Raw genomic sequence first — 48,532 nt, forward strand, 5'->3', positions numbered from 1 at the left:
GTTGTGGGTTCCGTACCCTTCACACGGGTCAGGAACCCACAACACCGTGGGTGAACCCACCGTGCGGGAACGCGCGCGGTCGTTCAACGCGGTCGTTCAACGCGGGCGTTCAACGCGGGCGTTCAACGCGGTCGTTCAGCGCGGTCGTTCAGCGCGGTCGTTCAGCGCGGGCGTTCAGCGCGGTCGTTCAGCGCGGGCGTTCAGCGCGGGCGTTCAGCGCGGGCGTCCAACGCGGGCGCCGACTCGGTCATCCAGCCCCACCCACGGATCGGTCACAAGAGCCGGACATCCGCTGCTGCTGAGCGGCCTGGGTCAGTCGTCGGCGGTTGCTGAGTGGTGGCGGTCCGTGCGGTGGTCGAGCTCGGCTCGCTGGCGGAGCATCGAGAGGTTCGTGGCCAGTTGGTCGACGACTGCGGCCGGGAGCACGGAGCCGACCCAGATGTGGAGTTCGGCCTCGACCGTCGGGTTCGCGGCTGCGAGGTCGCGGGCGCCGGTGGGCGTGAGCTCGACCAATGACGAGCGCCGGTCGGTGGGGTTCGCCGTCCGGCGGACGCGCCCGGCCGACTCGAGGCGGTCGACTGCTTTGCTGGTGGCGCCGACCGTGATCGCCATCTCGCGTGCCAGGTCGTACACCCGTGCCGAGCCGTGCTTGTCGATGTAGCGGAGGAACTCGAACTGCCCGAGCGGCAGGCCGTGCTCGGCCTTGAGGCGGGCGTCGAGGACGTTGTAGAGCCGGGTCTCGAGCCGGACCAGGTCCGTGAACAAGGATGTGAGATCAGTCACGGGAATATTGATTCCTAGGAATGTAGTTACGGATAACAATATTCCTTGGAATCTATCAGGAGGCGGCTATGAGCAGGGAACAGCGCGCGGTGGCGCGCAGCTACATCACCAAGGGGGCGCTGGGGCGGACCCCCGAGCAGCAACGAGCCGAGTTCGACGAGATCTTCGCCGAGCTCCCACTGGGCGACGACGTCACGCTGGTGTCGACCAACGTGGGTGGCGTCCCGGCGCTGGACGTCCAGGTCGAGGGCGTCGACCAGGATGCGGACGCGGTGATCCTGTACCTGCACGGCGGCGGGTACGTGGTCGGTTCGGCGCGGACGGGCGCCAATCTGGCGGCTCCGCTGTCGCGGCGATCCGGTCTGCCGGCGGTGTCCCTCGACTACCGCCTCGCCCCGGAGCATCCCTTTCCCGCTGCGGTCGACGACGCGCTGGCGGCGTACAAAGCCTTGCAGGGCGCGGGCCGCGACGTAGTGGTTGCGGGCGATTCCGCGGGCGGCAATCTGACGCTCGCCACGATGCTGGCGGCGCGCCGGGAAGGTTTGCCGTTGCCGTCGGCAGCTGTCGTGTTCTCGCCGACGACCGATCTCACGCTGTCCGGCGCGAGCCTCGACACCCGGAGCGACGCGGATCCGCTGTTCAGTCGCGAGCATATCGCCGAATACACCGAGACCTATCTGGCCGGGCACGACCCGAAGGACGAGCTGGTCAGCCCACTGCTCGCGGACCTGACCGGGCTCCCGCCGCTGCTGATCCAGGTCGGATCCGCCGAGGTGCTCCTCGACGACTCGCTGCGGCTCGCGGTCGCTGCCGCGGAACACGACGTGGACGTGAGTCTCGACGTGGTCGCTGGCGCGCCGCACGTGTTCCAGTTCAATGTCGGCGTGATGGATGAGGCCGACGCTGCGCTGACGCGCGCCGCTCACTGGCTGGCCCATCGTGGTTTCGGTGGTGGCGTCGCATAGATTGGGGGTATGAGCAGCCCGTCCGAGAAGTACGCCGCGTTCCGCTCGGACCAGGAGCATCCTGCCGTGAAGGACTTCCGGGCGCTCTACGACTTCGAGCTGGACGAGTTCCAGCTGCGCGCCTGCGCCGCCCTCGAGGACGGTCACCAGGTGCTGGTCGCGGCGCCCACCGGCTCCGGGAAGACGCTGGTCGGCGAGTTCGCGGTTCACCTCGCCCTGGAGCGCGGTCAGAAGTGCTTCTACACCACGCCGATCAAGGCCCTGAGCAACCAGAAGTACAGCAACCTGGTGAGCAGGTACGGCCCGGACAAGGTCGGCCTGCTCACCGGCGACAACTCGGTGAACTCCGAGGCCCCGATCGTGGTGATGACGACCGAGGTGCTCCGGAACATGCTGTACGCCGGTTCCAGCACGCTGCTCGGTCTGTCGTACGTCGTGATGGACGAGGTGCACTACCTGGCCGACCGGGCCCGCGGCGCGGTCTGGGAAGAGGTGCTGATCCACCTGCCGGACTCGGTGTCGGTGGTGTCGCTGTCGGCTACCGTGAGCAACGCCGAGGAGTTCGGCGACTGGCTGGAGACCGTGCGCGGCAACACCGTCGTCGTGCTCGAGGAGAAGCGGCCGGTGCCGCTGTTCCAGCACGTGATGGTGGGCAAACGGCTGCACGACCTGTTCGCCGGTGAAGCGCCGACCGCTCGGGTCGGCGCTCCCGCGAAACCGTCCAAGTCCGGCAACCCGGCCAAGGCCGCGCAGGCCGACCTCAAGGACTTGGTGAATCCGCAGCTGGTCCGGATCGCGCGCGACGACAACCGGATCTTCCGCGACGACTCGCGGAAACCGCGCCGCCGCCGCGACCTCCCGCGGAACCGGCCGTCCAAGACACACTTCACGCCGTTCCGCTCGGACGTGGTGGAGGAGCTGGACGCCGGTGCGCTGCTGCCGGCGATCTACTTTATCTTCTCCCGCAAGGGTTGTGAGGACGCGGTCGTCCAGTGTTTGCGGTCCGGTCTGCGGCTGACCAAGCCGTCGGAGCGCGACGAGATCAAGCGGGTGGTGGCCGAGCGGACGGCGGACCTGCCGGACGAGGACCTCGGCGTCCTCGGGTACCACGACTTCGCCGAGGCGCTCAGCCGCGGGATCGCGGCGCACCACGCCGGCATGCTGGCAGCTTTCAAGGAGGTCGTCGAGGAGCTGTTCGCGCGCGGCCTGATCAAGGTCGTGTTCGCCACCGAGACGCTTGCCCTGGGCATCAACATGCCGGCCCGGACGGTCGTCCTCGAGAAGCTCTCGAAGTGGAACGGCGAGGCGCACGTCGACATCACCCCGGGCGAGTACACGCAGCTCACCGGCCGGGCCGGTCGGCGCGGCATCGACGTCGAAGGTCATGCGGTGGTGCTGTGGCAGCCCGGGTTCGATCCACGGGCGGTCGCGGGCCTCGCGTCCACGCGTACGTATCCGCTCCGGTCGTCGTTCGCCCCGTCGTACAACATGGCCGTCAACCTGGTCCGCCAGGTCGGGCGGACCCGGGCGCGGGACATGCTCGAGTTGTCGTTCGCGCAGTTCCAGTCCGACCAGGCCGTCGTCGGTCTGGCGCGGCAGGTGCAGCGCAACACCGAGGCGCTCGAGGGGTACAAGGAGTCGATCGAGTGTCACCTCGGCGACTTCCTCGAGTACGCCGCACTGCGCCGGCGGATCAGCGACCGCGAGGCGTCCGGTTCGAAGCGGCGCAAACTCGACCGGCGGGTCGAGGCGCAGGAGTCGATCGAGAAGCTGAAGACCGGTGACATCATCCGGATCCCGGCCGGCCGGAGTGCCGGGTGGGCGCTCGTGCTCGACCCGGGCATGCGGTCGGAGCGCGAGGGGCCGCGGCCGACCGTGCTGACACTGGACCGGACGGTGCGGAAGCTGTCGATGGTCGACTTCCCGACCCCGGTCGAGGCGATCGGGACGCTGCGGATCCCGCGCAAGTTCAACCCGCGCAACCCGCAGCAGCGCCGCGAACTCGCCCAAGTACTGCGGAACCGCACCGACCTGCTCGGCGAGGACGGACCGCCGTCGCGCCACCGCGACGTGATCTCGCACGCCGACGACCCGGAGCTGCAGGAGATGCGGGCGCAGCTGCGTGCGCACCCGTGCCACGGGTGCTCCGACCGCGAGGACCACGCGCGCTGGGCGGAGCGGTACTTCCGGCTCGACCGCGAGAACCGCGACGTGCAGCGCAAGATCGAGCAGCGCACGAACACGATCGCGCGCCAGTTCGACCGGGTCTGCCAGGTACTCGACGCGCTGCACTACCTCGACGGCGACAAGACCACCGAAGCCGGCGACCGGCTCGCGCGGATCTACACCGAGCTCGACCTGGTGGCGGCCGAGTGCCTGCGGCAAGGAATCTTCGACGACCTGACCGTGCCGGAGCTGGCGTCGTGTCTTGCGGCCCTGGTGTACGAGTCGCGCTCGAAGGACGAGCCGACCTCACCCCGGTTGCCGCGCGGCGACGTCCGGGACGCGATCGAACGGATGGGATCGATCTGGCGCGAACTGTCCGCCCTCGAACGGGACATGCGCGTCGACTTCCTGCGGTCGATGGACCTCAACTTCTGCTGGCCCGCGTTCCGCTGGGCGTCGGGCGCGTCACTCGCCGAGGTCCTGTACGAGTCCGACCTCGCGGCCGGCGACTTCGTCCGCTGGGTGAAGCAACTCATCGACCTCACCGAGCAAATCGCCGACGCCGCGGGCGCCACCCCGCTCCGCGCCACCGCCCGAGCCGTGGTGGACCAAATCCGCCGAGGCGTCATCTCCTACGCCTCGATGGTCGACTGACCCTGCGGCGCAGGGCGCGGGAAGTGTGCACGCTCGACAGGAGGTGTGCTGGCGAAACGGCGTGCACGTCAGCAGTTCTTGCTTGCGTGCACCACGTCGGCAAGGAGACGTCCTGTTGAGATTGCACACCTGCTCGTCCTGCGTCGCCTGTGGACCGGTAGCGCGGGACTCCAGGGGCGTCGGGTCGGATTTCTGCTGGTCGTTGAGATGCGGCCGACGTCAGGGGTACGTGGACCTGTGGGGGTGACAGACTTTGCGGAGCCCCCGTTCGAAGGAGAAGACGTTCGTGGAGTTGTCGCGCCGGGATCTTGGCAAGTTGGCGATTGCTACTGGTGCTACGGCCGCCGCGGGGACCGCGGTCGGTTACTCGATCGGGCGGCCGGCGGATGCGGCCGCGACGTGGCAGGTGACCGGGACGGCGGTGCCGGCGTTGGCCGGGTTCGACGAGCAGATGAAGGCGTTCATGCAGGCGCGCGGTGTCACGGCGGGGCAGGTCGCGGTGACGTACAAGGGGCGGCTGGTGCTTGCCCGCGGCTACAGTACGTCGACCGCGCTGTCCGTGCAGCCGACGTCGTTGTTCCGGATCGCGAGCCTGTCGAAGTCGTTCACCGCGGCGGCGATCGTGAAGCTCGTCCAGGACGGCAAGCTCAGCCTCTCCACGCCGGTCGCGAACATCCTCGACATCACGCCGGCGAGCGGCCTGACCCGCGACCCGCGCTGGTCGAAGGTCACGCTGTGGAAGGTGCTGCAGCACCTCGGCGGCTGGGACCGCGACGTCTCCGGCGACCCGAACTTCAAGGACGCGACCATCTCCCGCACGCTCGGCGTACCGCTGGAGCTGAAGCACGCCGACGTCATCAAGTACATGGCCGGGCAGAAACTCGACTTCGACCCGGGCACCAAGTACGCGTACTCGAACTTCGGGTACCTGCTGGCCGGCCGTGTCATCGAGAAGGTCAGCGGCCTGACCTACGAGAACTACGTGAAGCAGAAGCTGCTGGCGCCGTTGAAGATCACGCGGATGTCGCTCGGCTGGTCGATCTCTCGGCACAGCGGTGAGACGGCGTACGAGTCGCAGTACTCCGGGCGGACCGTGCTGGACGGGTCGGGCAAGACGGTGCCGGCGCCGTACGGATCGTTCAGCATGCGGATCCAGGACGCGAACGGCGGCTGGATCGCGAGTGCGCCGGACCTGGTGCGGTGGGCGAAGATGTTCGACGCGCCGTCGAGTGTGCTGAACAGTACGTCGCTCGGCCGCGTGTGGGCGAAGCCGTCGACCGGCGTGAACGCCAGCGGCTGGTACTACGGTCTCGGCTGGCAGATTCGCCCGGTCACCGGCGGCACCGGTCGTAACACGTGGCACACGGGCAGCATGCCGGGCACGTACACGCTGCTCGTCCGGACGTCGGGCGGGTTGAGTTGGGCCGCGCTGTTCAACCGTCGCGACGACGCGAGCGGCGAGTCGTACGGCGACATCGACGCCGCGATGTGGAAGGCCGCGAACGGCGTGAAGTCGTGGCCGACCCACGACTTCTTCCCGAAGTACTTCGCCTGAACGCAACGCGACTCGCCCGTCGGCCGACGCGTTCACCAAGTGCTTCCGTGCGACGGGGGCAGATCGGTGACGGCTGGTGCAACTGCGACCGTCAGAACATGGACGACGGCTGGTCCAACTGCGACGGCCGAAACATGGACGACGGCTGGTGCAACCGCGACGGCCGGAAAATCGGTGACGGCTAGAACATCAGCGCCCGGAAGTGCGGCGTGCTGACCTGAGCCTCGCCCGCCATGTGGGTGAGGATGTCGCGGAAGGTGTCGATCGCCTCGTCGCCGAACGTGCGCCGCAGTCGCCGTTCGTAGTTCTGGTGGTACTTGCGCGCCGCCGTCAGTGCCGCCTGTCCGCGCTCGGTCAGGTGCAGGAGACGGGCACGGGCGTCGCTCGGATCGGGGCGGCGCTCGACGTATCCGCGCTGCTCCATGTCGTCGACGATCTGGCCGGCGCCCTGCTTGGTGATCTCCAGCCGCTCGGCCAGGCCGCTGATCGTGGTCGGTCCGTCGTTCAGCGTGCGGAACACGAAGCCGTCCGATCGGCCCTGGTCGTCGAACCCCTGAGCGGTGACCTGCGAGCGCAGCCCGCGGACGAACTCCTGATCCGCGAGCAACAGCAGAATCCCGATGTCGATCTTGCCCGAACGCGTCATGTCGCCCATGATAGTCAAGCTGGCTTGGACAAGCTAGCTTGACTAAATGAGATGGGGGACCGTATGTACGTCACACTCGCGGCAGATGCGCCGCGCTTCGCACTGAACGGGGCCGAGTTCACCGGGTACGCGGCACCGAGCCGTGGATCAGCCGGCCTGTGCACCTGGCGGCTCACGCTGCCGCCGGGGCATGGCGGCGACGCGCCGCACACGCTGGACCGGGACGAGGTGTTCATGGTGCTCAGCGGGACCGTGCAGTTCGCTGCAGACGGCGACAAGCTCGGTCCGGGCGACGCCGTCGTCGTAACGGCCGGTGAGCCGATCGCGCTGACCAACCTCGGCGAAGACAACGCCGAGCTGATCGTCGCCATCACCGCCGGCTTCACCGGCTACCTGGCCGACGGCACGGCCGTCCAGCCGCCGTGGGCCCAGTAGCGGACGAAGACCCGTTAGCGGTCAGCAGCGGCGGTTCGGTGCGCTGTACGTCGTCGTACTGGGGGAGGCGACGTAGTAGTTGGTGACCCACGCGGCGTCGCTGAGGCGGTCCCACGCGGACGTGGTGCCGACGCGTGAGCCTGCGCGCTGGCAGGTGATCCACGCGAGGGAGCCGATCGGCAGTGTGCCCGGGTACGCCGAATACGCCGTACCCGGGCCGCGTCGACGGGTCAGACTGTTGACGGTGGTCTGGTAAGGCAGCGAGCAGCCCGGGATCGGTGCGCTGTAGCCGGTCGTACTGGGGGTGCGGACGTAGTAGTCGATGACGTACGTCCCGTCGACCAGCTTGTTCCACACCGTGCTGGTACCGATCTTCGGTCCGAACGTCTGACAGACGATGCGCACCGGCGAGTTGGCTGTGATGGTCGCGCGGACCGGGTAGGCGGTGGACGGCCCGCTGTAGGAGTAGATGGTGGCGCGGGCCGTGTACGTGTACCAAACACTCGCCACCGGTGCGTCGAAGCGATCGCTGTCGATGTTGAGCGTCACGCCGCCATGCGTCTCGTTGTGGTCGCCCTGGTACTGCTTGCCGCGCTGACCGACCGCCCAGAAGGTGTTGGGCACCGTTGGCCAGTTGGTCAGTGAACTGTTGTTGTCCCAGCGAGCGATCCACAGCGCGTCCGGTCGCGCGTACGAGCTGGAGTTGTACGCCGCTGCCAAGTCCACCGCACCGGAGTTCTGGTGCGCGTACACGCCGGACAGGAACCCCAATGCGTGCAGTTGCTTCGTCCAGGCGGACAGGTAGCGCAGCACCGTGGTCCGGCAGGTGCTGTCGTTGATGTTGTAGTGCTCCATGTCGGCGTAGAGCGCGCTACCGCCGAGCAGATTGAGCGCCCTCGCCGCCGCGACCGCGTCGCGTGCCTGTAGCGCGCCCTGGGAGGTTGCTGACGGCACAGTCATCTTGACTGCGTTGGTGCGGGTGGTGCATGGCGCCTGGTAGCCCATGAAGATCGGGATCAGCCGGAAGCCCATCCGGGTGACGCTGCTGACCCAGCTAGGCGTCAGCTGCGGCTGCGCGCAGGTGCGGTTGACACCACCGATGTAGACGCCGACGGCGCGGTACGGCGAGGACAGCCACGCACTCATCTGGGCGACGCTGGGCGCGGTACAGGTGTCGAACGCGAGCCCGGTGAACCGCGTCGCCGTCGCCCCGGCCGCGTACGGCAGTGGAGTGGTCGGCTCGGCGTGCGCCGGCGTACTGAGAGGCAGGACGAAGAGAAGCGTGAGCGCGGCGACGAGAGCCTTGGTCTTGAGCACGGTGACCACCCCAGCTCTCAGTAGACGCTGAGTGGTGCGCCGCAGCAAGGCGGGCAGGGGTTAAGTTTGAGCGCAGAGTACGTCTCAGAAGGGACACGTCATGCCGGAGATCGTGGAGCTCGGGGAGCGGCCGTACGTCGCCTTGCGCGGCAAGGTCGCGATGGACGGGATCAGCGCGTTCGCGGATCGGCTGGGCGAGGTGGTGGACTGGCTGGCCGCGAAGGAGATCGCGCCGAACGACGCGCCGTTCTTCAAGTACGACGTGATCGACATGGAGACCGGGCTGGAGCTGGAGATCGGGTTCCCGGTCGACGACCTGCGCAGCGGCGAGGGCGAGATCGTGACCGGTGTCCTGCCGGCCGGACGGTACGTGCGGACCCGGTACCACGGTCATCCGGACGGGCTGCGGGAAGCCACCAGTGACCTGCTCGCCTGGGGCGACAAGGAAGGCGTCGCGTGGGACGTCGACGGCAACCGCTGGGCCGCGCGGCTCGAGATCTACCTGTCCGATCCGCGTGAGGTCCCCGACATGAAGGACTGGGACACCGAGCTCCAGTTCAAGCTGAAGGACTGAGTGCCGACCGTCCTCGCGGGCGTGGCGCGGCTCGATCCGGAGCGGATCCGCCACGTCGCCTCGCCGCTGATCGAGCTCGGCTGCGCGCTGCACGTCCTGGCCGAGCCTGCGCACCACGACCGGGTCGACTGGGCCGCGGCGCTGCCGGTGTCCGCCGAGCTGCGTGACGAGCTGGCGCAATGGAGCTGGACCGTGCGCGCGGTGCGGGCCAGGTTCTTCGCGACCAGCCCGGCAACTGGCGTACCGTCCTGGCCGGACGAGTTGGCGGCGCTACGTTCGCGTCCGCCGGAGGAGCTTGCCGCCGAGCTGGTGCGGCCGTTGCGGGGTCGTCCGCTGAGCAGTCACTCGGTCGATACAGCCGCCGTACTGCACTGGGCACGCAGTCGAGGCCGCTCCGTCGCCGCACTGGTCGAGGCGCTGCTGACGTCACCTGAGGAGCCGGTGCGCCGGTTCCTGGACGTACTGGACGCTTGCTGGCGTGAGTGGTTCGGTGCGCTCTGGGAGGAGTCGCACGCGACGCTGGCGGCCCGCGGGCGTCACGATCGCGATCTGGCGGCCCGGCACGGTGTCGCGGCGATGCTGCGCGCGCTGGACAGCGCCATCGACGTACGGGACCCGGACAGTGTCGTCGTGCAGAAGGTGCAGAGCAAGCGCATCGACATCAGTACGCGGTCGCTGCTGCTTGTGCCGAGCAACTACATCGCACCGCACCTGTTCGTCGGCGAGATCCCCGGCGAGCCCATCACGATCATCTACCCCGTGACCGGACGTACTGACGCCGTACCGGCGGCTCAGCAGATCCGGGCGCGGCTCGACGCCCTGGCGTCCCCGGACCGCCTCCAGGTGTGCCGCGCCGTAGCCAGCGAACCGCGAACCGCGGGGGAGATCGCCGCGCTCTGGGGCCTGCATCCCACACAGGTCACTCGGCACCTCCGCGCTCTGACGCGAGCCGGACTGGTCACCGCAGAGCGGGAGGGCCGCTTCGTCGCCTATCGCCTGAACAACGACGCCTTGACGACACTCGGCTCCGACTTGCTGACCTTGATCATGCGTTGATCAAGCGTTGACCCATGTTGATCCCCCTTGCTGGCACGGCACGTTGATCCGGATGTTGATCCGGCATGTTGATCCGGCATGTTGATCCGGCATGTTGATTCCGTGTCGATGCACATGTTGATCCAGCGTTGACCATATTGATCGCATTGATCGTGTTGATCGACTGACGGAAGTTGGCAATCCAACGACGGGACGTCAACCCCGATTGTTGGATGGACAGCTGTGACCACCTCTCTCTCGCCCGCGGTTCGACGGTTGATTGCCGCCACACTGGTCAACACCCTGGGGAACGGCGTCTACGCAGCAGTCGCAGCGCTTTACTTGACCCGCGCCGTCGGCCTGTCGGTCGCACATGTCGGCGTAGGTCTCACAGTCGCCGCGCTGGTCGGTTTGGTGACCAGTACGCCGCTGGGAGTCGTTGCGGATCGCCTAGGACCCAACCGGGCGTACGTCGCATTCCTGCTGCTCCAGGCGGTCACGATGAGCGCTCTTACCCAGGTGCGTTCGTTCGAGTGGTACGTCGCCGTCGCAGCCGTCACAGCGATCGCCGACTCGGGTCAGCGCGGTGCGAAGGGCGCACTCATCGCCGGACTCGCACCGCCCGACCAGAAGGTCCGCACCAGGGCACTGCTCCGCGTCGTCACGAACATCGGCATGGCGGTCGGCATGGGAGCCGCCGGCGTCGTACTCGCGGTCGACCGGCTCGAGGTATACGTCGTGGCGCTGCTGGCCAACGCTGCGACGTACGTGCTGACAGCCGGACTGGTGCGGTTCGGGATGCCGACCGTTGCGCCGGTGCCAGCGGCATCAGGACCGTCTGCGCTGACGGCGGTGCGGGACCGGCGGTTCCTGGTGTTCGTCGGGCTGGATGGCGTCCTGAGCATGCACGGGGCACTTGCCCAGGTCGGCATCCCACTGTGGGTCGCTACGGCGACGGACGCGCCACGCTGGATCATCTCGGTCCTGCTGGTGCTCAACTCGGCTGCAGTGATCCTCCTGCAGGTCCGCATCTCCCGGGGTACCGAACACCTCAACGGAGCCGCTCGGGCCGGCCGACGCGCGGGGCTGCTGTTGGCGCTCACCTGCGTGGTGCTGGCGCTGTCCGACGCCACGTCGGGGGCAGTGACGATCAGCCTGCTGGTGGCAGCTGCCCTGGCGCATGTTGTGGGCGAAATGCTTCAGTCCGCGGGCGGCTGGGGGATCAGCTTCGAGCTGGCGCCGCCTGGCGCGCAGGGGCAGTACCAAGGCGCCTACGCCATGGGGCGTCAGGTCGGAGACCTGGTCGCGCCGCTTCTCATCACCACAGTGGCTGTGTCGTGGGGTTGGCCCGGGTGGTTGCTGACGGCAGCTGTGTTCCTGGTGGCCGGTCTGTTCGTGCCGGTTGTCGTGCAGGAGCCGGAACGCGCTATGCAGCCACAGGTCTGAGCAGGTCGCGTAGCGCACGAGCAGCTGCGAAGCCGGCCCGGTTGGCCCCAATAGTGCTGGCCGACGGACCGTACCCGACCAAATGGACACGTGGGTCGATGACTGTGGCAGTGCCGTCCATACGGATGCCGCCAGACGGCTCGCGCAGGTGCAGCGGCGCCAGGTGAGCCAGATCGGCCCGGAACCCGGTGGCCCACAGAATGGTGTCAATGCGCAGCCGGTTGTCCACAGGCGCGGCGGCACCGTCCCACTGCGTGTCAGGATCCCACTCGACTCCGTCCGCTGTGATGCGCGAGAAGATCGGCAGCCGCGTGTAAACGCCGCGGTCGGCCGCCGCCTGCTCCTGCGGGCGCAGGTGCAACCCAGTGACGCTGACGACGCTGCGCGGCGGCAGTCCGGCGCGGACGCGTTCCTCGACGCGCGCCACCACCTGACGCCCGTACTCCGGCGTGAAGTCCTCGCCAGTGCGCCACACCGGCGGTCGACGCGTCACCCAGGTGGTCGTGGCCACCTCGGAGATCTCTGCGAGCAGTTGGACAGCAGATGCGCCGCCGCCCACGACCAGTACGTGCTGACCGGCCAGCTCGGCGGCACCGCGGTAGTCGGCCGTGTGCAGCTGCCGCCCGCGGAACGTCTCGATCCCCGGGTACCACGGGATGAACGGCCGGTCCCACGTCCCGGTCGCGTTCACCAGCGACGCGGCCTGGTAGCTGCCCTGGGACGTCTCCAGCTCGAAACCACCCGCAACGGACCGGACGCTCTCCACCGCGACAGGCCGCAGTACCGGGAGCTCGAACCGCTTCTGGTAGTCCGCGAAGTACGCCGGCACGAACTCGTTGGCTCGCTCCGCACCCGCACTCGTCGGCACCGGTACACCGGGCAGGTTCGCGATGCCGTGGACGTCGTGCATGGTCAGCGAGTCCCACCGGTGCTGCCACGCGCCGCCCGGTTCGGCGTTGCGGTCCAGCACCAGCACCTCGTCGTACGGCGTGAATCCCAGCCGCACCAGGTGGTACGCGGCCGACAGCCCCGCCTGTCCCGCACCGATGACTGCTACCTCGAGCACACCATCGTCAACACACCGCCCGCGCTGCCTCTTCCCCGCTACCGTGACGACATGGACCTCGGCTCGGCGTACGGCTTCCGCATGGACTGGATCGTGAGCTTCGTGGCGGTGGCGCGGTACGGCGGGTTCTCGGCCGCTGCGAAGGCCGTGTACCGCGGCCAGTCGCGGATCAGCGAGCATGTCGCTGAGCTCGAGCGCGCGCTCGCCGTACAGCTGTTCGACCGCACCGCGCACCCGCCGCGCCTCACGCCCGAGGGTCGTGCGCTGCTCCCGCAGGCCGAGGAGATCCTGAGCCGCGTCCAGGGCCTGTCCGCGGGCGGAACGGTCCGCCTCGGCACCTATCCGAGTGCCGCCGCGTGGATGTTCCCCCAGGTCGTACGGCGGCTGCCGGCGGGCATCCGACTGCTCCTCGTCGAGGGACCGAGCGTGGACCTGGAAGCCGAACTGGTCCGTGGTGACATCGACCTGGCGATCCGCCCGGTGCATCCGTTGGTGACCAGCGAGGATCTCGTGCACGAGGTGCTGTGGCGGGAGCCGCTCGTCGCGGTGTTCCCCGCGGACCACCCGCTCGCCGCCCGCGAGTCGGTCGGGCTCGGCCAACTGGCCGAGCTGCCGCTGATCTCGATCGGCGAGAGCGACGGACCGCGGCAGTTCGAGTCGCACCTGGCGTTCGCCTCGAAGGGGCTCAGCCCGGAGTCGGCGTTCCGCACGAACCAGCCACAGACCCTGCTGTCGCTGGTACGCCACGGGCTCGGTGTCGGTGTCACCAACGAGCTGGCGGTCACCACCGCTGATCTGACCGGCGTCCGGCTCGTCGCGATCCACGACGCGGACGTGGACCGTCAGGTCGGACTGTTCACCCGCCGCGACCGGTCCGCGTCACCAGCGCTCGCCGCGGTGATGGACGTCGTACGGCAGGTCAGCGGATGAACTGGTCCACGTAGTCCGCGCCCAGACCGTTGGCCCCGTAGTGGTCGCGGCACAGCTGGATCTTGGTGAACGTGTCCTCGTAGCCGGTCTGGTTGCCCTGGTCGTCCACGTAGATCATCGCGCCGGAGATGTTGAAGAACGTGATCATCTCCGTGCAGTCCTCGGGGACGCGCAGCGTGTGGATCTCACCGGGCGGCTCGTAGACGAACGACCCGGCGTCGGCGACCCAGTCGTGTTCGTCGTACTGCCACTTGCCCTTGATCACGTACCCGAACACGGCGCTCGGGTGTCGGTGCCGCGAGACGATGCCGGCCCGCGTGACCTTGAGCAGGTTGCACCACTGGCCGGTGATCGTGTTCAGCATCAACGGCCGGAACCACACGTCCGCTGCCTGCGGCACCCACAGCCGCTCGTCGTCGGGTACTGCCTGCACGGCGATCTCCGCCGGGACACCTGCGGATACCGGGATCATCGGGTTCTCCTCACATGCTCAGGTAGCCGCCGTCGACTGGTACGACGGCGCCGGTGACGAAGCCCGCGTCCGGGCCGGCCAGAAAGGCGACCACGCCGGCCACCTCGTCCGGCGTACCCCAGCGGGCCATCGGTGTACGGAACAGGATCCGGTCGGAGGCGACCGGGTCGGCTTGCAGCGCGGCAGTCAGGTCAGTGGCGATCCAGCCCGGTGCGACCGCGTTCACCCGGATCCCGTCCGGCGCCCAGGCGACCGCCAGCGACTTGGTCAGCTGCACGATCCCGCCCTTGGACGCGCTGTACGCCGGTACCAGCGGGCCGCCGAAGTAGCTCAGCATCGAGGCCACGTTGACGATGCAGCCGCTTCGCGCAGCCAGCAGGTCATGCGCCGCCTCAGCCGCCCGCATGGCGCCGGTGAGGTTGATCTCCAGCACCTCCCGGAACACCTCCGGCCGGTGCTCGTCACCACGTCGAATGATGCCCGCGGCGTTCACCAGCACGTCCAGCCGCTCCAGCGACCCGATCAGCTCCTCCAGCGCCCCATCAGCTCGCAGGTCCAGCTCCACCTCCACCAGCGAACTGTCTGCTTGCAGGTCCAGTTCGGCGTGCTTCAGCGAACTGTCTGCTCGCAGGTCCAGCTCCGCGTCGTCCAGGGAACCGGGAGCTCGCAGCTCCGGCTCCGCGTCGTCCAGGGAATCGGGAGCTCGCAGCTCCGGCTCCGCGTCGTTCAGCGAGCGGTGGGTTCGCAGATTCAGCGCGGCCTCGTCCGGCGTGAGCCCCGCCGCGATCACGTCCACCCCGTCCGCAACCAGCCGCCGCGCAACAGCCGCACCGATCCCGCTCGTCCCACCGACAACCAACCCGACCCGCCGCATGCCCTCGATCCTGCGCACCACCTCCACCGCCCACAACCCCAACCCGAACCCCGGATAGCAGCGATCCGCCCCGAGCGCTGACCCAGCACGCGCCGGAGACCCCTCCCACCACACGCCGATCCCTGGACGGTGCCTGGCTCGTGCGCGAACCCTCCACTTCAGTGGTTATCCCTCGATCTGGAGGGTTGCCCAGCCGAAATTCGAGTGGGCAACCCTCCACCTGAATGGGCAACCCTCCAGTTCAATGGGCAACCCTCCACCTGAATGGGCAACCCTCCAGTTCAATGGGCAACCCTCCACTCGAGGGGATGCCCATTGAAGTAGGGGGTTGCCCAGCCAAAATTTGAGTGGGCAACCCTCCACTTGAGGGGTTGCCCAGTGAGGTGGAGGGTTGTGCCGGACGGCGGAGGGCGGAGCTGCCTGAGGGCGGAGCTGCCTGGGGGCGGAGCTGCCTGAGGGGTGTCCCGGCCGGTGCGGGAGGGCCTGAGGCTGGGGCTCGCCGCATCTGACCTCGGAGTTCCGGGTCGGCCGGCTTTGCGTCCGCGAGCGCGGGCGGTCGGCCCCGGGCGGCGGGTACGGCGAGTGGGTCGGGTGGGTCGGGTGTGGCGAGTGGGGCGGGTGTGGGAGTGGGGCGGGTGTGGCGAGTGGGGCGGAGAGACCGGGGTCAGCGGGGAGGTCGGGGTCAGCGGGTGCGGCGGGCGCCGGAGCGGCCGCCTGCTACTGCTGCGATCAGGGTGATCAGGGCTGCGGCGGCTACTGCCACCAGGCCGCCGGTGGTCAGGTACTCGTCGGTGATCGCGACGGACGGAAGGTCCATCCGGCTCAGGATGTCGTACTCCGCGCCGGCCACTGCGGCGAGTCCGGCGACGATCGCGGTGACGACGACGCCGAGGAGCCAGACGCCGAGTCCGTGCAGGGCGCCGCGAGCTCCGGCGAGCCGGCCGGCGACGGATCCGCCTGCGTAGTAGGCGATCGCCAGGATCAGCAGCAGGACCACGATGGAGGCTATCCCGACCGTGCTGGCCGTGCTGGCGCTGTCTTGTGCTTGTGTCCAGTTGATCGTGAGTGCGTAGTCGAGCGCGGCCGCGACGGCGCCGACGATGCCGGTCAGCAGCGCGATCATGCCGATCGCCACCAGCCAGCCGTAGAACGTCGACCCGCTGCCGGCCTTACGACTGTCGTCGACCTCGACTCGATCAGGATCGGCGACCGTACGCCGATCGTCGTCGAACAGCTCGGACGGCCCGATTCGTTCGACGCGGGTGTCTTCGTCATGCTGCTGGGTCATCAGCTTCTCCTCACCGGACAAGCCCCGTGTGTCATCCCAGTACCCCCGGGTGAAACCAGCACCCGTCACCAGCAGCGGTCAGCCAGCAGCGGTCAGCCAGCCGCGGTTACCCAGCAGCGGTCACTCAGCAGCGGTCACTCAGCAGCGGTCAGCCAGCAGCCGTTACCAGCAGCAGATGCCGGCGGCCGCCGCCGGCAGGAGTCCGTAGCAGTGGTTGCCGGCAGACCGGCTCAGAGGAGTTCGTCGATGCGGTCGTGGTAGCGGCGGCCGGTTTTGCCGCCGACGATGGCGGCCAGGAGGGTGAAGACCAGGAGGGCCGCCGCGGCGACACCGGACCCGAGCAGGAGGGTGTTGTCGGAGATCGCGACGTCCGGCCGGGTGATCTCGTCGACCACGCCGTACTGGCTGTCCAGGAACCAGCTGACGCCGCCGGCGACCAGGCCGACGAAGACGGCGATCATCCAGACGCCGAAGCCTTGCCGGCCGCCGTCGAAGCGCGCCAGCCGCCCGGCCACGTATCCGCCGATGAAGAACGCGAGGACCAGCATGAACACAGTGACGCCGGCCGCGGTGATCAGGCTGGCGCCGGGCTGCGCCTTCGCGTCGCCGTAGGTGAAGTCGAGGATCTGGGCGGTGCCGAACGCGACCGCGGCGACGGCCGCCGTCAGCAGCACGGACATCGAGATCGCGATCAGCCAGCCGAAGAAGGCCGCGCCGAACTTGAACCCGCGATACGACAGCAGTTCCGGATCGACGTCGGCGTCGGTTTCGGTCTTGGCAGGCGGCGTGCGGAGCGGCGGGTCCGGCGTGATCGCGATCGAGCTCATCGCCCGGGTCGCGGCGGCGCGGGCCTCCTCGTAGCTCTGCGTGCTGCCGTCGCCGGCGGGGGCGGTGATCGTGGCGGTGTCGCCGGGGTACTGCTGACTCATCTCCGCGGGCTCCTCACAGGTCGGTTTCGGGCGGTCCCTACCCGTCCGCACCGCACCTGACACCCACCGCACCCAGCTTTAACCGACTCCTGGGACGTCCTCACTCACCGTTGCCGGGTACCGACGTGGGGTGAAGACCAGTGTGCCGGCGGGGCGAGGCACAGTCCGGGTCTGTGACGACCCGACCAGCAGCAGGCACCGCATGTCAACCGTTTGCGGGTCCAGGTTCGCCAGCGTGGTCACGATGATCGTTTCGTTGGGACCGCCGACATCCCGTCCCACAACGACCGGCGTACCGGGTGAGCGGTGCTGGAGCAGCAGGTCGCGCGTTGCCTCCACCTGCCACGTACGAGACTTGGATGCCGGGTTGTAGATCGCGATCGCGAGGTCTGCCTGGGCTGCGGCGGTCAGACGCTCTGCGATCACCTCCCACGGCTTGAGCCGGTCCGACAGGGACAACACGCAGTAGTCGTGTCCCAGCGGTGCCCCGACGCGGCTGGCGACGGCCTGGGCGGCTGTCATGCCAGGCAGCACCCGTACGGCGATGTCGGCGTACTCCGGTTCCGCAGCGGCCTCCGTTACCGCGCTGGCCATTGCGAAGACGCCCGGGTCACCGGACGACACCACGACGACTGTGGAGCCCTTGCGGGCCAGATCGAGCGCGAACGCGGCGCGCTCCGACTCGACGCGGTTGTCCGAGCCGTGCTTGCGCTGCCGCGCCCGGTCCGGCAGGCGGTCGATGTACGTCGTGTAGCCGATCAGGTCGTCCGCACCCGCAATGGCGGCGCGGACCTCCGGCGTCATCCAGTCCGGACCCGCAGGCCCCAGCCCGACCACTGTGACCGACCCGTCGGTGGCTGTCTTCGGCTCAGGTGGCGTGAACGTGTTGTTGATCGGACTCGGGAGCAGGGCGAGCGAGAAGTACGGCACCTCGTCCGGGTCGACGTCGTTGAGCCGCGCCGTCCGTTGCGCGTCGGTCGTCGCACGTTCGACGTACCAGGCCTCGTCTGCGCGCCCGGCGAGCTCGAACGCCTCCCGTACGCCGCTGAACGTGCGCCCGAGCTTCATCACGGCTGCGGCGTCTGTCGAGCGGAGGCGCTCAGCCAGCACGTCCGGCGGCAGCGTGCCGGGTAGGACGGTCAGGACCTCGTCGCGCTCGCACAACGGACGTCCGAGTACGGCGGCCGCGGCGCTGACCGATGTCACGCCCGGAACCACCTCACACGGGTACCGGTCCGCCAGCCGCTTGTGCATGTGCATGTAGGAGCCGTAGAACAGCGGGTCGCCCTCAGCGAGCACTACGACATCGCGTCCCGCGTCCAGGTGCGCAGCGAGCCGCGCGGCGCAGTCGGCGTAGAAGTCGTCCATTGCGCCCTGGTAGCCGCCAGGGTGGTCGGTCGTCTCAGTGGTGAGCGGGTAGACCAGGTGCTCCTCGATCTGGCCCGGTGTCAGGTACGGCGCGGCGACCGAGCGCGCGATGCTCCGCCCGTGCCGCGCACTGTGGAACGCGATCACGTCCGCGGCGCCGATCAGCCGCGCCGCCTTGACCGTCACCAGTTCGGGGTCGCCGGGTCCCAGCCCGACACCCCACAGCCGCCCGCTCACTCCGCCTCACTCGCGATCGCGTTCACAGCGGCCGCGGTGATCGCGCTGCCGCCCCGGCGTCCTCTCACCACGAGGTACTCCAGTCCGAGATCGTTTGCTGCCAGGGCTTCCTTGGACTCCGCTGCGCCGATGAAGCCGACCGGGATGCCCAGCACGGCTGCGGGCCGCGGTGCGCCGGCTGCGATGACCTCCAGCAGCCGGAACAGCGTGGTGGGTGCGTTGCCGATCGCGACGACCGCACCGTCGAGGCGATCGAGCCACAGGTCGACGGCAGCTGCGCTGCGTGTGGTGCCGAGCTCCTGGGCCAGCTCCACGGTTCGCGGGTCCTGCAAGGTGCAGACGACCTCGTTTTCGGCCGGGAGTCGTCGCCGGGTGATGCCGGCCGCGACCATTTGCGCGTCGCACAGGACCGGGGCGCCGTTCTGCAGGGCAGTGCGGGCGCTCTTCACCACGCTGGGAGACCAGGCGAGGTCCTTGACCAGGTCGGTCATGCCGCACGCGTGGATCATCCGGACGGCCACCTGTGCCAAGTCGGCGGGCAGGCCGTCGAGTGCCGCCTCGACCCGGATCGTCGCGAACGACCGCCGGTAGATCTCCGCGCCGTCCCGCTCGTACTCGTAGCTCACACTCGTTTCCCGTCCATCAGATAGCCGTTGCCCACAGCAAGAAAATCGACAAATCGGCCGGCCGGTTTCCCGCACCGCCGCTCGCAGCCCGACCAGTGCACGCGCCGCCCGTCCCTGCGCAGCTCCGGCAGCATCCGGGCGGCGTCCGCGCGGACATCAGCCAGCGCCTTGGCACAGCCGGGCCTTCCGGCGCAGGCGGTGACACCTTCCCACACCGAATCCGGCGTGGTGATCAGCCCGACCTCCGCCAGCCCGACCTCAGCCAGCCCGGTCGTGCTCACTGGCACCACGACAGATCGCCAGGGCGTGATGCGGATGTCGTCGCCGGCTTGGGATAGTGCAGCCGCCTGCTCCGGCGTCAGACTGCCCAGCGGCACGGTCACCACCAGAGCGCTCCCATACCGACCTGCGGTCAGTTGTGTGGCCTTGGTAGGCACGTCCTCCGTTGACTGCAGGCCGAGGCGCTGCAGGATCCGCCCGGCGCCGTCGGGGACCTCAGCGATCCGCCACTCCTGGTCGCGCACGTCCAGGAACGCCTGGGCCACTGCCAGCATCAGCTCCGGCACCTGATCCCACTGCACGCCAACTGCCCGCGTTCCGAGGCTCAGCAACGCAGACTGGTCGTCAAGCGCACGTACGGCGACATCAGCCTTCAGATCGGCCAGATCGCCACGCCCGTCATCCAGCGTGAACAAAAAGCGTCCAGGCAGGTCAGCCAGAGCAGGCCGGTTGCACAGCGCTCTGTCCAGTGCGGTCGCCACGGGCAGTACGTCGTACCGCGACCGCTGGTCCAGACCGGACAGCGGCGATGCCACGATGTTGCGCACCAGCTCGTGCTGGAGGGACGGGAGCAGCCCGGCGGCATACAGCCGGTCGGACAGTTGGCGTGGTCCGTCAGGGCGCAGTCCCCTTAGCTGGACGTTGGCGCGCGATGTCAGCTCCAGGCGACCGTCCCCGAGGTCGGCGGCAGCTCGACGCAGTACGTCGACCTGCTCGGACGTCAGCCGCCCGCCCGGGACCCGTACGCGCGCGAGACCGCCGTCCGCGGCCTGGTGCACCGCCAGCACACCAGGGCACCGATCGCCTTCGCTCCTCGCCACAGCGGTGATGCTACGTGGCCGATTCCTGCTGTGTTCTGCCCCACAGCCGGGACCGGCTGGATGATCTGGCTCGGGATCATCCATTGGCGGACGATCCGCGGCTAACCTCGACGGTATGGCGCACGTTCCCGACCTGAGCGGCTATCTCACGCGTGCGGGGCATGTCCTGGAGACGCAGCTGGCCGCAGCGCTCTCGGGAATCGGCCTGACACCGCGGATGCACCACGTGCTGCGGTGTGCGCTGGAGGCCGAGCGTACGCAGATCCAGCTGGCCGAGCTCGCGTACCTGGACAAGACGACGATGGTCTCCACCGTCGACGCTCTCGAGAAGGCCGGCTATGCGGAGCGGCGGCCGTCCGCGTCGGACCGCCGCGCCCGCATCATCGCCGTGACCGGAGCCGGCGCCCGGATCGCGGCCGAAGGCCAGGAGATCGTCGACCGTGTTCACGCCGAGGCGCTGGACGTGCTGACCGCTGCACAGCGCAGGACCTTCGTCGAGTCGCTCGTCACGCTGGTAGACGGCCCGCTGGCCACGCCGGTCCCTCAGCAACCGGTGCGCCGGCCACGGCAACGCGGTGGGTGACCTACCAGGCCCTGGCTCAGCGCAGGGCGTTCCAGAACGCGCACTGGTGCTCTGCCGTCAGATCGACGCGCTGGATGCCGCCCTGGTCCGTTGGTGCGAGTGACAGACCCTTGACGTGCTGAACGCCGGTAGCGGACCAGCGTGGTCGGTCAGGGCCGTTCGGGTCGCCGGTGCGGGCGAACGCGGTCCAGTAGTCGATCATCTGGTTCGACAGCAGTTGCTGCGTCTCCGACATCGGAAAGTCGTGCCCACCGAGCCGGAACAAGTAGGGCAGCTCCATGGCATGCGCAGCTCCCAGCCCGGGCGCTGCGATCGGCGAGTGCTTGTCAGCGAACTCATACGCGTACACAGGCACCTCGCGGGCCGCCTGCTGGTCCGTCGCGACCTGCGAGCACGACCAGAGCCTGTCCGTTGTCACAGCACCCCACGCCGCCGCCGGAGACTCGTAGCGGTCCTCTGGGTAGTGCCGCAGTACTTCCGGCGCCTTCGCTGCACCGACAATGTTGCGCACCAGCGCTGGATAGTCCTTGATCTCGCCGAACGCGGACAGCCAGGCGTTCGCCTCGTCGTGGTTGTTTCCGGAGATCATCGGCACCCGGTGGAACAGTCCGGCGCGCATTGCTTTCGCCGGGGCGAGCGGTACGACGGGAGTCCCGCCGTACCCGATCTGCGTGAACTGGAGTTGGTCGTCGACGAGGGCGTCGGCCTTCAACGTGCGGAGGCATTCGAGCGTCGTGCAGTCCTTCGCGGCCGCCCACTCCCGGCCGTTCCGTTGTACTCGGCTGACCGGGATCCACGGCGAGTCGGCGGTCTGGCCCGGGTACTGACTGTTGCGGGCCCAGTCGAACGCGCACGACCCGCTCTGCATGATCGCCTTCGCGAACAGGCCCTTGGCAGTCGGCGAGGTCAGCTGCGTGCAGACACTCATCCCGCCGGCGGATTCGCCCGCGATCGTCACGTTGCGCGGATCACCGCCGAACGCGGGGGCGTTGCGCTGCACCCACCGCAGCGCGGCCTGCTGGTCCTGCAGGCCGAACGTACCGGAGCCCGGCAGGCCCGGATACCCGAAGAAGCCGAAGATGCCCAGGCGGTAGTTGACCGTGACAACGACCACGTCGCCGCGGGCGGCGAACTTCGACGCCTCGTAACTGCTGCCGGCGCCGGAGAAGAACCCGCCGCCGTGGATCCACACCACCACCGCGCGCGGCGTGCCGGCCGGCTTCTTCGGCGTGGTGACGTTCAGGTACAGGCAGTCCTCGGACGTCGACCCGTCGGGCACCTCGGCGTTCGCCTGTTGCGCGCAAACGTTGCCCGGCTTCGACTCCCGTACGCCGGACCACGGCCGCACGGGCTGCGGCGCCTTCCACCGCAGCGCGCCGACCGGGGGAGCGGCGTACGGAATTCCGTCGTACACCAACGCATCCCCGACCGCCTTGCTGCCGACCAGCCCCGCGTCGGTCCGCACCACCCCGCCCCGCACCACCCCGCCCCGCTGCACCGCCGCCACCCCTGGCCCGGCGCCCGCCGCGACCAAGCCGGCCGCAACCAGCCCCGCGGCCCCTGCCATACCCATCAGTCTCTGCTTCGTCATGCCGACACCATCGGTCGGCAGACCTGTCGGCCGCGTCGCCCCAGCGGCCATATCGGTTACGACTTTGGTCTAGGGCACGCACCTAGGGCATGCCTGAGGTGCGTCGCCTGAGCAGGTAGGTGTCCATGATCCAGCCCTTGCGGTCGCGGGCTTCGGCGCGGGTCTTCTCGATCTCCGGGGCGACTTCGCGCAGCGGGCCGGAGATGAGCAATTCGTCGGGGGTGCCGAGGTACGCGCCCCAGTAGATCTCCGCGTCCTGGTCGACGTGTTCGGTGAACGCGGTCTGGGCGTCCAGCATCACCACGACGTCGTCCACACCGTCCGGCCACTCCTTCGCCAGGCGGCGGCCGGTGGTGATCTGGATCGGGCGGCCGACCTGGTTCAGGCCGACGCGGTGGCGCGCGGCGAGCGTGGACACGCTGCTGATGCCGGGGATCACCTCGACGGAGAACTCGAGCTCGCCGCGCGCCAGGATGTCGTCGAGGATCGCCAGCGTGCTGTCGTACAGCGACGGATCGCCCCACACGAGGAACGCCCCGACCTCGTCCGCACCGAGCTCGTCGGCGATCAGCTGCGCGCACACGTCGGCGCGGCGCCGCCGCCAGTCGTCCACAGCGTCGACGTACGCCGACGCCGTACGATCGCGCTCCGGGTCCTGGCCGACGACCACGCGGTACTGCTTGCTGGTGGCATACCGCCGCAGGATCTCCGAGCGCAGGTCGACGAGCTCCTGCTTGACCTCACCCTTGTCCAGCACGAAGAACACATCGACCCGGTTCAGTGCCGTCACGGCCTGCACCGTCACCTGTTCTGGATCGCCCGCGCCGACCCCAACCACCAAGATCTCCCGCATGCCCGCAGCGTACGGGAGCCATTGCCGTCGCGCTGACGCGAGGTCAGCGGGTGAATTGCCCGCGGAGCTGGTCGTTGTCACGGAGGACGACGGCGCGCGACGCTACGGTTTTGCCTGGCGCCATTCGCGTTCGAAGGGCAGGCGCCAGGCGCGCGGGGCGATGAGTTGATGGATCGCGTTCGGGCCCCAGGTACCGGGCTGGTACGGCTTGACCGGCGGCGGGTTGTCGAGGAGCGGGGCGGAGCGTTCCCACAGGGACTCGATGCCCTCGGCGGTCGTGAACAGCGTGTGGTCGCCGCGCATGGCGTCCAGGATCAAGCGCTCGTACGCCTCGAGGACGTCGCCCGCGCTCTCGGTCTCCTGCGTCGAGAACTGCATCGACAGCTTCTCCAGCCGCATGCCGGGACCGGGCCGCTTGCCGTAGAAGGACAACGAGACCCGCGACGAGTCGGCCAGGTCGAACGTCAGGTGGTCCGGGCCCTCCGACCCGACCCCGGAGCCGGCCGGGAACATCGTCTTCGGCGCCTCCTTGAAGGCGATCGAGATGATCCGCAGGCCCTCGGCCAGTTTCTTGCCGGTGCGCAGGTAGAACGGCACGCCCGCCCAGCGCCAGTTGTCGATCTCGACCTTGAGCGCGATGAACGTCTCGGTGTCGGAGTCCGGCGCGACGCCGTCCTCGCTGCGGTACCCGGCGTACTGCCCGCGGACGACGCAGTTCGGGTCGATCGGCAGCATCGACCGGAAGACCTTGTTCTTCTCCTCCGAGATCGCCCGCGGCTCCAGGGCCGTCGGCGGCTCCATCGCGACGAACGACATCACCTGCATCAGGTGCGTGACGACCATGTCCTTGAATGCGCCGGTCGGTTCGTAGAAGGTGGCGCGCTGGTCCAGGCCGAGCGACTCCGGGATGTCGATCTGGACGTGGTCGATGAAGTTGCGGCTCCAGATCGGCTCGAACAGACCGTTCGCGAACCGGAACGCGAGGATGTTCAGCGCGGCTTCCTTGCCGAGGAAGTGGTCGATCCGGAAGATCTGCGACTCGTCGAAGGTCTCGTGGACGAAGTTGTTCAGTTCGATCGCGCTGGCCAGATCGTCACCGAACGGCTTCTCCATCACCACCCGGGCGCGCTCGACCAGGTCGGCGTCGCGGAGCATCGCGATCACCGACTGCGCGGCCTTTGGAGGCACCGACAGGTAGTGCAGGCGGCGCGCGTCCGGGCCGAGCAGTTCTTCGGCAGCCTTGACCGCGGACGCCAGCGCCTCCGGCCCGGCGGTGACCGGCACGTACTCGATCCGGTCGGCGAACTGCGCCCACTGCTCGTCGTTCAGCTTGTGGGTGCCGAACGTCTCGACCGCCTGCCGGGCGCGCTCGCGGAACTCGTCGCAGCTGATGTCCTCGGTGGCGGTCCCGATGATCCGCACGTCCGGCGCGAACCGGGACTGTTGCAGGTACGCCAGACCGGGCAGCAGCTTGCGCTTGGCGAGGTCGCCGGTGGCGCCGAACAGCACGATCACGTGCGGCGCGAGCTGCTCCTGGTCGCGCCGCGCCGGTCGCGATCCCGGGGCCGGATAGGCAATGGTCTGAGTACGGTCAGGCATTCAGTCCTCCCGAGGACGCCACCGGTACCAACACTCTTCGCAGTCTAGGTCGCGCCGGTGACAGCCAGGTGTCAGGCCGATTGCCACAGGCCCAGGATGTTGCCCTCCGGGTCCTTGAAGTACGCCGCGTAGCCCATGTCGCCGACCGCCATTTTCTCGCGGACCGGCTCGCCGCCCAGGCTCTCGACCGCCTTCAGCGTTGCGTCGATGTCCGGCACGTCGAGGGTCAGCACCGGCCTGGTCAGGTCCTCGGTGCGCTGGAACATCCCGCCGTTGATGTACCCCGGCTCGGTCGGCCTGCCCTGCTCGTCGACCGGTCCGGTCGTCACCATCGTGTAGCCCATCTCGGGCATCTCGCTCAGGTTCCACCCGAACGCCTCGCGGTAGAACGTCCGCGCCCGCTCCCCGTCCTCGTACGGCACCTCGAAGTGCACGATCCGTCCAGTCATCGTCGTACCCCTCCCGACGAGCTCCTTGACGAGCTCCTGACGAAGTTCCTTGCTGCCGACGCTAGACCTGCGAGGATGGGACGGTGAAGTACCTGCTGATGATCTGTGGGGACGAATCCGCGGCGGCGCATGCGAACGACGGGTGCGGCGGCTGGTCCGAGGAGATGGCGGAGCGCGGCGTCGTGGCCGGCGGTGCCGGGCTGCGGCCGCCGGACGAGGCGACGACGGTACGGGTGCGCGAGGGCGAGCTGCTGCTCACCGACGGGCCGTTCGCCGAGACGAAGGAGCAGATCGGTGGTTTCGTGCTGATCGACTGCGCCGACCTCGACGAGGCGATCGAGATCGCCTCGAAGCACCCTGCGGCCGGGTACGGCACCATCGAGATCAGGCCCGTGCTGGAGCCCCCGGTGTGACGTTCGAACAGATCTACCGGCAGGAGTGGGGCCAGGTGGTCGCCACGCTGATCCGGCTGACCGGTGACTGGGACCTGGCGGAGGAGTGCGCGCAGGAGGCGTTCGCCGCCGCACTGCAGCGCTGGCCGCGAGACGGCGTGCCGGACCGCCCCGGCGCGTGGCTGACGACGACCGCGCGGAACCGTGCGATCGACTGGCTGCGTCGCGAGGCAGTGGGCGCGCGGAAACTCCAGCAGCTCGCCGCCACGCCGCAGGAGCCCGAGGCGCCGTACGACGTACCGGACGACCGGCTGCGGTTGATGTTCACGTGCTGTCATCCTGCGCTGGCCATGGAGGCCCGGGTGGCGCTGACGCTGCGGACGCTGGCCGGTCTGAGTACGGCGGAGATCGCGCGGGCGTTCCTGGTGCCGGAGACCACGATGTCGAAGCGGCTGACCCGGGCGAAGCAGAAGATCCAGCACGCGGGCATCCCGTACCGCGTACCGCCGGCGCACCTGCTGCCGGAGAGGACCCCTGCCGTACTCGCGGTGCTGTACCTGCTGTTCAACGAGGGGTACTCCGATGTCGTCCGGAGCAAACTGACCGGTGAGGCGATCCGCCTGGCCAGGCTGCTCGTCCAGCTCATGCCGGACGAGCCAGAGGCCGGTGGGCTGCTGGCGCTGATGCTGCTGCACGACGCGCGACGCGAGACCCGCCTGACGTCCGACGGTGCGCTGGTCACACTGGACGAACAGGACCGCACCCGCTGGGACCACGCCCAGATCGCCGAAGGCGTCGCAGTGCTGGACAACGCACTTCTCCGCAGCGACCACGGGCCGTACCAGATCCAGGCCGCGATCGCCGCGTGTCACGCCACGGCCCGCACCGCAGCCGACACGGACTGGTCCCGGATCGCGGCCCTCTACGCCCAGCTACCTCAAACACCGGTAGTAGCTCTCAACAGAGCCGTAGCGATCGGTATGGCCGACGGTCCCGCCGTAGGCCTCCACCTGGTCGACGAACTCGCCGACAGCCGACTGAAGGGCTACCACCTGCTCCCGGCCACGCGCGCTGACTTCTTGCGTCGGCTGGAGCGCCGGCCCGAGGCGGTCAAGGCCTACGAGGAGGCCCTCGCCCTGGCGACCACGGACGCCGAGCGCAGATACCTGGAGAAAAGGTTGCGGGAGGTGTCTGTCCGCGCCTGAGTCCTTCGTCGGTGGGGCATGACGGATATCAGAGCTGCTGTGGCAGCTGAGCGAGCAGAGTTGACCGACGTACTCGCCGGGCTGGCCGACGACGACTGGGACAAAGCGACGCTGTGCGCGGGATGGCGGGTGCGTGAGGTGGTCGCGCACATCACGACGCCGTACCGGATCTCGACGCCGAAGGTCGTGCTCGGGATGCTGCGTGCCGGTGGGAGCTTCAACCGGTACGCCGATCGCCAGGCGCGCCGTGATGCTGTGGAGCTGACACCGGCCCAGCTGGTCGATTGTCTGCGCCAGAACATCAGCCACCCGTGGAAGCCGCCGGGCGGCGGCTACGAGGGATCGCTGTCGCACGACGTGATCCACGGACTCGACATCACGGTTGCACTGGGCATCGATCGTCGCGTGCCGCTCGACCGGCTCCGGATCGTCCTCGACGCGGCGGGGCCTCGTCAGCCCAAGTATTTCGGTGTCGACCTCACCGACGTACAGCTGCAGGCCACAGACCTCGACTGGACGTACGGCGCCGGCACACCGGTGACCGGCACCGCTCAGGACCTCCTGCTCGTCCTGAGCGGTCGCCACCTGCCGCCGGATCACCTGTCGGGCGAGCCGGCCACGAGGTTCACTAGAGCGTGCGGTGGCGGAACGCCGTGACCTGACGGGCTCCGGACGGGTGGTAGCGGAACAGGCGGCCGCCGTACCGGAGCCACTCGACCTGTCCGCTCCGGCCGCGGACGAAGTTGGCGCGGACGTGGGTGGGGGAGCCGTCCGGGTTCAGCGCGAGGACGTAGTCCTTGCGGTAGAACGCAAGCCGTAGCAGCGTCTCCCCGCCCACGCCGGCGACCAGCTCGCCGCCATCAGGTGTGACGTCGAGTCCGAGGTCCTCCGGCTTGCCGTCGGGTCCGATCTGCTGGGAGACGTACGTGCCGGCGTACTCGGCCAGCTGACGGCGCGGCAGCTCACGCGGTACGGCGGGCAGGTTGCTGACACCGGCGAACTCCTGCAGCGCCCAGTCGTCCGCAAAGAGCTCCGCGACCAGTGCAGGCCCGCTCTCGGAGTTGGTCAGCAAGGTGATGGCGAAGTCTCGTTCCGGTACGAACAGGAAGCCGGAGTGCTGCCCGTACCAGTCACCTCCGTGCTGCACCACGGTCGGATGCTGAGCCGTCGGACGCAGCATCCAACTGACGCCGACACCGTTCAGCTCGACGAACAGCGTGCCGCCCGGACCGGGGTGCGACTGCATCGCCAGTCGGCCGCGCTCGCTCAGCAGCCGAGGTACCTCCCGGTGGCCGAGGTGGTACCGGGCGTACCGCAGCTGGTCCCGTGCGCTCGAGTACAGGCCGCCGATCGAGTGCAGCGCCCGCGGCATCGCGTCGAACGACGGCTCGACCACCGGTTTCCCGTCGACGTTGTTGTGCGGGTCCGCGATGCTGATCCCGTCCAGTTCGCTGCGGAAGAACCGGCTGTGCCCGAGGCCCAGCGGGTCCAGGACGAGCGCGCGGGTGGCGTCCTCGTACGACCTGCCGGTGACCACCTCGATGATCCGGCCGGCCACGCCGATCGCCGCGTTGTTGTACGAGAACACCTTGCCCAGTGGCGTGAGTTGCGGGATCTCGGCGACACCGGCGACGTACCTCGCGAGCGCGTCGTCCCCCTGCCCGGTGTCCTCGAAGTAGTCGCCCTGCCAGCCGGCGGTGTGGTTCAGCAACTGCCGCACGGTGACCCGCTGCGCGACTGCGGGGTCCTGCGTCGCGAAGTCCGGCAGGTACGCGCGCACCGGCCGGTCCAGGCTGATCCGCCCGCGCTCGACGAGCCGCATGATCGCGGTCGCGGTGAACGTCTTGCTGGTCGATCCGACGCGGAACGCGGTGTCCGCGGTGACCGCGTCACCGGTGTCCACGTTGGTGACGCCGAAGCCGCGGACGTACTCCCGGCCGCGGTACCAGACGCCGAGGCCCACGCCGGGAATCGCGTACTTCGCGAGCCCCGCCTCGACCTTCTCGAACAGCCGGCCGACCACGGCCGGTTCCCGAACCCGGGACGCCGAGGCGGGCAGGGTGGACAATGCGGCCACCGGTACGGCAGTGGCCGCGGACTTGAGCACGGTACGACGGGTGAGCGGCACGTCAACGTCTCCTCGAGCGAGTGGGATTGCTTCCGATGCCGCTATTATTACCACTGTTGGTATCAATGGATACCCTGAAAGAACCCTGATGGAGGGTCGATGGAGGAGTCGCCGACCCCGGTGCTCGACGTCCTGCTGCACCCGGTCCGCTGGCGTATCGTCCAGCGGGTGCTCGGCCGTGAGGTCACCACGACGGACCTGAAACGCGACCTGCCCGACGTCCCCACGACCACGCTGTACCGGCACGTGGCCGCACTGATCGACGCGGGCTACCTGACGGTGGTTCGGGAGCGCAAGATCCGCGGTACGACCGAACGCACCCTCAGCCTGGACCAGACCAAGGTCGGCCGCATCGACGAGCGCGAAGCGCGCGCCATGACGCCGGAGCAGCACCGGCAGGCGTTCCTGATGATGCTGACCAGGCTGGCGGCCGACTTCGATCGCATGGTCGCGAGCGAAGACCTGTCCGCGCGGCTGGACCAGCTGGGCTACTCCCAGCTCGCGCTGTACGTCGAGCGGGACGACCTGGCAACCATCCAGGACGGCTTTGCTCAGCTCGTCGAGCCCTACCTGGCGGAGGCCCCGGGCAAGGATCGGGTAGTACTGTCCGTTTTCGCGCTACCGGACAGCTGAGCGCGTCAAACGCAGGTGTGCGACGTCGAGGTAGCCAGAGGCGAAGCCGGCCTCGCTGTAGGCCAGGTAGTACTCCCATGCCCGTCGGAACGACTCGTCGAAGCCCTCTGCCCGGACGGTCGGCCAGCTGGCGTTGAACTGACGCCGCCAGCGCCGCAGCGTCTCCGCGTAGTCCTGGCCGAACCGGTAGTCGTCGTCGACCACCAGGCCGGTGTGACGCGCCACTGTGTCGTCGATCGCGGTCCGGGACGGGATCAGTCCGCCCGGGAAGATGTACTTCTGGATCCAGCCGTAGGAGTTCCGGGTGACGAGCATCCGGTCGTGTTCCATCAGAATCGCTTGTAGCGCGATCCTTCCGCCCGGCGCCAGCAGCCGGTTCAACGTGCTGAAGTAGTCCGGCCAGTACTCCTCGCCGACTGCCTCGATCATCTCCACGCTGACCACGGCGTCGTACTCGCCGGTCACCGCGCGGTAGTCCTGTAGCCGCAGCTCGACCCGCTCGGTCAGTCCGGCCTCGGCCACTCGCTTCTGGGCCAGCTGGAGCTGCTCGGTCGACAGTGTGATGCCGGTGACGAAGGCGCCACGCCGTGCCGCGGCGATCGCCAGCGTGCCCCAGCCCGTCCCGATCTCCAGCACGCGGCTACCAGCGCCGACGTCGGCCAAGTCGAGGATGCGCTCGACCTTGCGGTTCTGGGCGATTTCGAGGTCCTGGCCGGCCGGCGGTACGTCGCGGTCGAACAGCGCGGAGCTGTACGTCATCCCGGGATCCAGGAACGCCGCGAACATCGCGTTGCTCAGGTCGTAGTGCGCGCTGATGTTGTCGCGCGCACCGTCCGGCGTGTTGCGCTGGTTCCGCGGTACCCGCCGATCGACCAGCCGCCGGAATCGTTGCAGCGCAGGGGGTACTAGGTGCGCGACGTGTGCCGCGAACGGTGTCAGCAGGGCGCCCAGGTCGGTGCCGTCGCCGGCGGCCCAGTCACCGGCCATGTAGGCCTCGCCGATGCCGATCTTCGGGTTGTGCGCGAGTCGCTCGAACAGCGAGTCCGGGCGGACGATCCGCAGTACCGGTGCGTCCGGTCCACCGCCGCCACGGACCGTACCGTCCGGGTAGATCGCCCGTACCGGCGTCCGGTCGAGCATCTGGTCGACGATCAGCCGGGCGGCCCGCGCGCGGACACACAGCGGCCGCAGAGCGGGGTGTCGCAGGCAGAGTGGTTGTGCGACGGTCAGTGTGCTCATCGAAGTCCCTCCTGGACCTGGTGCTGGGGTCGTGGCATCACGGGAAGCCGGCGTCCCCACAGCCAGACCCCGTGCAGTCGAATAAGGGCAGACACCCGCTGCGACATCAGCGGCATCCGTAGCGCAGCGGTGAGGACCGCACGCCGGCTGGCCGGTCTCGGTACGCCGTCGAAGCTCGCGCCGAAGACAGTGCGGCCGCCGCGCGCCAGGCTGACCTGCACCCGCACGTGGTCGCTGTCCAGGTGGAACTGCAACTCGTAGCGGCCCGAAACGTCGTTGAACGGTGAGACGTAGAACTGCTTGGCGGTCTCGGCAGTGCCGTTCGCATCTGGTGTGAGCAGGTAGACGTGCCGTTCGCCGTAGGTGTTGTGCACTTCCGCGACGACGTACGGGCTGTCCAGGCACCAGTACACGGTCAGTGGGTCGAAGACGTGACCTAGTACCCGCGCGTTGGTGAGCATCAGCACGCGGCCGTCGTACTCGACACCTTGACTGGCGAGGTAGCGCTGCAGGTCTGCCTTGAGTGTCGGGCCGCGTCCGGCGAGGTGGTCGCGCGCGTCGAAGCGGGCGAGCGGACGCAGGTACCACGGCAGCCGGGGTACGTCGTCCAGGTCGATCAGCCACTGGTAGACGCGGTAGCGGAACGAATGCCGCGTCGGCATGGACCGCCCGTGCCGGACGAAGCCGGTAACGATCGCCGGTCGTGTGGGGAGCGACTCGGCGACCGTCACCAGCGGACCCCGAAGGACTCGGCGGCCGCGACGCCGGAGCGGCAGCCGTCCTCATGGAAGCCCCAGCCGTGGTACGCCCCGGCGAACGCGATCCGGTCGGTGTTGAGGCCGGCCAGCTTGCTCTGGGCGGCGACTGCCTGCGGGGTGTAGATGGGGTGTCGGTAGTCCATCCGCGCGATCACCCGCTCCGGGTCGACCGCGTCGGCACCGTTCAGCGTGACCAGGTAGGTCTCGTCGGTGTCCAGACCTTGCAGCTTGTTCATCCAGTACGTCGTGAGCGGCGCACCGGACCGCACCACGTAGTTCCACGACGCGCGGGCGCTCTTCGTTGCCGGCAGCAATGACGAGTCGGTGTGCAGCACGGTCGCGTTGTGGCTGTACTCGAACGGACCGAGCACCGTCTTCTCCGCAGGCGATGCGTCCGCGAGCAGGTCCAGGGCCTGATCGGCGTGCGTGGCCAGCACGACCCGGTCGAACTCCATCGTGTTGCCGTCCGCAACAGTGACGGTCACGCCGTCCGGGTGCCGTCGCACCGAGCGCACAGGTACGCCGCTCCGCACCGAGCCGATGTGCGCGGCGACGGCGTCGACGTACTGCCGGGAGCCGCCCGTGACGGTCAGCCACTGCGGTGAGCCGCCCAGGGCGAGCATGCCGTGGTGGTCGAGGAAGCGGAACAGGTACCTCGCCGGGTACGCCAGCGCGGACGTGCCACCGCAGGACCACACGCACGCCACGACCGGGACGGCATACAGCCGGGTGAAGTCCGCGCTGAAGCGTTCGGCCCTCAGGAACTCGCCGAGCGTCGTGAGGTCGTCGTCACCGGTGCGTGCGACGTACGCCGCCGCGCGCCGGTGAAAGCGCCGCACCTCGGCCAGCAGCCGCAGGAACCGCGGATCGGCGAGCCGGCGCGGCTGGGCGAACACGCCGCCGACACCGCGACCGCCGGCGAATTCCAGACCGCTGGCCGGGTCGCTGATGCTCATGCTCATCTCGGTCGGTTGCGTCTGCACGGCGAGCTCGGTGAAGAGCTTGCGCAGCAGCGGATAGGTGCGCGTGTTGTGCACGATGAAGCCGGTGTCGATCGCCAGCGGGCGTCCGGCCGGATCGGTGACGTCCTGGGTGTGCGCGTGCCCGCCGAGGCGGCCTTCCGCCTCGAACAGCGTCACGTTGTACTGCCGGTCGAGCAGGTAGGCAGCCGTCAGGCCGGATACGCCGGCGCCGATCACAGCTACGGATTCGGTCATGGTGTTGCCTCCTGCTTGTCTAAGGTCTGTCTAAAGATTAGGCAGAGTGCTCCCCTCTTGTCAAAGGTATGTACAGAGTCTGTATAGTGTTCGCCATGGAGAGTTCGATGCCGGGTGGTCTGCGAATCGGCGCGCTGAGCAAGCGCGCCGGCGTCAGCGAGCACGTTCTGCGCGCCTGGGAGACGCGGTACGGCCTGCTGTCGCCGACGCGGTCGCAGGGCGGCTTCCGGCTGTACTCCGATGCCGACGTGCGGCGCGTGCAGCGCATGCAGTCGTACCTGTCGGAAGGCCTGTCTGCTGCTGAAGCGGCACGTGCGGTCCTGGCAGAGCCGCAGACTGCCCCGCCGGCACCTGACCCCCTCGTCGCCCGGCTGGCCGAGGCGGGCGGTCCGACGAACCTGCGCGCTGCGCTGGATGCTCTGGACGAGCGTGCTGCGCATGCGGTGCTGGATCAGCTGTTCGGTGCGTTGTCTGTGGAGGCGGTCATCCGTGACGTGCTGATGCCCTACCTGCACGAGCTGGGCGACCGCTGGGAGAGCGGTGAGGTATCGGTCGGCCAGGAGCACTTCGCCAGCAACCTCATCAGGTCCCGCCTCGCCGCGCTGGCGACAGGCTGGGGCGCCGGACGCGGACCGCGCGCCCTGCTCGCGTGTCCGCCCGGTGAGCTGCACGACATCGCCCTGATGTCTTTTGGCCTCGTACTGCGCCGCTCCGGCTGGCGGGTCGTTTACCTCGGTGCCGACTCCCCGATGGCCGACGTCGAACGCACAGCTGCCACGGTGGACCCGGGCCTGGTCGTGCTGTCGGCTACCGACCGCGCGCGCTTCGATGCCATCCGCCCAGACCTCGTCCGGCTCGGACAGGCCCGGTCGGTCGCCCTGGCCGGTGCAGGTGCCTCTCCGGAGCTCGCCGCCGCGGTGGGAGCCCAGTACGTCGAACTGGACCCTGTGAGTGCCGCCGAGCGATTGGCGGACCGGTGACACGCGTTCTTGTCACCGGAGCCACCGGCTACATCGGCGGCCGGCTGGTACCGGAGCTGCTCGCCGCCGGGTACGACGTCCGCGTCCTGGCGCGGCACCCGGAGCGACTCGACACGCGTCCCTGGCGATCACAGGTCGACGTGGTGGCCGGCGACGCGTCCGACCCGACTGCGTTGACCCGCGCACTGGACTGCGTCGACGTCGCGTACTACCTGATCCACGCGATGGGCTCCGGGCGGCGCTTCGAGCTGCGCGACCGGCGTACCGCGCTGGCCTTCGGCACCGCTTCCCGGGAGTCAGGCGTCAGCCGGATCGTGTACCTGGGTGGACTGCACCCGGACGACGAGGACCTGTCGCCGCACCTCGGCTCCCGGCGTGAGGTCGGCGAGATCCTGCTGGCCAGCGGCGTACCGACCACCGTGCTGCGTGCCGCCGTCATCATCGGCTCCGGCTCGGCGTCCTTCGAGATGCTGCGGTATCTGACCGAGCGGCTGCCGGTCATGGTCACGCCGCGCTGGCTGGACACGCGGATCCAGCCGATCGCGGTCCGCGACGTACTGCGCTACCTGGTCGGCTCCGCCCAGATGCCCGCCGACGTGAACCGTGGCTTCGACATCGGTGGACCGGACGTCCTCACGTACCGCGAGATGATGCAGCGCTACGCAGGGGTCGCCGGTCTGCGGCCCCGGCGGATCGTGACCATCCCGCTGCTGACACCCGGACTGTCGAGTCACTGGGTCGGCCTGGTCACGCCGGTGCCGAGCGGCATCGCGCGGCCGCTGGTCGACAGCCTGGTGCACGAGGTGGTCTGCAAGGAACACGACATCGACCAATACGTTCCGCCGCGGCCGGAAGGCGGCATCGGCTTCGAGCGCGCCGTACAGCTCGCGCTGAAGAAGGTGCAGGACCTGGACGTCACCACGTCCTGGGCGTCCGCGCTGACACCTGGCGCACCGAGCGATCCGCTGCCCAGCGATCCGCAGTGGTCAGGTGGCTCGCTGTATGTCGACGAACGCTCCGAAGCCGTCGATGCGCCACCGGAGCGGCTGTGGCAGGTCATCGAGGGCATCGGCGGCGACCGCGGCTGGTACTCGTGGCGACTCGGCTGGTGGACCCGCGGCCTGCTGGACCGGGTCGTCGGTGGACCTGGTCTCCGCCGTGGCCGGCTGCACCCGGACAAGCTGTCGGTCGGCGACCCACTCGACTGGTGGCGGGTGGAGGCGCTGGAGCCCGGCCGGCTGCTGCGGCTGCGCGCGGAGATGCGGCTGCCCGGGGAGGCGTGGCTCGAGCTGCACGTCGGCACTGACGACCGCGGTCGGACGCTGTTCCGCCAACGTGCCCTCTTCCATCCCCGTGGTCTGCCGGGGGAGCTGTATTGGGCGGCCATCCGGCCGTTCCACGACGTCGTCTTCGGCGGCATGCAACGCAACATCGCCCACGCCGCCGAACAACCCGCCCCACAGCCTTTGCACCGACCTGCTCGACCTGCTCGACAACCGGAGGACAGATCATGATCGTCATCGAACGCGAAGTCACCGTGACCGCCGACCGCGGCCGGGTCTTCGACTACCTGTCCGACTTCCGCAGCACCGAGGAGTGGGACCCGGGCACAGTCCGCACCACGCTGGTCTCGGGCGACGGCGGCGTCGGTACGACGTACCACAACACGTCCCGCTTCAACGGGCGGGAGACGGAGCTGACCTATGTGGTCCAGGAGCACGAGCAGCCGGAGCGGATCATGCTGCGCGGCGAGAACCGGACGATCGTTGCCCACGACACCATGACGTTGCACAGCGAGTCGCACCACACACGGGTGACCTACCGCGCCGAGTTCGAGCTCAAAGGCCTCGCCCGGCTCGCCGGACCGTTTCTGCGCAAGTCGTTCGACCGGCTCGGCGACGAAGCCGAGGAAGGCTTACGCAACGCGCTCGGACGGCTGGCCGCATGAGCCGCGCGCTGGACACGGTTCTGGACCGGACCGTCGTCCCTGGGTACACCAAGCTCGGGTATCGCTTGCGGAGCAGGTCGTGGCCCGCTGACGACCCACGACCGAACGCGCTGGCCGGCCAGACCGCGGTGGTCACCGGCGCCCGCGGCGGCCTCGGCAAAGCGACCGCCGCGGGGCTGGCTGGTCTAGGCGCTGTTGTTCGCCTCGTGGTGCGTGATGCGGCCAAAGCGGCCGATGCCGTCGCTGACCTGCGGGCCGAGGTGCCAGACGCGACTTTCGTGGTGGACGAATGCGACGTCTCCGACCTGGATTCCGTACGCCGCTACGCCGCCACCCTCACCGGCCGCATCGACGTACTGGTGCACAACGCCGGAGTCATGCCGCCCGAACGCAAGGAGTCGCCCCAGGGCCACGAGCTGACTCTCGCGACCCACGTGCTCGGCCCGCTCCTCCTCACCGAGCTGCTCCGTCCGCGGCTCACCGGTGGCCGTGTCGTCCTGGTCGCGTCTGGTGGCATGTACACGCAGCAGCTGCCTGTGGACGACCCCGAGTACCGCAACGGCACGTACCGCGGCGCAACGGCGTACGCGCGCAGCAAACGCATCCAGGTCGCGCTGACTCCGCTCCTGGCCGCTGACCTGGCTCCTACCTTCGTAGGCACCATGCACCCCGGCTGGTCGCAGACACCCGGGCTGACCGACTCACTGCCGTTCTTCACCAGCCTCACCCGGCCGCTGCTCCGCACTGCAGCCCAAGGGGCCGACACTACGGTCTGGCTGGCCGCGACCGATCACACCTTGCCCACCGGCAAGTTCTGGCACGACCGCCAGACCCGCCCGGCCCACTACGTGCGTCACACCGAGCACTCCGAGGCCGACGTGCGCCGCTGCTGGGACTACTGCCGCGCTGCGGCCGGCATCAGCTGACCTGCATCACCGGCCGGCGTCAGGCGGCCTGCGTGAGCGGGCGACGGCGCAGGCGGGCGTTCTCGATCGCCGGGGGAGTGGCGGCGTAGTTGTCCGCCGGGTCGAGCTCGGTACCCGGTGGGACGATCTCGTCGATCCGGTCCAACACATCGTCGGACAGTACGACGTCGGCGGCGGACAGCAGGCTGTCCAGATGCTCCTGCGTCCGTGGTCCGATGAGCACCGCCGTCACCGCCGCATGCCGCCGTACGAACGCGGTCGCCAGGTGCGGCAGCGTCATACCCGCCTCGGCCGCCAGGGCTGCCAGCTTGTCCGCTGCCGCGGCCTTGGCCTGACCGGTCGGGGTCGACGGGTCGTAGCTGGACGGGCGGATCGACGCCCGGTGGCTCGCGGTGTGGTTGCGGCGGCCGGAGAGCCAGCCGCCGTTCAGCGGGCCGAACGTCAGCACGCCCAGGTTGTACCGCTGCGTGACCGGGAAGACCGATGCCTCCGCCCGGCGGGTGAAGATCGAGTACATGCACTGCTCGGTGAGGAATCGGTGCGTGGTGCGGCGCTCGGCCGCCCACTGTGCCTCGACGATCGTCTCCGCCGGGAACATCGACGCGCCGAACGCCCGGATCTTGCCGGCCTGCACCAGATCCGACAGCGCGGACAGGGTCTCGCTCTGATCGGTGTCGTGGTCGGGCCGATGCAGCTGGTACAGGTCGAGATGGTCGGTGCCGAGCCGGCGCAGGCTGTTCTCGACCGACTGCATGATCCAGCGGCGGGAGGCGCCGCTCTGGTTCGGGTCCGTGCCCATCGGCAAGCCGAACTTCGTCGCCAGCACCACGTCGTCGCGCCGGGTGCTCGCCGAGTCGTGGATGGTGGTTGTCGCCGGCAGCCGATTCTCACGACTCGGCGTCCGGCGGTGCTGAAGAGGGTGAGCCGCGAGCGTCATCGAGGCGATTCGGATGGCGCGTGGGAGTGCGAGGGCTGCTCGTCGCGGCGTTCACGAAGGTACGGCGAGGTGGCGCAGGGGCCGGCCGACTTCCACAACCGGCCCCGGCCTGACAGCACTACGGCGTACTGCGGCGGCGGGACCGAATGATTCTCTGACGGGGCGCCCTCGTGCGACCACATGCCACCGGTACATGCATCGGGGGTCCGGGGGCGGAGCCCCGCCGGGCGGGGTTTGGGAGTCGCACCCCAGAAAGCACGATGGGCGATCCAAGTCGACGGTTCGTCGACACAGATCGCCCAGATCGTCTGCGCCCCCGGCAGGATTCGAACCTGCGCACCCGCCTCCGGAGGGCGGTGCTCTATCCCCTGAGCTACGGGGGCTCAGGAACGTGCAGAACAGTAGCAGGAACCCGGCCCAAATCCCGAATTGACCCCGCCGTTCGGCTGGAACAGGAACCACCCGCCAGCTCGTGGGGGGCTCGAACAGGCAATTTCGTGTTCAACGCCCCCGCAGCCTGTTCAAGCCCCCGGAAGCTGTTCGCGGTCCCGTCACCCGTACGACGTCCCACAGTCCCGGAGTCCCACAGTCCCTGGAGTCCCACAGTCCCGGAGTTCGCTGACCGGGGTTGGTGGGTGGCTGGGGCGGTGCTGCGGAGTGACCGCGTGGGGCTCAGGGGGTGTGGGTCGGGGTTTGTGGTGCGACCGGGGGCGTACGGGTTGGCCCTGAGTGGACCCTGGATCGTCCGTGGCGTGGGATCAGATGACGGATGGGCACCGTCATAGTGGACGTAAGCCTGACAGCGGAAAGGAAACGGTTCTTATGGCCAGCTCTCTGGTTCGCCCGGTACACGGTCGGTGGATCGGCGGTGTCTGCGCCGGACTGGCTCGCCGGTTCGGTATCTCGGCCAACACGATGCGGCTGATCTTCGTGATCAGCTGCCTGTTGCCCGGGCCACAGTTCCTGATCTACGTCGTGCTCTGATTCCTGATGCCGTCGGAAGACTGAGCAACACCCCGGCACCCGGCCCTGGCGGTGCACCTGGCAATCTGGCGGGCATGAGAGCAGGCAGGTGGCGCCCGGCGGCCGGGGCGGTGGCTGCGCTCCTGGTCACCACAGTCTTCAGCGGCTGCCAGGTCGCCCCAGCAGCCCCGGCGGACGCCGTACTGCGGACCAGCGCCCCGCCATGGGACGCTCCCCGCGACGCCGTGTCGTACATCGACAAGGCCGGCTTCGAGCGGCTCCCACTCGACTTCTCCGGCCCGGCGCCGTACACGCTCACCATCGGCGTCGAGGTCGACGGCAAACCGGTCCAGGTCCCAGCTGGTATCGGTGTCGACAAGCTGCGCGCCGTGCAGGCGCCCGTCCACACCCACACCACCGACGGCCAGGTCTGGGTGGAGGCGAAGACGGCCGAGGAGAAACCGACGCTGGCTCAGTTCTTCACCCTCTGGGGTCTGCGGTACGACGCCAACTGCCTCGCCGACGCCTGTGGACAACTGAGGGTCACCGTCGACGGCAAACCGGCGCCCTGGAACACCCCACTGCTGCGCAACAGCTCCGTCACAGTCAGTGCCCAGAGCTGATCCCGTACCGGGCTGTGGATGCTGAGTCAAGGGTTTCGGGCGCTGACCATTAGGCTGATCCGGTGACTCCGGAACAGCTCGCTGAGAAGATCCTGCAGGCCCTGGCCGCGCTCGCCGCCGACGGCACGATCACCGTCGAGGGCGGGCTGCCGCGCGAGTTGAAGGTCGAGCGACCCAAGAACCCCGAGCACGGGGACTACGCCACCAACGTCGCGATGCAGCTCGGCAAGCGCGCCGGGCTGAATCCGCGTCAGTTCGCCGAGCTGCTGGCCGCCAAGCTGCGCGACGACGAGGCGATCACCGCCGTCGACATCGCCGGCCCCGGCTTCATCAACCTGCGGGTGGCGGCCGATGCCCAGGGCAAGGTCGCGCAGTCGATCCTGGAGGCGGGCGAGACGTACGGCACCAGCGACAGCCTGCACGGCCGGACGATCAACCTCGAGTTCATCTCGGCGAACCCGACCGGTCCGCTGCACCTCGGCCACACCCGCTGGGCCGCCGTCGGTGACGCGCTGGCCCGGGTGCTGGCCGCGGCCGGCGCGACGGTCACGCGCGAGTTCTACATCAACGACCGCGGCAATCAGATGGACAAGTTCGGCGCCAGCCTGCAGGCGGCGGCGCGCGGGCAGGAGATCCCCGAGGACGGGTACCACGGCGAGTACATCCTCGACCTGGCGAAGCGGATCGTCGACGAGGTCCCGGGCATCCTCGAACTGCCGGACGACGAGCAGCTGATCGCGTTCCGCGAGGCGGGGTACGAGCGGCAGCTCAAGGAGCAGCAGGACCAGCTCGAGCAGTTCCGGACCAAGTTCGACGTGTGGTTCTCCGAGCGCAGCCTGCACGAGCAGGACGGCGTACCGCATGCGATCCAGAAGCTCCGCGACCAAGGGCACCTGTACGACGCCGACGACGCGCTGTGGATGCGGACGACGGACTTCACCGACGACAAGGACCGCGTGCTGATCCGGTCGAACGGCGAGCCGACGTACTTCGCCTCCGACGCGGCGTACTACGTGAACAAGCGCGAGCGCGGCTTCGAGACCTGCATCTATCTGCTCGGCGCCGACCACCACGGGTACGTGAACCGGCTGAAGGCGATCGCGGCCTGCGCCGGCGACGACCCGGAGCACAACATCGAGATCCTCATCGGCCAGCTGGTGAAGATCCTCAAGGGCGGCGAGGAGATGCGGCTGTCCAAGCGCGCCGGCACCATCGTCACGCTCGCCGAGCTGGTCGAGGAGGGTGGCGTCGACGCCTTGCGGTACACGCTGTGCCGCTATCCGGCGGACTCGCCGCTGACGCTGGACATCGAGGAGATGACCCGCCAGGCCAGCGAGAACCCGGTGTACTACGTGCAGTACGCGCACGCCCGGCTCGCCTCGATCCTGCGCAACGCCGACGAGCTCGGCATCAAGCTGGACGAGTTCGACCCGGGTCTGCTCAGCCACGAGCGTGAGGGCGATCTGCTGCGCGCGCTCGCCGAGTTCCCGCGGGTCGTCGCCACCGCGGCGGAGCTGCGTGAGCCGCACCGCGTCGCGCGGTACCTCGAGGACACCGCGTCCGCGTTCCACAAGTTCTACGACAGCTGCCGTGTGCTCCCACGCGGCGACGAGGAGGTGGAGCCGGTGCACAAGGCTCGCCTGACCCTGGTGTCCGCGACCCGGACTGTCCTCGCCAACGGGCTCGACCTGCTCGGCGTCTCCGCACCGGAGCGGATGTGAGGGCGCACGAGGCGGGCGCGCTGCACGCCGACATCGGCCACCGCAGCCCGTCCTGGCTCCGCGCGCCCGGCGACGTCAACGACCTCGTTCCGCAGCTGTGGTCGTCGACCGCGAAGAAGACCGCCGAGGGATCGCTGGTGGTCGGCGGTGTAGACGTGCGTGACCTGGTCGCAGAGCACGGCAGCCCGGCGTACGTGCTGGACGAGGACGACTTCCGTGCCCGCGCCCGCGCGTTCAAGCACGCCTTCAAGGACTTCGACGTCTACTACGCCGGCAAGGCGTTCCTGTGTACGACGGTCGTCCGCTGGGTGATGGAGGAAGGGCTGAACCTCGACGTCTGCAGTGGGGGAGAGCTGGCCGTCGCGCTGCGAGCCGGTGCCGACCCGAAGCGGCTCGGGTTCCACGGCAACAACAAGTCCGAGTCCGAGCTGGCCCGCGCACTGGACGCCGGCGTCGGGCGGATCATCGTCGACTCGCAGTACGAGATCACCCGGCTGATCGAGCTGGCCCGGGAGCGGGACGTCGTCGCGCCGGTGATGATCCGGGTCACCGCGGGCGTCGAGGCGCACACCCACGAGTACATCGCGACCGCCCACGAGGATCAGAAGTTCGGGTTCTCGATCACCTCCGGCGCGGCGTACGAGGCCGTTGCCCGAGTCAACGAAGCGCCCGAGCTGGAGTTGCTCGGCCTGCACTCGCACATCGGCTCGCAGATCTTCGACTCGTCCGGCTTCGAGGTGGCCGCGAAGCGCGTGATCGCCTTGCACGCAAGGGTTTCCGAGGAGCTCGGCGTCGACATGCCGGAGCTCGACCTGGGCGGCGGCTTCGGCATCGCGTACACCACGCAGGACGACCCGTCCGACCCCGCGCAGCTGGCGACCGAGATGGGCAAGATCGTCGAGCACGAGTGCCGTGCGTTCGGCGTCGACGTCCCGAAGGTGTCGATCGAGCCCGGTCGCGCGATCGTCGGCCCGGCGGTCTGCACGGTCTACTCGGTCGGCACCGTCAAGGAGGTCGAGCTGGACGCCGGCGCCGCCCGGACGTACGTGTCGGTGGACGGCGGGATGAGCGACAACATTCGTGCCGCGCTGTACGACGCCGACTACTCCTGCACGCTCGCCAACCGGTACTCCGACGCCGGCCCGACGCTCGCGCGCGTGGTCGGTAAGCACTGCGAAGCCGGTGACATCGTCGTCAAGCACGAGTTCCTGCCCGCCGACGTGCAGCCCGGTGACCTGGTCGCCGTGCCCGGGACCGGTGCGTACTGCCGGTCGATGGCGAGCAACTACAACCACGTACCGCGGCCACCGGTGATCGCGGTGAAGGACGGTCACACGCGCGTCGTCGTACGGCGTGAGACCGAGGACGACCTGCTTCTCCTGGACATGGGGGCCGAGTGAACGACAACGTGAAGGACGGCAAGCCCCTCAAGGTGGGCCTGCTCGGTTGTGGAGTGGTCGGCACCGAGGTGGTGCGGATCCTGACCGAGCAGGCGGACCATCTCGCGGCCCGCGTCGGCGCCCGGCTGGAGATCGCCGGGATCGCGGTCCGGCGCCCCGGCCGCGCCCGTGACATCGCCGTCGACCCCGGCCTGATCACGACCGACGCCCAGGCGCTGGTGTCCCGCGGCGACCTGGACCTGGTGATCGAGGTGATCGGCGGCCTCGAGCCGGCCCGCAGCCTGATCCTGACCGCGCTCGAGCACGGCGCCTCGGTCGTCACCGCGAACAAGGCCCTGCTCGCCGAGGACGGCCCGGCGCTGTTCGCGGCCGCGGAGAAGTTCGAGCGCGACCTGTACTTCGAGGCCGCGGTCGCCGGCGCGATCCCGATCCTGCGGCCGCTGCGCGAGTCGCTCGCCGGCGACGACGTGGTCCGGGTGATGGGCATCGTCAACGGCACCACGAACTACATCCTCGACAAGATGGACACCACCGGTGCCGGGTTCGACGAGGCACTCGAGGAGGCCCAGGCGCTCGGGTACGCCGAAGCGGACCCGACGGCCGACATCGAGGGGTTCGATGCGGCGGCCAAGGCGGCGCTGCTGGCCAGCCTGGCGTTCCACACCCGCGTGTCGATCGCCGACGTACACCGCGAGGGCATCACCGAGGTCACCGCGACCGACATCGCGTCCGCGCGCGAGATGGGCTGCGTGGTGAAGTCGCTGGCGATCTGCGAGCTCGACGAGGTGAGCGACTCGGTCAGCGCCCGCGTGTACCCGGCGATGATTCCGGCCAGCCACCCGCTGGCCAGCGTGCGGGACGCGTACAACGCCGTTTTCGTGGAATCCAAAGCGGCCGGCCAGCTGATGTTCTATGGTCGTGGTGCCGGCGGCGCCCCGACGGCCAGTGCAGTCCTCGGGGATCTGGTGTCCGCCGCGCGCAACCGGCTCAAGGGTGTGCCGGGGGTCGGCGAGTCGTCGTACACCCAGCGAGCCGTGCGGCCGATGGGCGAGGCAACGACCCGTTACCACGTGTCGCTGGACGTGGCCGACAAGGCCGGTGTGCTGGCGGCGGTGGCCCATGCCTTCGCTGAACACGACGTGTCGATCCAGACCGTCCGCCAGGAGGGCCGGGGCAGTGACGCGCAGTTGGTGGTGGTCACCCACACCGCGACCGATGCCGCGTTGTCCGCGACCGTGGAGTCCTTGCGGGACATGGACATCGTCCGTGAAGTCAGCAGTGTGATGCGGGTAGAAGGCGAGTAGCGACAATGGTTCACCAGTGGCGTGGCGTGATCGAGGAGTACCGAGACCGGCTTCCCGTTTCGGCGGACACGCCGGTGGTCACGCTCGGCGAGGGCGGGACGCCGCTGGTGGCCGCGCAGTGGCTGAGCGAGCAGACCGGATGCGAGGTCTGGCTCAAGGTCGAGGGCAACAATCCGACCGGCTCGTTCAAGGACCGCGGCATGACCGTGGCGATCTCGCTGGCCGCGCAGGCCGGTGACAAGGCCGTCGTGTGCGCCTCGACCGGCAACACGTCCGCATCGGCGACGGCGTACGCCGTACGCGCCGGACTGCTGCCGCTGGTGGTGATTCCCGCGGGGCGGATCGCGAAGGGCAAGCTGGCCCAGGCGGTCGTGCACGGTGCGAAGCTGATCCAGATCGACGGCGGCTTCGACGACTGTCTGCGGATCGTCCGCGAGCTCGGCAAGAACTACCCGGTCGCCCTGGTGAACTCGGTGAACCCGGTCCGCCTGGAAGGGCAGAAGACCGCGTCCTTCGAGGTGTGCGACGCGCTCGGTGACGCCCCGGACCTGCATCTGCTCCCGGTCGGCAACGCGGGCAACATCTCGGCCTACTGGAAGGGCTACCTGGAGTACGCCAAGGACAAGCTCGCCACTCGGACGCCGCGGATGTGGGGATTCCAGGCCGAGGGGGCCGCGCCGATCGTGCGCGGTTCGATCGTCGAGCAGCCGGAGACGGCCGCGACCGCGATCCGGGTCGGCAACCCGGCCTCCTGGACGCTCGCCGAGGCCGCGCGGGACGAGTCCGGCGGCCGAATCGAGATGGTCACCGACGAGCAGATCCTGACCGCGCAGCGGGAGCTCGCGGTGCGCGAAGGTGTGTTCGTCGAGCCCGCGTCCGCGGCCGGCGTCGCCGGTCTGCTGCAGGCGAAGGCGGACGGTTCGCTACCGGGCGGTTCGACTGTGGTGATCACGGTGACCGGCCACGGTCTGAAGGACATCGACACCGCGCTGGGACACGTTGCGTACGAGGAGCCGGCGGTGACTCCCGCCGACACCGACGCCGTGGCTCGCGTCGCCGGTCTGGCCTGATCAGCATGGCGAGCAACGACGCTGCGAAGCCGGACGCGCGCTCCGGTGGGACCGGCCGGCGGCCGTGCGACCAGGTGCGAGTGCGGGTGCCGGCGACGAGCGCGAACCTCGGGCCCGGGTTCGACGCGTTCGGCCTCGCGCTGACGCTGTACGACGACCTCGTCATCACCCCGTGCGCGTCCGGGATCACGGTGTCGGTGACCGGCCGCGGCGCCGGCGAAGTACCGCTCGACGAGACGCATCTCGTGGTGCGGTCGATCCACGCCGGGCTCGAGGCCCTGGGGGCGTCGGTGCCGGGCTTCACCTTGCGTTGCGAGAACCGGATCCCGCACGGGCGCGGCCTCGGATCGTCGTCCGCGGCGATCGTCGGCGGGCTCGCGGCGGCGTTCGCGCTGGCCGACGAACCGCTCGATCGGGAGCGTCTCCTCGTCCTCGCGAACGAGATCGAAGGACACCCCGACAACGTGGCGGCCGCGGCCTTCGGCGGGTTCACAATCGCTTGGACAGAAGGCGGAACGGGGCGCGCACTCCGTTTGGATCCGGCGCCCGGACTCGCCGCGGTGGCGTACGTACCGGACAATCGCGTGCTGACCAAACAGGCGCGCGGATTGCTGCCACGCGTTGTTTCCCACACCGACGCGGCGGCCAACGCGGGCAAGGCCGGGCTGCTGGTCGCGGCGGTCACCGGCCGGCCCGAGTTGCTGCTCACCGCGACCGAGGACCGGCTGCATCAGGAGTACCGCGAACCGGCCATGCCGGAAAGCCTCGCGCTGGTGCACAAACTGCGCGGCAGCGGGCTGGCCGCGATCGTCAGCGGGGCCGGTCCGACGGTCGCCGTACTCGGCAGTCAGGACGGCAACTCCGCAGGTCAGGGCCAGTTCTTCCGCAGTACGCCGGAGCCTCCGGACGGCTGGGCCAAGCACGAGTTGGCGATCGATCCAGTCGGCGTACAGGTCTGGTCGCTGGAGGTCGGCTGACACCGGGAATTCCGGGTCGCTGACACGCGTTGTACCGACTGGGTCGGCAGAAGGACCGCTAGTGGTGCTAGTCTCGACTCACCCGATCCCCTCCAGGTGATCGGTGTGCTCTCGTCACGATCCGGGCTGTGCTCCCGGCACTCTGTGTTGTGTGGCGACCCTCCTGCGGATGTGATCTTGCGCCGCCTGCGCCGGAGATGTCCGGGGGGACTCAGATCGAAGCGAGAGGCTCTTGTACCCCCACGTGCCCGTTGTGCGGCCGTGGGTGGAATGACATTGGTCGATGTGCCTTACGGGCCGTCGACGATCCGTGTGGGAAGGACCTCACGTGACAGAAACTGTTCAAGCCTCCAGCGGAGCTGACGCCGCGGCGACCACCGCGACGCGTCGCCGGAAAGCTGGCGGCGGCCTCGAGGGCATGCTGCTCCCCGAGCTCAAGCAGCTCGCCGGGACGCTCGGCATCAAGGGCATCGGCGCGCTGCGCAAGGGCCAGCTGATCGAGGCGATCAAGGCCGCCCAGGCCGGCGGTTCGGCCGGTTCTTCTGCGGGCGGCTCGACCGGCGGTACCCGGGCGAAGGCGCAGCCGAAGACGACGCAGCCCACGCTCGACGAGGCCGCCGACGCGCCCGCGGGTGACACCGCGGAGGCGCCCAAGCGGGAAGGCGGCAGTCGCCGCACCCGTGCCGCCCAGAAGAACGCCCAGAAAGACTCTCAGCCGGAGCCGCAGCAGGACCTCCGGCCCGCCGCGCAGACCGATGGTGGCGACACCGCTGCCCGGGCAGCGCAGCCCGAGCCGACGGCCACGACCGGTGCCACCGAGCGGGTGGAGACCCGCAGCGACGAGCGCGCCGAGGACCGCGGTGACAGCCGGGGCGACCGTGCTGACCGTGCTGACCGTGGTGACCGTGGTGACCGTGGCGACAGCCGTGGTGACGACCGGGAGCGTGGCGACGACCGCGGCGACCGTGGCGATCAGGGCGGCCGCAACCGCGACCGGAACCGGGACAACAACCGCGACCGCAACCGCGAGCAGAACCGTGACGCCAACCGTGACCAGAACCGCGACGGCAACCGGGAGCAGGGGCGGGAGCAGAACCGCGACGGCCGCGACGGTCGTGATGGTCGCGACGGCAACCGGGACAACCGGGACGGCAACCGGGACCGCGCCGACCAGCGCAACCGGCAGGACCAGAACGAGCGCGGCGAGGAAGGCGAAGGCCGTCGCCGGCGCCGCCGGGGCCGCGACCGGGAGCGCAACCGCGACGGCCAGCCCGCCGGCGCCGGCCGCACCCGCGGCCGCGGCGAGCGGTACGACGCGGAGCCGACGATCACCGAGGACGACATCCTCGTCCCGGCGGCCGGCATCCTCGACGTGCTCGACAACTACGCGTTCGTCCGGACCAGCGGCTACCTGCCCGGCCCGAACGACGTGTACGTCGCACTCTCGATGGTGAAGCGCTACGGCCTGCGCAAGGGCGACGCGATCACCGGTGCGGTGAAGCAGCCGCAGGAGGGTGAGCGCAAGGAGAAGTTCAACCCGCTGGTCCGGATCGACACCGTCAACGGTGCGGACCCGGAGATCGCCAAGCAGCGGCAGGACTTCAACAAGCTCACCCCGCTGTACGCGACCGAGCGGCTCCGGCTGGAGACCGAGCCGGGCGTCCTGACCACCCGGATCGTCGACATCGTCAGCCCGATCGGCAAAGGCCAGCGCGGCCTGATCGTCTCGCCGCCGAAGGCCGGTAAGACGATGGTGCTGCAGGCGCTCGCGAACGCGATCACCACGAACAACCCCGAAGTACACCTGATGGTCGTGCTGGTGGACGAGCGGCCCGAAGAGGTCACCGACATGCAGCGCACGGTCAAGGGCGAGGTGATCGCCTCGACGTTCGACCGGCCGGCCGACGACCACACCACGGTCGCGGAGCTGGCGATCGAGCGCGCGAAGCGGCTGGTCGAGCTCGGCCACGACGTCGTCGTCCTGCTCGACTCGATCACCCGGCTGGGTCGCGCCTACAACATCGCCGCGCCGGCCAGCGGCCGGATCCTGTCCGGTGGTGTGGACTCGTCCGCGCTGTACCCGCCGAAGCGGTTCTTCGGCGCGGCCCGCAACATCGAGGACGGCGGCTCGCTGACGATCCTCGCGACCGCGCTGATCGAGACCGGCTCGAAGATGGACGAGGTGATCTTCGAGGAGTTCAAGGGCACCGGCAACATGGAGCTCCGGCTGCGCCGCGAGTTCGCCGACCGGCGGATCTTCCCGGCGATCGACGTGGTCGCCTCGGGTACCCGTCGCGAGGAACTGCTGATGTCCAAGGACGAGACCCAGGTGGTCTGGAAGCTCCGCCGGGTGCTGTCCGCGCTCGACGGGCAGGCCGCGCTCGAGTTGCTGATCGGCAAGCTCAAGGAGAGCAAGTCGAACATCGAGTTCCTGCTCCAGGTCAACAAGACCACCCCGTCCACCGGCACCACCCACAACACCACCAACGGCGACTGACCCAGCGCGGGGGCGCCACCCAGCGCCCCCGCCCACTGGCCCGTCCCACTCCGACCACGACGACCACTGCGGC

Annotated in this window: 46 protein-coding genes and 1 tRNA gene; 26 read left to right on the forward strand and 21 right to left on the reverse strand. The window is 69.2% G+C overall.

Annotated features, from left to right (window positions below; translation table 11 throughout):
- Nucleotides 1-312: 312 nt before the first annotated feature.
- Entirely contained in the window at nucleotides 313-783 is a 471-nt protein-coding gene (locus AB0B82_RS00005) for a MarR family transcriptional regulator (protein ID WP_360160661.1), read from the reverse strand.
- A gap of 68 nt (nucleotides 784-851) precedes the next feature.
- Here AB0B82_RS00005 and AB0B82_RS00010 point away from each other — a divergent pair, with 68 nt between their 5' ends.
- From AB0B82_RS00010 to AB0B82_RS00025, 4 genes are all read left to right on the forward strand, one after another.
- Nucleotides 852-1,748 carry an alpha/beta hydrolase fold domain-containing protein gene (locus tag AB0B82_RS00010; protein WP_360160663.1) on the forward strand — a complete coding sequence of 299 codons (897 nt, stop codon included), beginning with the start codon at nucleotides 852-854 and terminating at the stop codon, nucleotides 1,746-1,748.
- Between the two features lie 9 nt (nucleotides 1,749-1,757).
- Nucleotides 1,758-4,568, forward strand: coding sequence for a DEAD/DEAH box helicase (locus AB0B82_RS00015; RefSeq protein ID WP_360160665.1), 2,811 nt, complete (start codon nucleotides 1,758-1,760; stop codon nucleotides 4,566-4,568).
- 253 nt (nucleotides 4,569-4,821) lie between these two features.
- Entirely contained in the window at nucleotides 4,822-6,123 is a 1,302-nt protein-coding gene (locus AB0B82_RS00020; RefSeq protein ID WP_360160667.1) for a serine hydrolase domain-containing protein, read from the forward strand.
- 47 nt (nucleotides 6,124-6,170) lie between these two features.
- A complete protein-coding gene (locus tag AB0B82_RS00025; RefSeq protein ID WP_360160669.1) occupies nucleotides 6,171-6,308 on the forward strand; it encodes a hypothetical protein in 138 nt (45 codons plus the stop codon).
- Here AB0B82_RS00025 and AB0B82_RS00030 read toward each other — a convergent pair.
- Nucleotides 6,305-6,769 (reverse strand): MarR family transcriptional regulator, encoded by a 465-nt coding sequence (locus AB0B82_RS00030; RefSeq protein ID WP_360160671.1) that lies wholly within the window; start codon nucleotides 6,767-6,769, stop codon nucleotides 6,305-6,307. The genes AB0B82_RS00025 and AB0B82_RS00030 overlap by 4 nt on opposite strands.
- A gap of 51 nt (nucleotides 6,770-6,820) precedes the next feature.
- Between AB0B82_RS00030 and AB0B82_RS00035 the strand changes: the two genes are divergently transcribed.
- Nucleotides 6,821-7,204 carry a cupin domain-containing protein gene (locus tag AB0B82_RS00035; protein ID WP_360160673.1) on the forward strand — a complete coding sequence of 128 codons (384 nt, stop codon included), beginning with the start codon at nucleotides 6,821-6,823 and terminating at the stop codon, nucleotides 7,202-7,204.
- 21 nt (nucleotides 7,205-7,225) lie between these two features.
- Here AB0B82_RS00035 and AB0B82_RS00040 read toward each other — a convergent pair whose 3' ends face one another.
- Nucleotides 7,226-8,521, reverse strand: a complete 1,296-nt coding sequence (locus AB0B82_RS00040) for a glycoside hydrolase domain-containing protein (RefSeq protein ID WP_360160675.1) — start codon at nucleotides 8,519-8,521, stop codon at nucleotides 7,226-7,228.
- 100 nt (nucleotides 8,522-8,621) lie between these two features.
- Between AB0B82_RS00040 and AB0B82_RS00045 the strand changes: the two genes are divergently transcribed.
- The 3 genes from AB0B82_RS00045 (at nucleotide 8,622) to AB0B82_RS00055 (ending at nucleotide 11,576) form a co-directional block, all read left to right on the forward strand.
- Nucleotides 8,622-9,095, forward strand: a complete 474-nt coding sequence (locus AB0B82_RS00045) for a GyrI-like domain-containing protein (protein ID WP_360160677.1) — start codon at nucleotides 8,622-8,624, stop codon at nucleotides 9,093-9,095.
- Nucleotides 9,096-10,151 (forward strand): DUF5937 family protein, encoded by a 1,056-nt coding sequence (locus tag AB0B82_RS00050; RefSeq protein ID WP_360160679.1) that lies wholly within the window; start codon nucleotides 9,096-9,098, stop codon nucleotides 10,149-10,151. It abuts the gene before it with no gap.
- 222 nt (nucleotides 10,152-10,373) lie between these two features.
- Nucleotides 10,374-11,576, forward strand: a complete 1,203-nt coding sequence (locus tag AB0B82_RS00055) for an MFS transporter (RefSeq protein WP_360160681.1) — start codon at nucleotides 10,374-10,376, stop codon at nucleotides 11,574-11,576.
- On the opposite strand, the gene AB0B82_RS00060 is transcribed toward AB0B82_RS00055, so the two are convergent.
- Nucleotides 11,557-12,642 (reverse strand): FAD-dependent oxidoreductase, encoded by a 1,086-nt coding sequence (locus AB0B82_RS00060; RefSeq protein WP_360160683.1) that lies wholly within the window; start codon nucleotides 12,640-12,642, stop codon nucleotides 11,557-11,559. The genes AB0B82_RS00055 and AB0B82_RS00060 overlap by 20 nt on opposite strands.
- 51 nt (nucleotides 12,643-12,693) lie before the next feature.
- On the opposite strand from AB0B82_RS00060, the gene AB0B82_RS00065 reads away from it, so the two are divergent.
- Nucleotides 12,694-13,572 (forward strand): LysR family transcriptional regulator, encoded by an 879-nt coding sequence (locus AB0B82_RS00065; RefSeq protein WP_360160685.1) that lies wholly within the window; start codon nucleotides 12,694-12,696, stop codon nucleotides 13,570-13,572.
- Here AB0B82_RS00065 and AB0B82_RS00070 read toward each other — a convergent pair.
- From AB0B82_RS00070 to AB0B82_RS00100, 7 genes are all read right to left on the reverse strand, one after another.
- Nucleotides 13,562-14,044, reverse strand: coding sequence for a 2,4'-dihydroxyacetophenone dioxygenase family protein (locus AB0B82_RS00070; RefSeq protein ID WP_360160687.1), 483 nt, complete (start codon nucleotides 14,042-14,044; stop codon nucleotides 13,562-13,564). The genes AB0B82_RS00065 and AB0B82_RS00070 overlap by 11 nt on opposite strands.
- A 10-nt stretch (nucleotides 14,045-14,054) precedes the next feature.
- Nucleotides 14,055-14,936 (reverse strand): SDR family oxidoreductase, encoded by an 882-nt coding sequence (locus AB0B82_RS00075; RefSeq protein ID WP_360160689.1) that lies wholly within the window; start codon nucleotides 14,934-14,936, stop codon nucleotides 14,055-14,057.
- A 664-nt stretch (nucleotides 14,937-15,600) separates the two neighbouring features.
- Nucleotides 15,601-16,206 (reverse strand): hypothetical protein, encoded by a 606-nt coding sequence (locus tag AB0B82_RS00080; protein ID WP_360160691.1) that lies wholly within the window; start codon nucleotides 16,204-16,206, stop codon nucleotides 15,601-15,603.
- A 230-nt stretch (nucleotides 16,207-16,436) separates the two neighbouring features.
- A complete protein-coding gene (locus AB0B82_RS00085; RefSeq protein ID WP_360160693.1) occupies nucleotides 16,437-17,135 on the reverse strand; it encodes a hypothetical protein in 699 nt (232 codons plus the stop codon).
- A 78-nt stretch (nucleotides 17,136-17,213) separates the two neighbouring features.
- Nucleotides 17,214-18,740: a precorrin-2 C(20)-methyltransferase gene (locus tag AB0B82_RS00090; RefSeq protein ID WP_360160695.1), complete on the reverse strand. Its 1,527-nt coding sequence runs from the start codon at nucleotides 18,738-18,740 to the stop codon at nucleotides 17,214-17,216.
- Complete coding sequence (locus tag AB0B82_RS00095; protein WP_360160697.1) at nucleotides 18,737-19,366, reverse strand: precorrin-8X methylmutase; 630 nt, start codon at nucleotides 19,364-19,366, stop codon at nucleotides 18,737-18,739. The genes AB0B82_RS00090 and AB0B82_RS00095 overlap by 4 nt, the downstream gene beginning before the upstream one ends.
- Complete coding sequence (locus AB0B82_RS00100; RefSeq protein ID WP_360160699.1) at nucleotides 19,363-20,466, reverse strand: precorrin-3B synthase; 1,104 nt, start codon at nucleotides 20,464-20,466, stop codon at nucleotides 19,363-19,365. The genes AB0B82_RS00095 and AB0B82_RS00100 overlap by 4 nt, the downstream gene beginning before the upstream one ends.
- A gap of 115 nt (nucleotides 20,467-20,581) precedes the next feature.
- Here AB0B82_RS00100 and AB0B82_RS00105 point away from each other — a divergent pair, with 115 nt between their 5' ends.
- Entirely contained in the window at nucleotides 20,582-21,049 is a 468-nt protein-coding gene (locus AB0B82_RS00105) for a MarR family transcriptional regulator (RefSeq protein ID WP_360160701.1), read from the forward strand.
- A 16-nt stretch (nucleotides 21,050-21,065) separates the two neighbouring features.
- Here AB0B82_RS00105 and AB0B82_RS00110 read toward each other — a convergent pair whose 3' ends face one another.
- The 4 genes from AB0B82_RS00110 to AB0B82_RS00125 form a co-directional block, all read right to left on the reverse strand.
- A complete protein-coding gene (locus AB0B82_RS00110; RefSeq protein WP_360160703.1) occupies nucleotides 21,066-22,640 on the reverse strand; it encodes a carboxylesterase family protein in 1,575 nt (524 codons plus the stop codon).
- Nucleotides 22,641-22,722: 82 nt separating this feature from the next.
- Nucleotides 22,723-23,493 (reverse strand): precorrin-6A synthase (deacetylating), encoded by a 771-nt coding sequence (gene cobF, locus AB0B82_RS00115; RefSeq protein WP_360160704.1) that lies wholly within the window; start codon nucleotides 23,491-23,493, stop codon nucleotides 22,723-22,725.
- A gap of 102 nt (nucleotides 23,494-23,595) precedes the next feature.
- Nucleotides 23,596-25,092: a glucose-6-phosphate dehydrogenase gene (zwf, locus tag AB0B82_RS00120; RefSeq protein WP_360160706.1), complete on the reverse strand. Its 1,497-nt coding sequence runs from the start codon at nucleotides 25,090-25,092 to the stop codon at nucleotides 23,596-23,598.
- A gap of 71 nt (nucleotides 25,093-25,163) precedes the next feature.
- Complete coding sequence (locus tag AB0B82_RS00125; protein WP_360160708.1) at nucleotides 25,164-25,541, reverse strand: VOC family protein; 378 nt, start codon at nucleotides 25,539-25,541, stop codon at nucleotides 25,164-25,166.
- Between the two features lie 83 nt (nucleotides 25,542-25,624).
- Here AB0B82_RS00125 and AB0B82_RS00130 point away from each other — a divergent pair, with 83 nt between their 5' ends.
- From AB0B82_RS00130 to AB0B82_RS00140, 3 genes are read left to right on the forward strand one after another with little or no spacing between them, the layout of a single operon-like run.
- Complete coding sequence (locus AB0B82_RS00130; protein ID WP_360160710.1) at nucleotides 25,625-25,954, forward strand: YciI family protein; 330 nt, start codon at nucleotides 25,625-25,627, stop codon at nucleotides 25,952-25,954.
- Nucleotides 25,951-27,138, forward strand: coding sequence for an RNA polymerase sigma factor (locus AB0B82_RS00135; protein WP_360160712.1), 1,188 nt, complete (start codon nucleotides 25,951-25,953; stop codon nucleotides 27,136-27,138). Before AB0B82_RS00130 ends, AB0B82_RS00135 begins: the two co-directional genes overlap by 4 nt.
- 18 nt (nucleotides 27,139-27,156) lie before the next feature.
- Complete coding sequence (locus AB0B82_RS00140; protein ID WP_360160714.1) at nucleotides 27,157-27,795, forward strand: maleylpyruvate isomerase family mycothiol-dependent enzyme; 639 nt, start codon at nucleotides 27,157-27,159, stop codon at nucleotides 27,793-27,795.
- On the opposite strand, the gene AB0B82_RS00145 is transcribed toward AB0B82_RS00140, so the two are convergent.
- The gene (locus tag AB0B82_RS00145; protein WP_360160716.1) at nucleotides 27,767-29,266 is read right to left on the reverse strand and encodes a serine hydrolase domain-containing protein; all 1,500 of its coding nucleotides are present in this window, start codon (nucleotides 29,264-29,266) and stop codon (nucleotides 27,767-27,769) included. The two genes, AB0B82_RS00140 and AB0B82_RS00145, sit on opposite strands and share 29 nt — an antisense overlap.
- Before the next feature lie 99 nt (nucleotides 29,267-29,365).
- Here AB0B82_RS00145 and AB0B82_RS00150 point away from each other — a divergent pair, with 99 nt between their 5' ends.
- Nucleotides 29,366-29,899, forward strand: coding sequence for a helix-turn-helix domain-containing protein (locus tag AB0B82_RS00150; protein WP_360160718.1), 534 nt, complete (start codon nucleotides 29,366-29,368; stop codon nucleotides 29,897-29,899).
- Here the strand turns inward: AB0B82_RS00150 and AB0B82_RS00155 are convergent.
- Genes AB0B82_RS00155 through AB0B82_RS00165 form a run of 3 tightly spaced genes read right to left on the reverse strand, consistent with a single transcriptional unit; the run spans nucleotide 29,885 to nucleotide 33,113 of the window.
- Nucleotides 29,885-31,138: a cyclopropane-fatty-acyl-phospholipid synthase family protein gene (locus AB0B82_RS00155; RefSeq protein WP_360160720.1), complete on the reverse strand. Its 1,254-nt coding sequence runs from the start codon at nucleotides 31,136-31,138 to the stop codon at nucleotides 29,885-29,887. The two genes, AB0B82_RS00150 and AB0B82_RS00155, sit on opposite strands and share 15 nt — an antisense overlap.
- On the reverse strand, nucleotides 31,135-31,869 hold the full coding sequence (locus AB0B82_RS00160) for a DUF1365 domain-containing protein (protein WP_360160722.1): 735 nt from the start codon (nucleotides 31,867-31,869) through the stop codon (nucleotides 31,135-31,137). The genes AB0B82_RS00155 and AB0B82_RS00160 overlap by 4 nt, the downstream gene beginning before the upstream one ends.
- Nucleotides 31,866-33,113, reverse strand: a complete 1,248-nt coding sequence (locus AB0B82_RS00165; protein ID WP_360160724.1) for an FAD-dependent oxidoreductase — start codon at nucleotides 33,111-33,113, stop codon at nucleotides 31,866-31,868. Before AB0B82_RS00165 ends, AB0B82_RS00160 begins: the two co-directional genes overlap by 4 nt.
- Before the next feature lie 95 nt (nucleotides 33,114-33,208).
- On the opposite strand from AB0B82_RS00165, the gene AB0B82_RS00170 reads away from it, so the two are divergent.
- The 4 genes from AB0B82_RS00170 to AB0B82_RS00185 are packed head-to-tail and all read left to right on the forward strand — an operon-like array spanning nucleotide 33,209 to nucleotide 36,967.
- Complete coding sequence (locus AB0B82_RS00170; protein ID WP_360160726.1) at nucleotides 33,209-34,093, forward strand: B12-binding domain-containing protein; 885 nt, start codon at nucleotides 33,209-33,211, stop codon at nucleotides 34,091-34,093.
- Nucleotides 34,090-35,607 (forward strand): SDR family oxidoreductase, encoded by a 1,518-nt coding sequence (locus tag AB0B82_RS00175; RefSeq protein WP_360160728.1) that lies wholly within the window; start codon nucleotides 34,090-34,092, stop codon nucleotides 35,605-35,607. Before AB0B82_RS00170 ends, AB0B82_RS00175 begins: the two co-directional genes overlap by 4 nt.
- Nucleotides 35,604-36,041 carry an SRPBCC family protein gene (locus AB0B82_RS00180; protein WP_360160730.1) on the forward strand — a complete coding sequence of 146 codons (438 nt, stop codon included), beginning with the start codon at nucleotides 35,604-35,606 and terminating at the stop codon, nucleotides 36,039-36,041. The genes AB0B82_RS00175 and AB0B82_RS00180 overlap by 4 nt, the downstream gene beginning before the upstream one ends.
- Nucleotides 36,038-36,967: an SDR family NAD(P)-dependent oxidoreductase gene (locus AB0B82_RS00185; protein WP_360160732.1), complete on the forward strand. Its 930-nt coding sequence runs from the start codon at nucleotides 36,038-36,040 to the stop codon at nucleotides 36,965-36,967. Before AB0B82_RS00180 ends, AB0B82_RS00185 begins: the two co-directional genes overlap by 4 nt.
- A gap of 19 nt (nucleotides 36,968-36,986) precedes the next feature.
- Here AB0B82_RS00185 and AB0B82_RS00190 read toward each other — a convergent pair whose 3' ends face one another.
- Nucleotides 36,987-37,904 (reverse strand): aldo/keto reductase, encoded by a 918-nt coding sequence (locus AB0B82_RS00190; protein WP_360160734.1) that lies wholly within the window; start codon nucleotides 37,902-37,904, stop codon nucleotides 36,987-36,989.
- Nucleotides 37,905-38,215: 311 nt separating this feature from the next.
- Nucleotides 38,216-38,287 (reverse strand) — tRNA-Arg (locus tag AB0B82_RS00195).
- A gap of 439 nt (nucleotides 38,288-38,726) precedes the next feature.
- Between AB0B82_RS00195 and AB0B82_RS00200 the strand changes: the two genes are divergently transcribed.
- The 8 genes from AB0B82_RS00200 (at nucleotide 38,727) to rho (ending at nucleotide 48,459) form a co-directional block, all read left to right on the forward strand.
- Nucleotides 38,727-38,888 (forward strand): PspC domain-containing protein, encoded by a 162-nt coding sequence (locus AB0B82_RS00200; protein WP_360160736.1) that lies wholly within the window; start codon nucleotides 38,727-38,729, stop codon nucleotides 38,886-38,888.
- Nucleotides 38,889-38,962: 74 nt separating this feature from the next.
- Entirely contained in the window at nucleotides 38,963-39,490 is a 528-nt protein-coding gene (locus AB0B82_RS00205; RefSeq protein ID WP_360160738.1) for a hypothetical protein, read from the forward strand.
- A gap of 62 nt (nucleotides 39,491-39,552) precedes the next feature.
- The gene (argS, locus tag AB0B82_RS00210; RefSeq protein ID WP_360160740.1) at nucleotides 39,553-41,211 is read left to right on the forward strand and encodes an arginine--tRNA ligase; all 1,659 of its coding nucleotides are present in this window, start codon (nucleotides 39,553-39,555) and stop codon (nucleotides 41,209-41,211) included.
- Nucleotides 41,208-42,611: a diaminopimelate decarboxylase gene (gene lysA / locus AB0B82_RS00215; protein WP_360160742.1), complete on the forward strand. Its 1,404-nt coding sequence runs from the start codon at nucleotides 41,208-41,210 to the stop codon at nucleotides 42,609-42,611. Before argS ends, lysA begins: the two co-directional genes overlap by 4 nt.
- Nucleotides 42,608-43,915, forward strand: coding sequence for a homoserine dehydrogenase (locus tag AB0B82_RS00220; RefSeq protein WP_360160744.1), 1,308 nt, complete (start codon nucleotides 42,608-42,610; stop codon nucleotides 43,913-43,915). The genes lysA and AB0B82_RS00220 overlap by 4 nt, the downstream gene beginning before the upstream one ends.
- Before the next feature lie 5 nt (nucleotides 43,916-43,920).
- Nucleotides 43,921-44,985: a threonine synthase gene (thrC, locus tag AB0B82_RS00225; protein ID WP_360160746.1), complete on the forward strand. Its 1,065-nt coding sequence runs from the start codon at nucleotides 43,921-43,923 to the stop codon at nucleotides 44,983-44,985.
- 5 nt (nucleotides 44,986-44,990) lie between these two features.
- Complete coding sequence (thrB, locus tag AB0B82_RS00230) at nucleotides 44,991-45,962, forward strand: homoserine kinase (protein WP_360160748.1); 972 nt, start codon at nucleotides 44,991-44,993, stop codon at nucleotides 45,960-45,962.
- A gap of 328 nt (nucleotides 45,963-46,290) precedes the next feature.
- Complete coding sequence (rho, locus tag AB0B82_RS00235; RefSeq protein WP_360160750.1) at nucleotides 46,291-48,459, forward strand: transcription termination factor Rho; 2,169 nt, start codon at nucleotides 46,291-46,293, stop codon at nucleotides 48,457-48,459.
- Nucleotides 48,460-48,532: the final 73 nt, after the last annotated feature.

This window comes from Kribbella sp. NPDC048915, from assembly GCF_040649595.1.
Lineage (GTDB): Bacteria > Actinomycetota > Actinomycetes > Propionibacteriales > Kribbellaceae > Kribbella.

Coding starts and splice junctions, on each gene's coding strand:
- AB0B82_RS00010 (WP_360160663.1), top strand. CDS start 852: ATGAGCAGGGAACAGCGCGCGGTGGCGCGCAGCTACATCACCAAGGGG.
- AB0B82_RS00015 (WP_360160665.1), top strand. CDS start 1,758: ATGAGCAGCCCGTCCGAGAAGTACGCCGCGTTCCGCTCGGACCAGGAG.
- AB0B82_RS00030 (WP_360160671.1), bottom strand. CDS start 6,769: ATGACGCGTTCGGGCAAGATCGACATCGGGATTCTGCTGTTGCTCGCG.
- AB0B82_RS00035 (WP_360160673.1), top strand. CDS start 6,821: ATGGGGGACCGTATGTACGTCACACTCGCGGCAGATGCGCCGCGCTTC.
- AB0B82_RS00045 (WP_360160677.1), top strand. CDS start 8,622: ATGCCGGAGATCGTGGAGCTCGGGGAGCGGCCGTACGTCGCCTTGCGC.
- AB0B82_RS00065 (WP_360160685.1), top strand. CDS start 12,694: ATGGACCTCGGCTCGGCGTACGGCTTCCGCATGGACTGGATCGTGAGC.
- AB0B82_RS00070 (WP_360160687.1), bottom strand. CDS start 14,044: ATGATCCCGGTATCCGCAGGTGTCCCGGCGGAGATCGCCGTGCAGGCA.
- AB0B82_RS00080 (WP_360160691.1), bottom strand. CDS start 16,206: ATGACCCAGCAGCATGACGAAGACACCCGCGTCGAACGAATCGGGCCG.
- AB0B82_RS00085 (WP_360160693.1), bottom strand. CDS start 17,135: ATGAGTCAGCAGTACCCCGGCGACACCGCCACGATCACCGCCCCCGCC.
- AB0B82_RS00105 (WP_360160701.1), top strand. CDS start 20,582: ATGGCGCACGTTCCCGACCTGAGCGGCTATCTCACGCGTGCGGGGCAT.
- AB0B82_RS00110 (WP_360160703.1), bottom strand. CDS start 22,640: ATGACGAAGCAGAGACTGATGGGTATGGCAGGGGCCGCGGGGCTGGTT.
- cobF (WP_360160704.1), bottom strand. CDS start 23,493: ATGCGGGAGATCTTGGTGGTTGGGGTCGGCGCGGGCGATCCAGAACAG.
- zwf (WP_360160706.1), bottom strand. CDS start 25,092: ATGCCTGACCGTACTCAGACCATTGCCTATCCGGCCCCGGGATCGCGA.
- AB0B82_RS00125 (WP_360160708.1), bottom strand. CDS start 25,541: ATGACTGGACGGATCGTGCACTTCGAGGTGCCGTACGAGGACGGGGAG.
- AB0B82_RS00140 (WP_360160714.1), top strand. CDS start 27,157: ATGACGGATATCAGAGCTGCTGTGGCAGCTGAGCGAGCAGAGTTGACC.
- AB0B82_RS00150 (WP_360160718.1), top strand. CDS start 29,366: ATGGAGGAGTCGCCGACCCCGGTGCTCGACGTCCTGCTGCACCCGGTC.
- AB0B82_RS00155 (WP_360160720.1), bottom strand. CDS start 31,138: ATGAGCACACTGACCGTCGCACAACCACTCTGCCTGCGACACCCCGCT.
- AB0B82_RS00165 (WP_360160724.1), bottom strand. CDS start 33,113: ATGACCGAATCCGTAGCTGTGATCGGCGCCGGCGTATCCGGCCTGACG.
- AB0B82_RS00170 (WP_360160726.1), top strand. CDS start 33,209: ATGGAGAGTTCGATGCCGGGTGGTCTGCGAATCGGCGCGCTGAGCAAG.
- AB0B82_RS00180 (WP_360160730.1), top strand. CDS start 35,604: ATGATCGTCATCGAACGCGAAGTCACCGTGACCGCCGACCGCGGCCGG.
- AB0B82_RS00185 (WP_360160732.1), top strand. CDS start 36,038: ATGAGCCGCGCGCTGGACACGGTTCTGGACCGGACCGTCGTCCCTGGG.
- AB0B82_RS00190 (WP_360160734.1), bottom strand. CDS start 37,904: ATGACGCTCGCGGCTCACCCTCTTCAGCACCGCCGGACGCCGAGTCGT.
- AB0B82_RS00200 (WP_360160736.1), top strand. CDS start 38,727: ATGGCCAGCTCTCTGGTTCGCCCGGTACACGGTCGGTGGATCGGCGGT.
- AB0B82_RS00205 (WP_360160738.1), top strand. CDS start 38,963: ATGAGAGCAGGCAGGTGGCGCCCGGCGGCCGGGGCGGTGGCTGCGCTC.
- thrC (WP_360160746.1), top strand. CDS start 43,921: ATGGTTCACCAGTGGCGTGGCGTGATCGAGGAGTACCGAGACCGGCTT.
- thrB (WP_360160748.1), top strand. CDS start 44,991: ATGGCGAGCAACGACGCTGCGAAGCCGGACGCGCGCTCCGGTGGGACC.